Origin of the sequence: Pseudomonas sp. BF-RE-21 (assembly GCF_019947305.1) — a bacterium.
Taxonomy (GTDB): Bacteria; Pseudomonadota; Gammaproteobacteria; order Pseudomonadales; family Pseudomonadaceae; genus Aquipseudomonas; species Aquipseudomonas migulae.
Window position 1 is genome coordinate 1 of record NZ_JAGYGF010000025.1, and the last position, 57,671, is coordinate 57,671.

Consider the following 57,671-nt stretch of genomic DNA (forward strand, 5'->3'; position numbering starts at 1 on the left):
GTGAAATCGCCATCGCCAGCAAGCCGGCTCCTACAGGGGATTGCGTAATGGCGGATTTCGCGTAAGGCTTTTGATCTGCAAAAGCTTTTTGACAGCATCACATTTCAACAGGTTAGAATCGCTGGCACGCAGACTGCATGGTCAGTGTGTGCCCGCCTTTCAGCTTTCTGGAGTATTGCCTTTGAATGCGACGACCATCAACAGCCTGTTCTTGATCGGCGCGTTGCTGGTAGGTGCGAGCATTCTGGTGAGCTCACTTTCGTCCCGCCTCGGCATCCCGATTCTGGTGATCATCCTGGCCGTGGGCATGGCCGCCGGCGTCGATGGCGGCGGGATTATTTTCGATAACTACCCAACGGCCTATCTGGTCGGCAACCTTGCACTGGCGGTGATCCTGCTCGACGGCGGTTTGCGCACCAGGGTGTCGAGTTTTCGTGTGGCGTTATGGCCGGCGCTGTCGCTGGCCACGGTCGGGGTGTTGATCACCACCGGGCTGACCGGCATGGCCGCGGCCTGGCTGTTCGATCTGAACCTGATTCAGGGCCTGCTGATCGGCGCCATCGTCGGCTCCACGGATGCTGCGGCGGTGTTCTCGCTGCTCGGCGGCAAAGGCTTGAACGAACGGGTCACCGCCAGTCTCGAAATCGAATCCGGCAGCAACGACCCGATGGCGGTGTTCCTCACCGTCACCCTGATCGACATGCTCGCCAGCGGCCAGACCGGCCTGCATTGGAGCCTGCTGACCCACCTGCTGCGCGAGTTCGGCATCGGTGGTGTGATCGGGCTCGGTGGCGGTTGGCTGATGCTGCAACTGGTCAACCGGATCAATCTGGCCACCGGCCTCTATCCGATTCTGGTGATCGCCGGCGGCCTGGTGGTGTTCGCCCTGACCAACGCCCTGCACGGCAGCGGTTTCCTCGCGGTTTACCTGTGCGGCCTGGTGATCGGCAACCGTCCGGTACGCAGCCGCCACGGCATTCTGCACATGCTCGACGGCATGGCGTGGCTGGCGCAGATCGGCATGTTCCTGGTGCTGGGCCTGCTGGTCACGCCGCACGACTTGCTGCCGATTGCCCTGCCCGCGCTGGGCCTGGCGCTGTGGATGATCCTGTTTGCCCGGCCACTGTCGGTGCTGGTCGGCCTGCTGCCCTTCAAGGCCTTCCACGGTCGAGAGAAAGCCTTCATTTCCTGGGTCGGCCTGCGCGGCGCGGTCCCGATCATTCTGGCGGTGTTCCCGCTGATGGCCGGCCTGCCCAACGCCCAGCTCTACTTCAACCTCGCCTTCTTTATTGTGCTGGTGTCGTTGCTGGTACAGGGGACGAGCCTGCCGTGGATCGCCAAACTGTTAAAGGTGACGGTGCCACCGGAACCTGCGCCGATCTCGCGCTCAGCCCTGGAAGTGCATGTCACCAGCGAGTGGGAGCTGTTCGTTTATCGCCTCGGTGCCGAAAAATGGTGCATCGGTTCGCCCCTTCGCGAACTGAAAATGCCCGAAGGCACACGCATCGCCGCACTGTTTCGTGGCCAGCAACTGCTCCATCCGTCGGGTAGTACGGTGCTCGAAGTCGATGATTTGCTCTGCGTAATCGGGCACGAACACAACCTGCCGGCCCTTGGAAAACTGTTTAGCCAGGCGCCTCAACGAGGCCTCGATTTGCGTTTCTTCGGCGACTTCGTACTCGAAGGAGATGCCCAGCTGGCGGCGGTTGCTGCCCTGTACGGATTGAAAGTCGAAGGCATCGATCCGGATATGACTCTGGCCAGCTTCATTGCTCACAAAGTGGGCGGCGCGCCAGTCGTGGGTGACCAGGTGGAATGGAACAACACCATCTGGACCGTCGCGGTCATGGAAGGGAACAAGATCGGCAAAGTGGGCGTCAGATTCCCCGAAGGAAGTCGCCCGGGTCCGGGACTCTTCCTCTAAACTTCATTCTTCGTCTCGTTTTCGATCGGTCTCTATGTCAACCCTGCGCACCTTTTTCATCATGGCCCTGCTGGGCTTGAGTCTGTCTGTCGGCACACTGCAAGCGGCGGAACCACCGTCCAGCGAAGCCGTGCAGGCGAGCCTGGACAAGATCGCCGACCGCAAACTGCCGGAAGCCGATCAGAAAGCCCTGCAAACGCTGCTGCAAAGCACGCTGACACAGCTCAACAACAAGCGTGATTACGAGCGCAAGCTGGCCGATCTCAAGCAGCAACTCGCTACCGCGCCCAAGCAGAACATCGAGAACCAGCGCGAACTGACGCGCCTCAAAGCCAGCAGCGCCATCCCTGTGGCGCAACGCTATGGCAAAGAATCCGTGCAGCAGCTCGAGCAGATGCTGACCGAGCGCGCGACCCAGCAAAGTGATATGCAGAAAGCCCTCGCCGATGCGAACAGCCTGGTCATTACCGCCCAGACCCGCCCTGAGCGTGCCCAGGCTGAAATTTCCACCAGCCAGACGCGCATCCAGCAGATCAATAACATCCTCAAGGCCGGCAAAGACAACGGCAAGACCTTGAGCAGCGAACAGCGCGACCTGCTCAATGCCGAACTCGCGGCACTGAATGCGCTGATCCCGCTGCGTCGCCAGGAACTGGCCGGCAACAGCCAGTTGCAGGACCTGGGCAACAGCCAGCATGACTTGCTCTCGGAAAAATCCGACCGCCTGGATCGCGAAATCCAGGAGCTGCAAAACCTGATCAACCAGAAACGCCTGGCCCAGTCCCAGGAGACGGTGACGCAGCAGTCCATCGAAGCGCAGAAGTCCGGCGGCAGCGCCCTGCTGGCCACCGAAAGTGCGGCAAACCTGAAGCTTTCGGACTACCTGCTCAAGAGCACCGACCGCCTCAACGAAGTCACCCAGCAGAACCTGCAAACCAAGCAGCAACTCGACAACGTAACCCAGAGCGATTCGGCCCTCGACGAGCAAATCAGCGTGCTCAAGGGCAGCCTGCTGCTGTCGAAAATCCTCTACAAACAGAAACAGGGCCTGCCGCGCCTCAAGGTCGACCGCGACCTGGCCGACCAGATCGCCGACATTCGCCTGTATCAGTTCGAAGTCAGCCAGCAACGGGAATTGCTCAGCAACCCGGCGACCTATGTCGACAACCTGCTGTCGACTCAGCCGCCCGAGCAAGTCACCCCGCAACTACGCAAGAGCCTGCTGGAACTGGCCACGACCCGCGCCGACCTGCTGGAGCGGCTGAACCGCGAACTGAGCGCGGTGCTCAACGAATCGATCACGCTGCAACTCAATCAGAAGCAACTGCTCAGCACCGCGCAAAGCCTGCGGGCGACCCTCGACGAACAGATGTTCTGGATTCCCAGCAACAAGCCGCTCGATCTTGAATGGATGCGCGGCGTGCCGGAACGTCTGCAACGCCAGGTGGCGACCCTGCCGCTGGCGTCGAGCGTGAGTGAATTGATTGACGGCCTGACTCAGCGACCGCTGCTGTTTCTCCCGTTGGTACTGGTGATCGGCGCCCTGCTGTGGCGGCGTAAAAGCCTGTATGCCCGACTGAACAAGGTTCACCAGGACATCGGCCACTTCAAACGTGACAGCCAGTTGCACACGCCGCAGGCGATTCTGGTCAATATTCTGCTGGCATTGCCGGTTGCGCTGGGCCTGGCCCTGTGTGGCCTGGCCCTGCAAATCGACGCTCGGGGGCAGAACGCCAACATGGGCGCGGCGCTGCTGCAAATGGCTCAGGCCTGGCTGGTGTTCTACACCGCCTACCGGATCCTCGCGCCGGGCGGCGTCGCCGAACTGCATTTCCGCTGGGAAAAGCCTCAGGTCGAATTTCTCCAGGGCTGGGTCCGCCGTCTCGGGCTGGTGGTCATGGCGTTGGTCGCGGTGGTGGCCGTTGCCGAGCTGCAACCGGCGGGGCTGGCCGATGACGTGCTGGGCATGCCGGTCGTACTGATCTGCTACGCCTTGATGACCTGGCTGCTCAGTCGATTGCTGATCAGCAGCCCGACGCACGAAAACGCCTCGTTGTTCCGCAAAGCGGTCGGGGTCATGTTCACCGTCCTGCCTGTCGCGTTGTTCGTGGCGGTGTGCTTCGGCTACTACTACACCGCGCTGAAGCTCAGCGACCGCTTGATCAACACGCTTTACCTGCTGATGTTCTGGCTGGTGATCGAAGCCACGTTCGTCCGCGGCCTGAGCGTTGCGGCACGCCGTCTCGCCTACCAGCGCGCCCTGGCCAAACGTCAGGCAGCGAAAGAGGCCGGCGATGGCGAAGCAGTGATCGAAGAGCCGACCCTGGACATCGAGAAGGTCAACGAGCAGTCGTTGCGCCTGATTCGCCTGGCGCTGCTCGGCGGCTTCATCGCTGCGCTGTACTGGGTCTGGTCCGATCTGATTTCGGTGTTCTCGTACCTCGATAACATCACCCTCTACGAATACACCAGCGGCACCGGCGCCAACATGAGCATGGTGCCGATCAGCATCGGCGACATGCTGGGGGCGCTGATCATCATCGGCATCACCTTCGCCCTCGCGCGCAACTTGCCAGGGCTGCTGGAAGTGTTCGTATTGTCGAAGCTGAACCTGGCGCAGGGCAGCGCCTACGCCACGACCACGCTGCTGTCTTACGTGATCGCCGGCATCGGTTTCGTCTCGACCCTGTCCACGCTCGGCGTGAGCTGGGACAAGTTGCAGTGGCTGGTGGCGGCGCTTTCGGTGGGACTTGGCTTCGGGATGCAGGAGATTTTTGCGAACTTCATCTCCGGGATCATGATCCTGTTCGAACGCCCGGTGCGGATCGGCGACACGATCACCATCGGCAACCTGTCGGGCACGGTCAGCAAGATCCGCATCCGCGCCACGACCATCACCGACTTCGACCGCAAGGACATCATCGTCCCGAACAAGACGTTCATCACCGGGCAACTGATCAACTGGTCGCTGACCGACACCATTACCCGGGTGACCTTGAAGCTCGGCGTCGATTACGGTTCGGACCTGGACCTGGTGAAAGAACTGCTGCTCAAAGCTGCCCGGGACAACCCGCGCGTGCTGAAGGATCCGGAACCGCACGTGTACTTCCTGAACTTCGGCGAAAGCACCCTCGACCACGAGCTGCGCATGCATGTGCGCGACCTCGGTGACCGCAACCCGGTACTCGATGAGGTCAACCGCTTCATCAACCGCGAGTTCAAGAAGCAGCACATCAACATTTCGTTCCGGCAGATGGAGGTTTACCTGAAGAACCTGCACGGCCAGGAATACAAAATGGTGCCCATCGAGCCGGAGGCCAAAACCATCGTGCCGATGGCCGACGGCAAACCGCTGCAAGAGCCGCCGCCCGCCAAACTCGACTAACCGCCCTATCCCTAGCAGAATGCTCGGACATTCTGCTGGAGATGGCCGGTGAAATCCCTCGACGAACTGACCTTCGATAATCGCTTCGATCGCCTGGGCGATACGTTTTCTGCCCACGTACTGCCCGAGCCCATCGACAACCCGCGCCTGGTCGTCGCGAGCCCTGCCGCCATGGCGCTGCTCGACCTTGATCCGGCCGAGGCCGAAACCCCGGAGTTCGCCGAGCTGTTCAGCGGCCACAAACTCTGGGCCGACGCGGTGCCGCGTGCGATGGTGTATTCCGGGCATCAGTTCGGCTCCTACAACCCACAGCTGGGCGACGGTCGCGGACTGCTGCTGGGCGAGGTCTACAACGAGGCCGGCGAGCATTGGGACCTGCACCTCAAGGGCGCCGGCCAGACGCCTTTTTCGCGCATGGGCGATGGCCGTGCGGTGCTGCGTTCGTCGATCCGCGAGTTTCTTGCGTCCGAAGCGCTGCATGCCCTGAACATCCCGACCACCCGCGCGCTGTGCGTGATCGGCTCCGACACACCGGTGTGGCGCGAAAAACAGGAACGCGCAGCCATGATCCTGCGCCTGTCACCGAGCCATGTGCGCTTCGGGCATTTCGAGTATTTCTACTACACCAAACGCCCCGAAAAGCAGAAAGAGCTCGGCGAGCACGTGCTGGCCATGCACTTCCCGGAATGCCTTGAACAGCCAGAACCGTACCTGGCGATGTTCCGCGAAGTCGTCGAGCGCAATGCCGAGCTGATCGCCAAATGGCAGGCTTATGGCTTCTGCCACGGCGTGATGAACACCGACAACATGTCGATCCTCGGCATCACCTTCGACTTCGGCCCGTTCGCCTTCCTCGATGACTTCGACGCCAACTTCATCTGCAACCACTCCGATGATCAGGGCCGTTATTCCTTCAGCAACCAGGTGCCGATCGGCCAGTGGAACCTCAGCGCCCTGGCCCAGGCGCTGACGCCGTTCATCAGCGTCGAAGCCCTGCGCGAAACCCTGGGCCTGTATTTGCCGCTGTTCCAGGCTCACTACCTTGACCTGATGCGCCGCCGCCTCGGCTTCACCACCGCCGAAGACGATGACCAGAAACTGCTGGAACAGCTGCTGCAACTGATGCAGAACAGCGGCGTCGATTACAGCCTGTTCTTCCGCCGCCTCGGCGACGAGTCACCCGAGCTGGCCGTCGCCCGCTTGCGCGACGACTTCGTCGACATCAAGGGCTTTGATGCCTGGGCAGAACGTTATGTCGCCCGTGTTGCCCGCGAAGGTGAAGTTAACCAGCCACAACGCCGCCAACGGATGCACGCGGTCAATCCGCTCTACATCCTGCGCAACTACCTGGCGCAGAAAGCCATCGACGCGGCGGAAAGCGGCGACTATTCAGAGGTTCGCCGGCTGCATGCGGTGCTGAGCAATCCGTTCGAGGAGCAACCGGGGATGGAGGGTTACGCCGAACGGCCGCCGGAGTGGGGGAAGCATTTGGAGATCAGTTGTTCCTCTTGAGTGACTTACGGAATGTCGCCTTGATAACCACCGACTTCGACTCCAGATCAGCTTCACTGATTACCCATTTATTCAGAGTCCGATTATGTCCGAACCACTCCTCATCCCCTGCCCCCACTGCAACGGCCTCAACCGCATCCCCGCCGAGCGCCTCGGCGATCAGCCGAAATGCGGGCGCTGCAAAGCCGAGGTCTTGCTGAGCAAGCCTTTCGAGTTGAAACAAGGTGACTACGCCAGTCAGATCAAGGGCGATCTGCCGTTGCTGGTGGACGTGTGGGCGGACTGGTGCGGGCCGTGCAAGTCGTTTGCGCCGGTGTTTGAGCAGGCGGCCAGTCAGTTGGCGGGCAAATGCAGGCTGGCCAAGCTGGACAGCGAGGCGAATCAGCAGTTGTCGGCGCAGTTGGGGATTCGCTCGATTCCGAGCCTGATTCTGTTCAAGAACGGCCGGGAAGTGGCACGCCAGAGCGGGGCGTTTCCGTTGCCGCAGTTGATGAGCTGGTTGCGTAGCCAGGGGATTTAGTAGCACCACCAATCACTGTGGGAGCGAGCCTGCTCGCGATGGCGGAGTGTCAGCCGACATCAATGTTGAATGACAAAACGCTATCGCCGGCAAGCCGGTCTCGCTCCCACAGGGGTTCGGTGGTGCCGGGAAGATCAGGCATTTTCCAGCAGGCTATGCAGCTCGACGAATTGCTGGGTCAGCTTGTGCCGTGGGTCGAGGTGGATCAGCGGCGTGTTGGCCTGATGCGATTCGCGCATGCGCACCGAAGTGCCCAGGTACACCGGCAGCACGGGCAGCCCTTCGGCAATCAGCTCGTCGAGGATCTGCTGGGGCAGGCTGGCGCGGGCCTGGAACTGGTTGACGACGATGCCTTCCACTTCCAGCCCTTCGTTGTGGTCGTCCTTCAATTCTTCGATTTCCGCCAGCAGACCGTACAGTGCCTGACGCGAGAAACTGTCGCAGTCGAAGGGGATCAGCACACGATCGGCGGCAATCAAGGCAGACACCGCATAAAAGTTTAGTGCTGGCGGCGTATCGAGGTAGATCCGGTCGTAATCTTCGGCCAGCTCGTCGAGCAGTTTGCGCAGCTTGTTGATCTTGTGTTTCGCCTCAAGCTTGGGCTGCAAGTCCGCCAGTTCGGCGGTGGCGGTGATGACGTGGAGGTTGTCGAACGGGGTTTCGTAGATATCGACCTGGTTTTTCTTCGAAAACGGGCCTGAAGACAGCGTTTGCTTGAAGAAGTCGGCAATCCCCATCGGAATGTCATTACCGGTGAGCCCGGTGAGGTACTGGGTCGAATTGGCCTGAGCATCAAGATCCACCAACAGGGTGCGATAGCCCTCGCTGGCACTGACCGCCGCCAGATTGCAGGCAATGCTGGATTTGCCTACGCCGCCTTTCTGATTGAATACCACGCGCCGCATGTCAAAACCTCCGTGTATCAAAGAATGACCGAGTGTAGTAGTCCACGGCGTCGCTTAGCTACCTCGCCGGCACAGGGACTACGCAGTCAGGTGCAAACACTCACCGAAAAAGCCGCCTTCTCGTCCGGAAAAATGCTCTCGGCGCCGACAGACATCCGTCCACCGATGTGAATAATGGCCAAACGACAGCTTTTCACGAACCAATCGGTACATTTCGTTGAGCAAAATGTAACCAGCATTTGCTACGCGCTCGCCGCAACGGGATAATGCGCGCCACTCGACGCTCAGCGTCACGTCAGGTGAATCGCCGATTTTGCGACTTGCCGCGTCAAGAAAGCCCGCAGGGGCGGGATGAACATCTGTGATCAACTTCAACATCGCCCAATGGCGCGCGTGGGCCCCTGGGCTCGAAAGCGTGGACGATTGGCAGGCCTGGAGCCGACAACCGGTCGTGCTGCCAAGCTGCGATGCCGCCCCCGACGTCTCGTTTCTGCCGGCCATGCAACGGCGGCGGCTCAGCCGTCTGGCGCGGATGGCGTTCAGTGTCGGCTGGCCGTTGGCCGATGGTCGCCCTGACCTACCGTTGGTCTTTATTTCCCGCCACGGCGAAACACCGCGCACCTTCGAAATCCTCAGCGATCTGGCCGCCGATCAGCCCCTGTCGCCGACTCAGTTCAGCCTGTCTGTGCACAACGCAGTCATCGGCCTGTGGTCGATCATGCGCGGCGAAACCAGCGAAATGACCGCTCTGGCTGCGGCCGGTGATGGCCTTGAACACGGCATGCTAGAGGCTGCGGCGCTGCTTGGCGAAGGAGCGCCCGCCGTCCTGTTGGTGGTCACCGAAGAGCAGCCACCCGAAGCCTATTCGACCTGGATCGACGACGTGCCGTTTCCCTACGCGGTGGCTTTGTTGCTCACACCGGGCAATGACTGGCAACTGTCCTTGAACAGCACTTCGGATGAGTTGTCCAAAGCCCACTGGCCCCATGCCCTGAATCTCTTGCGTACCCTGCTGGGCCAGCAGACCACCTGCCAACATGCCTGGAAAAATCGTGTATGGAACTGGCAACGCAATCGGTAACCGAAAAAAACCGCGACGCCTATTACTGGCGTTTGCTGGCCACCGCCGCAAGCTTCACCCTCTTCGGATTGGGCGGGCTTTGCCTGCGCCTGGTGGTATTCCCGGTGCTGGGCTGTCTGCCCGGCGATGCCCAGACGCACCGCTTGCGTGCGCGGCAAACCGTCAGCCGCTGTTTCTGGTTTTTCGTCCGGTTCATGGCCCGCACCGGCGTGCTGACCTACGACATTGAGGGCGCGGAAAAACTCGGCCGCCCCGGGCAAATGATCATCGCCAATCACCCATCGCTGATCGACGTGGTGTTCCTGATCGGCCTGGTGCGCCATTCCAACTGCGTGGTCAAAAGCAGCCTGTGGGAAAACCCCTTCACCCGTGGCCCGTTACGCTGCACCGAATACATCAGCAACGACGGCAGCATGGACATGCTCGACGCCGCGGCCGACGCGCTGAAAAGCGGCCAGACCCTGATCATTTTCCCCGAAGGCACCCGCACCCAGCCCGGCGAAGCACCCGCCTTCCATCGGGGTGCGGCGTCGATCGCACTGCGCGGTGCGAAAATTCTCACACCGGTGGTCATCAAGGTCAGCCCGACCACCTTGACCAAGGCTGAACCCTGGTATCGGATCCCAAAACGTCGCGTGCACTTCAGTTTCCGTGTCGGGGCCGATATAGACCCACACGCCTTCGCTGCACAAGGCCCGGCGCCTCAAGCCTCGCGCAAGCTCAATGATTACCTGCATCACTACTTTATTAAGGAGCTCGCCGAAGATGAGCGATCTGCACCGTGAAATAAAACTGTTGATCATCGACGCCCTTGGCCTCGAAGACATCAGCGTCGAAGACATCGGCAATGACCAGACGCTGTTCGGTGAAGGCCTGGGCCTGGACTCCGTCGACGCCCTGGAACTCGGCCTGGCGATCCAGAAAAAGTACGGCATCAAAATCGATGCCGACGCCAAGGACACCCGCAATCACTTCAGCAACGTGGCGAGCCTTGCGGCGTTCGTCACTGCAAAACAGGCAGCTTGAGACCGGACCATGCAAACTCGTGACGACATTTTCAACACCCTGCGCGATGCCTTGGTCGAACTCTTCGAGCTGGATCCAGAACGTGTCAGCCTCGACTCCAACCTGTACCAGGACCTGGAAATCGACAGCATTGACGCGGTCGACCTGATCGATCACATCAAACGCCAGACCGGCAAGAAAATCGCCGCCGAAGAATTCAAATCGGTGCGTACCGTCAGCGACGTCGTTGAGGCGGTTTACCGTCTGGTTCAGCCGGCCGCATGAGTCGACTGATCGGCCTCGGCCTGCTGCTCGCGGGGCTGCTGTACCCTTTCGCGGTGTATTTCGGCATGGAGCATTTCGCCCCGTGGCAGTTCGGCCTGCTGCTGGGCAGCCTGTGGCTGGCGCGAGCGGTGACGGGCGTGCGTCGACCAGGAAGCCTGTGGATGGCCACTGTCGCCATCGTGTTTTGCCTGTTGCTCGCCCTGTTCGACAGCCCTGCCATGCTGCGCTGGTACCCCGTGCTGATCAGCGGCTTCATGCTGGTGCTGTTCGGGTTGAGCCTGAAATTCGGCCCGCCGATGATCGAGCGCCTGGCCCGCCTGCGTGAGCCACGCTTGCCGGCCAAGGCCATTCGCTACACCCGCCAGGTCACCATTGCCTGGTGCTGGTTTTTTCTTTGCAACGGTTTGTGCGCCGCCGCCCTGACCCTCTGGGCGCCGCTGAGTTGGTGGATGTTGTACACCGGCCTGATCTCCTATGGATTGATCGGCCTGATGTTTGCCATTGAATGGCTTATACGACAACGGGTACGAGGCCACCCATGAATTGGATAAAACTTGAGCACCTGTTGCTCAAGGCTCAACCGGAACGCGCCGTGACGGCCGGGCCGGTGCTGAATCACGCACAATTGTGCGAACAGGCCCTGAGCCTGGCCGCCGGCCTGCAAGCGCAGGGTGTGCGGCGCATTGCCGTGCATCTGGAAGACGCCGCCGACCTGGCGATTGCCCTGCTTGGCGCCTGGCGTGCCGGGGTCAGTGTGTTGCTGCCTGCCGACCTGCAACCCCAGACGCGCCAACGCTGGTCGAGTGAAGTCGATCTGTGGCTGACGGATCAGGCCGATGACGCTCAGTTGAGCGACTATCGCCATGCGCCGCTAAGTGCAGCAGCGCTGGACCTGGATCGCTGCACGCTTAGCCTGTGCACCTCCGGCTCCAGTGGCGCGCCCAAACGCATCGACAAAAACCTGCGCCAACTGGCCAATGAAGTCGAAGCCCTGGAACACCTCTGGGGCGCCGATCTGGCTGAAGCCTGCATCATCGGCAGCGTCGCCACCCAACACATCTACGGTTTGCTGTTTCGGGTGTTGTGGCCGCTGTGTGCCGGGCGCTCGTTCGTGCGCAAGCAACTGGCCTTTCCGGAAGATTTGCAGCGCGCCAGCCGCGAACACCCGGCCTTCGCCTGGGTCGCCAGCCCGGCGCTGCTCAAACGCATGGGCGACAACCTCGACTGGCCGGCCTTGAGCGCGGTTCGTCGGGTGTTTTCCTCGGGCGGCGCATTGCCGGCCGAGGCGGCGCAAAGCCTGCAGCAACGCCTGCAACAGTGGCCGACGGAAATCTTCGGCAGCTCGGAAACCGGCGGCATTGCCTGGCGCCAGGGACTTGATTTGTGGCAGCCGTTTGCCGGCATCGAATTGAGCCAGGACAGCGATGGCGCGCTGCTCATTGCCTCGCCGTACCTGCCACCCGGCCATATTGAACACACCGCGGATGCCGCGCGAATCGCTGCCGATGGCCGCTTCGAATTGCTGGGCCGTCTGGACCGGATCGTCAAACTGGAAGAAAAACGTATCTCCCTGCCGATGCTGGAACACGCGCTGATGGCCCACGACTGGGTCGCCGAAGCGCGCCTGGGCGTGGTTCAGGAAAATCGCGCATCACTGGGTGCGTTGCTGGTGCTGAGCGAGCAAGGTTTGCATGCCTTGCGCAATCAAGGGCGACGCACCCTCACTCAGGCATTGCGCCAACACCTGAGCCAGCATTGCGAAGCCCTTGCCTTGCCTCGACGCTGGCGTTTACTGCGGCAGTTGCCGCTGAACGCTCAGGGCAAACTGCCTCAGGCCGACGTCGAAGCGCAGTTGCTGGCGCCGCGCCCGAAGGCGCCGCAAGTGCTGGAGCAGGTAGAAGCCGATGGCGAATGGAGCCTGCAACTGGCGGTGCCACCGGACCTCGCCTACTTCAGCGGCCATTTCCCTCAGGCGCCGGTATTGCCCGGCGTGGTGCAAGTGGATTGGGCGTTGAGCCTTGGCCAACAGTTGATGAACCTGCCGGAAAAATTCGCCGGCATGGAAGTGCTGAAGTTCCAGCAACTGGTGCGCCCCGGCGATGAAATCCAGTTACACCTGCGTTTCGATCCGGTACGCAGCAAGTTGTATTTCGCCTATCGCAACGAGACCGCCACGTGTTCCAGCGGGCGGATTTTGCTGGAGGCTTCGAGTGATGCATAAATTTGGTGAGTGCTGCGCACTCAATCGCGAGCAGGCTCGCTCCCACAGGGTGTCTGCGTCGCGCACGAATCTAGTGTGGGAGCGAGCCTGCTCGCGATGGAATCAACGCGGTCTCCCAGGTGTACGCCAACATGCATAACCCCTGCGCCGTCGTGCCCGTCTACAACCACGAAACCGCCATCACCACGGTGGTCGACGCCCTGATTACCTGCGGCCTGCCGTGCATTCTGGTGGACGATGCCAGCAGCCCGGCCTGCGCCAAGGTGCTCGATCGCCTGGCTGAGCGCGAGATGGTCTACCTGATCCGCCTCGCCGCCAACCAGGGCAAGGGTGGCGCGGTCATGACCGGTCTGCGCGAAGCCTCACGCCTGGGCTTCAGCCACGCTTTGCAGGTGGACGCCGACGGTCAACACGACCTGCAAGACGTCGCGACGTTCATCGAACACTCACGCACCCATCCGCGAGAAGTGATCTGCGGCTATCCGCAATACGACGCCAGTGTGCCGAAAGGTCGACTGTACGCCCGCTACCTGACGCACGTGATGGTGTGGATCAACACCTTGTCGTTGCAGATTCGCGATTCCATGTGCGGTTTCCGCGTCTATCCATTGTCACCGACCCTGGCCGTGATCGAATCGGCCAAAGTCGGCAAGCGCATGGACTTCGACTCGGACATTCTGGTGCGCCTGTCCTGGCGCAATCAGCCGATGCAGTGGTTGCCTACCAAGGTGCATTACCCGCTGGACGGCGTCTCGCATTTCCGCATGTTCCACGACAATGTGCTGATTTCGAGCATGCACACCCGGTTGTTCTTCGGCATGTTGCTGCGGGCGCCGGTGATTCTCTGGCGGCGGTGGCGAGCATGAGCAGCAACGTCGACAAAAAGCATTGGGCCGACCGCGAGGAGCGCGGCAGCTTCTGGCTGATGAAGCTCACTGCGTTCGGCGCCAAAGTCCTTGGCCGCCGACTGTTGAGCCCGCTGTTGTACGGCATCGTTCTGTACTTTTTCCTGTTCGGTCGCAGCGCCCGCCGCAGTGCCTGGCAATACCAGCAACGCCTCGCCGACTGGAGCGCTCGCACTGAATTGCGTCCGACCCATTGGCGGGTATTCGGTCAGTTCATGGCCTTCGCTGATTCGATGCTCGACAAACTCGACGTGTGGAACGGCAAGTTGAGCATCGAGCAGATCGAAATCGTCGACCCGGCGTTGCTGCGCAATCAGTTGCGTGGCAGCCGCGGGCAACTGCTGGTGGGCGCACACCTGGGCAATCTCGAAGTCTGCCGCGCACTGGCGGAGATCGGCGAAAAGGTCACGATGAACGTGCTGGTGCACACCAAGCACGCCGAGCAGTTCAATCGTCTGCTGGGCGAAGCCGGGGCCACCAATCTGCGGCTGATCCAGGTCAGCGAACTGGACCCGGTGATCATGCTGCAACTGCACGAGCGCCTGGAGCGTGGCGAATGGCTGGCGATTGCCGGTGATCGCGTGCCGTTGCACGGCGGTCGCAGCGTGACCGTGGATTTCCTTGGCCATCCGGCAAAGTTTCCGCAGGGGCCATGGTTATTGGCCGGTCTGTTGAAATGCCCGGTCAACCTGATGCTGTGCCTGAAGAAACCCGACGGCGATTATCGACTGACCCTCGAACCGTTCGCCGATGCGATCACCTGGAAGCGCAGCGACCGCGAGCAGGTCATTCATCAGTGGACGACCCGCTACGCCGAGCGCCTGGGTCACTATTGCCTCGAAGCACCTCAACAATGGTTCAACTTTTACCCTTTCTGGAAGACCGATGACGACGCCAACGCTTGAGCCGGTAACCTTCGGCGAACTCCCTTTGCGCATCGAAGACGTGCTGGCCCTGGCCAACCGTCAGGTGCCGACGCAGTTGCAGGCTGACCCTGCGTACCGCGAGCGCATCGCCAAGGGCGCACGATTCCTCGATTCCCTGCTGGACAAGGAAGGCGTGATTTATGGCGTGACCACCGGTTACGGCGATTCCTGCGTGGTCGCGGTGCCGCTGCATCACGTCGAAGCGTTGCCGCGTCATCTGTACACGTTCCACGGTTGCGGCCTGGGCAAACTGCTCGACGCCCAAGCCACCCGCGCGGTGCTGGCTGCACGCTTGCAGTCGCTGTGCCACGGCGTGTCGGGGGTTCGCATCGAGCTGCTGGAACGCCTGCAAGCATTCCTTGAACACGACATTTTGCCGCTGATCCCGGAAGAAGGTTCAGTGGGCGCCAGCGGTGATCTGACGCCGCTGTCCTATGTCGCGGCGACCTTGTCCGGCGAGCGCGAAGTGATGTTCCGTGGCGAACGCCGCCAGGCCGCCGATGTGCACCGCGAACTCGGTTGGGAGCCGCTGGTGCTGCGCCCCAAAGAAGCCCTCGCGCTGATGAACGGCACCGCCGTCATGACCGGCCTCGCTTGCCTGGCCTATGCCCGCGCCGATTACCTGCTGCAACTGGCAACGCGCATCACCGCGCTGAACGTGGTCGCGCTGCAAGGCAATCCCGAGCACTTCGACGAGCGCCTGTTCGCCACCAAACCGCATCCGGGGCAAATGCAGGTCGCCGCGTGGCTGCGCAAGGACCTGGCGATCGACGCGCCGACCGCGCCGCTGCATCGCCTGCAAGACCGCTATTCCCTGCGCTGCGCGCCGCACGTGCTCGGCGTCTTGGCCGACAGCCTGAACTGGCTGCGTTCGTTCATCGAGATCGAACTCAACAGCGCCAACGACAACCCGATCATCGATGCCGAAGCCGAGCGCGTGCTGCACGGCGGGCATTTCTACGGCGGCCACATCGCGTTCGCCATGGACAGCCTGAAAAACCTGGTGGCCAACGTGGCCGACCTGCTCGACCGTCAACTCGCGTTGCTGGTGGACGAGCGTTACAACCATGGCTTGCCGAGCAATTTGTCCGGCGCCACGGCAGATCGAGCGATGCTCAACCACGGCTTCAAAGCCGTGCAGATCGGCACCAGCGCCTGGACCGCCGAAGCGCTGAAAAACACCATGCCGGCCAGCGTGTTTTCACGCTCCACCGAATGCCACAACCAGGACAAAGTGAGCATGGGCACCATCGCTGCCCGCGATGCCATTCGTGTGCTGGAGCTGACCGAACAGGTCGCTGCCGCCACGCTGCTCGCCGCCAATCAGGGCGTGTGGCTGCGCAGCAAGGCCGAGGACGCGCGCCCGTTGCCACCGGCCCTTGCTGCCATGCATGAAGAGCTGGCCAAGGACTTCCCGCCGGTCATCGAAGACCGCGCGCTGGAAGGCGAATTGCGCCTGTGCCTGAAACGGATTGCCGAGCAACACTGGAGGCTGCATGCGTAGCAAGGGAGTGCTTCACACCGATACGGAAATCCTCGTGCCGTTCTTTGACGTCGACAGCATGAACGTGGTCTGGCACGGCCATTACATCAAGTACCTGGAAATCGCCCGTTGTGCGCTGCTGGATAAAATCGGCCACAACTACACGGCCATGTCCGAGTCGGGCTATGCCTGGCCGGTGATCGACCTGCAATTGCGCTATGTGCGTGGTGCGGTGTTCGGCCAAAAGCTGAACGTGCGCGCCAATCTGGTGGAGTGGGAGAACCGGCTGAAGATCAACTACCTGATCAGCGACCTGGAAACCGGCGAACGCTTGACCCGCGCCGTCTCCGTGCAGGTTGCAGTCGACATGAGCAGCCGTGAGATGCAATTGGCTTCGCCAAAAATCTTCACCGATGCCGTCGCAAGGGCCCTGTCATGATTTTCTGCCACCCCCGTTCCCCTGTAGGAGCCGGCTTGCCGGCGATGGTCGTTAACGATGACGCTGGACACCTGACTCTGCGCGGCGTTCTCAGGTTTTTCGCGAGCAAGCTCGCTCCTACAGTGTTGTGCGTGTTGCTGGGTATTCCGGGGCTGGCACAGGCGTTTGATCTGCAACAGCTCAGCGATCAACTGGCCAAACCCGATGTGATCCACGGCCACTTCATCCAGGAAAAACACCTGCGCGCCCTGCCCCAGCCGCTGACCAGCAAAGGCACCTTCGTACTCGCGAAAAACCACGGCCTGCTGTGGTTGCTGAAAACGCCGCTGCAACAGGATTACCGCATCACCGGCAAAGGCATTGCGCGACGTGACGCCAGCGGCTGGCAAATGCTGCCCGGCAAGAGTGCCGGCGCCGAGCAGAACCGCTTGTTCCTCGCCGTGCTGCAAGGCGACAGCAGCGGGCTGCAACGGGACTTCGAACTGTCGCTGAGCGGTGAGGCGCAGAACTGGAAACTGACACTGACCCCGCGCTCGCTGCTGCTCAAGCAGGTGTTCAATCAGATCAACATCACTGGCGGCGAATTGGTGAACACCATCGAACTGCTGGAAACCCAAGGCGATAGCACCTTGTTGCGGATGCAGGACAGCACCAGCACCCAACCGTTGAGCGACGCGGAGCAACATGACTTTGCCGAGTGAACGCACGCTTCCACGGCTGTTTCTGATCCTGCTGCTGGCGGTGCTCGCACTCGCCGGTTGGCAATGGCGGGACGGCGCGCCGCTGTCCGCCAACCTGATGGAACTGGTGCCGGGCACGGCGCCGGACGCGCTGGAACTGCGCGCCGAACAACGCATGCAAGAACCGCTGAACCGCGAAATGCTGGTGCTGGTCGGTCACACCGATCGCCAGCAAGCCGTCGCCATGGCGCAGAAATTGGGCGAGCAATGGCAGGCCAGCGGTTTGTTCGAAAAGGTCCAGTGGACCCTGCAAGCCGACTTGCCGGCGCTGCGCACGCAACTGCTGCAAGGCCGGTTGGCGATGCTCTCGGCTGCGGATCGCCAGCAATTGATCGAGCATCCCGACGCGTTCATCCAGCAACGGGTGCAGGCATTGTTCGACCCATTCACCGGTTTCAGCCTGGTGCCGAGCCAGGATGACTGGCTGGGCCTGACCGGGCGCATCCAGAACAGCCAGCCGCAACACGGTTCGGTGCAACTGGACATCGGCAGCGGCGCACTGGTCGCCGATGCTGACGGCAAGAGCTGGGTGTTGCTGCGGGCGCGCACCACCGGCAATGCTTTCGACATGAACCTGCCGCTGCAAGTGGCTGATCTGCTCAAGCACAGCCGTGAAGAAGCGGCCCAGGCTGATGTGCAACTGCTGGCCGCCAGCGGTTTGCTCTACGCGGCCAACGGGCAGCGGCAAGCCACACGCGAGATAACCTGGGTCGGCGGCGGTGCCACCGTCGGCATTCTGTTGCTGTTGTTGCTGGCCTTCCGCCGTTTGCGCGTATTGCTGGCGTTCGTCCCGGTGCTGGTGGGCATGCTGTTTGGCGCGGTGGCGTGCGTGGCGCTGTTCGGCCATATGCATGTGATGACGCTGGTGCTCGGCTCCAGCCTGATCGGCGTCGCGGTCGATTACCCGCTGCACTATTTGTCCAAGAGCTGGAGCCTGAAACCCTGGCACAGCTGGCCGGCGTTGCGCCTGACCTTGCCGGGGCTGACGCTGAGCCTGATCACCAGCTGCATCGGTTACCTCGCGCTGGCCTGGACCCCGTTCCCGGCCCTGACCCAGATCGCCGTGTTCTCCGCCGCCGGCCTGCTCGGCGCCTACCTGTCTGCGGTGTGCCTGTTGCCTGCGCTGCTCAAGGGTTCGGATTTGCGCCCGGCGCAATGGCCATTGCGCGTCGCCGAGTATTTGCTGGCACTGCGCGAAAGGCTGTTGAAAATCGCCCGTACGCCCGTGCTGCTGGTGCTGCTGATTGCCTTCTGCGTGGGCGGTCTGTTGCAGCTCGATACCAAAAACGATATTCGCCAATGGGTCGGCGCACCGCAGCAATTGACCGACGAAGCCCAGACTATTGCGCGCATCACCGGCTACCAACCCACCAGCCAGTTCTTCCTGGTGCGAGCGGCCAATCAACAAGCATTGCTCGAACGCCAAACCGCGTTGAGCGAGCGGCTGGATCAGTTGGTCAATCTGAACAAACTTCAAGGCTATCTGTCGCTGAACCAACTGGTCAGCCAGCCTAGCGAACAACGGCAAGTGCGCGAAGCGCTGAATAAGTTGCCGACGTTCTGGCAACCGCTGCTCGACGTCGGCGTGCCGGTCGAAGCACTGAAAACCGAATTGGCGAAGTTGCAGGCCCTGCCGGTCGAAGACATCGACAGCGCACTGACCGGTCCGCTGGCCGAACCCTATCGCACGTTATGGCTGGGCCCGACCGAGGACGGCGTGGCGGCGATGGTCAGCCTGCAAGGCCTGAACAACCCTGCACTGCTGCGGGTGCAAGCGCTGGACTTGCAGGGGGTGGAACTGGTGGATCGTCTGGGCGAATTGAATAACGTGTTCGCCAAAACCCAGATCAGCGCTGCGGAACTGAAACTCGCCTCCTGCGTGCTGATCGTGCTGGTGCTGATCCTGCCGTTCGGCCTTGGCGGCGCCTTGCGCATCGTCGCCCTGCCGTTGCTGGCGGCGCTGTGCAGCCTCGCCAGTCTCGGCTGGCTCGGACAGCCGCTGACGTTGTTCAGCCTGTTCGGCCTGCTGCTGGTGACGGCGATCAGCGTCGATTACGCGATCCTCATGCGCGAACAGGTCGGCGGCGCCGCCGTCAGCCTGCTGGGCACCTTGCTGGCGGCATTGACCACGTGGCTGTCGTTCGGATTGCTGGCCGTGTCCAGCACGCCAGCGGTGAGCAACTTCGGGTTGTCGGTGAGCCTCGGCCTGGCGTTCAGCTTCATCCTCGCGCCGTGGGCCGGACGGCACGTGCAAGCGGCCACGGTCGCGGAGTCGGCAGCGTGATGGTCGTGTTGTTCTGGGCAATGGCCCTGGCGCTGTTTGCCGTGGCCACGCGTGTCGGGCGCCACTTCGGTTTGATCCCGATCGTCAGCCAATTGTTGCTGGCCACCGTCGGTTTGCCGCTGCTGATGTACTTCTGGATCGAACCTCAATGGCACTTGAGCGGCGCAACGCTGGTCGCTCCGATCTGGCTGAAAAACCTCTACAGCCTGAGTTTTGCGCTATTGCTGGGCTACATCCTCAGCGACGTGATCGACCTGCGCCTGGACCGCCAGAGCCTGAAAATCGCTCTGCCGAGTTTCTGCATTCCGTTCGCCGGCGGGCTCGCGACAGCGATCTGGCTGCTGCCGCCACAACCGTGGATCAGCTCTTTGGCGGTCGGGCTGCTGTTCGCCATTACCGCGATTCCGGTGTTGTACCTGTACCTTCGGCATATCGATTACCCGGTCGCCGCGACCCGGCGCCTGGTGCAAACCGCGATCCTCATCGACCTCACGTGCTGGACCGTGTTCGCCATCGCTCAAGGCAGCCTGCACCTGAGCAGTTTGTTGCTGCCCTTGGTCTGCGCATGTGTGCCCTTGCTGCTGCGGGTGCTCGGCTTGCGCCAGCCACGGCTCTACAGCGGGTGTTTCTTCGCGTTGCTGGTGGTGGCCGAGCACTACAAGCTCAATGCGCTGATTGTCGGCATCGGTTACTTGTTGTGCATGGCCGCGCTGAAGGTGCCGCTGGTGCTGCCAATGCCGGCGGCGTGGATGAATCGCCTGCAGACCTGGATCGCGATCCCGTTGATCCTGACGTTTGGCATCGTGCAGATCAACGTCCACAGCGCCATGGACAGCCTGAGCTGGGCGCAACTGGCTGCGCTGCTGCTGTTCCCGATTGCCAGCAAACTGCTGGGCAACTGGCTGGGACTTGGCTGGGCCGGCGCTTCGTTTGCGGGCGCCAGCCGCTGGCGCGAAAGTGTGCTGCTCAATATTCGCGGCTTGAGCGAGATCGTCTTTCTCAACCTGCTGCTGCAACAACAGCTCATCAGCCCGCCGCTGTACTTTGCGCTGATGCTGATGGGTCTTATCGCGACATTGCTGCCGGCATTGGCCGGCATGCACCGAATCCCTTTGAAAGCTGCCGTCCCGGCAAGGAGCCCCCATGCCAATCGTTGAAATGGAACGTCGTCAGGTAGTGATCATCGGCGCCGGTCCATCGGGCGCCATCGCCGCCGCGCTGCTCAAGCGCAAGGGCCACGATGTGTTAGTGATCGAACGCCAGCATTTCCCACGGTTCTCCATCGGCGAAAGCCTGCTGTCGCACTGCCTGGATTTCGTCGAAGAAGCCGGCATGCTCGAGGCGGTTAACGCTGCAGGTTTCCAGCTGAAAACCGGTGCGGCGTTCGCCTGGGGCGAGCAGTACAGCGCCTTCGATTTCGGCGACACCTTCAGCAACGGCAAGCCGACCACGTTTCAAGTCCAGCGCGCCGATTTCGACAAACTGCTGGCCGATCAGGCCGCGCTGCAAGGCGCGGAAATCCGCTATGGCGAAGCGATCGTCAGCGTCGATATCGAGCGGGAAAAACCGCTGCTCGGCGTGCAGCGCGAGGATGGCAGCGAGTACCGCGTCGAGGCTGATTTCATGCTCGATGCCAGCGGCTACGGCCGCGTCCTGCCGCGCCTGCTCGACCTTGAGGCACCCTCGAATTTCCCGGTGCGCCAGGCGGTATTCACCCACGTCGAAGACCACATCGACCACCCGGGTTTCGACCGCACGAAAATCCTCGTCACCACGCATCCAACCAAACGCGATGTCTGGTTCTGGACCATCCCGTTCAGCAACGGCCGCTGCTCGGTGGGCGTGGTCGCGGCGGCGGAGCATTTTGCCGGTCGTGCCGATAATCTGGACGATTGCCTGCGCGGTTTCATTGCCGAGACGCCAAGCCTCTCCGGCGTGTTGAACAACGCGGTGTGGGATACGCCGGCGCGCACCATCGGCGGCTACTCGGCCAACGTCAAAACCCTGCACGGCCCGGGTTTTGCGCTGCTGGGCAACGCGGCGGAGTTTCTTGACCCGGTGTTCTCCTCCGGCGTGACCATCGCCATGCGTTCGGCGAGCATGGCCGCCGGTGTTCTGCATCGCCAACTGCAAGGTGAACGTGTCGACTGGCAAACCGAGTTCGCCACACCGCTCAAGCGCGGCGTCGACACCTTCCGCTGCTACGTTGAAGGCTGGTATGCCGGGACGTTCCAGGACGTGATTTTCCATCCGGACAGCTCGCCGGACATCCGCCGCATGATCAGTTCGATCCTCGCCGGTTATGCCTGGGATGAACGCAATCCGTTCGTCGCCGAACCGAAACGCCGGCTGCGGATGCTGTCGGAACTCTGTGCAAGGGATGCCACATGAGCTACTTGAGCGACAACTACGTCGAGGAGACGCGCTTCGGGTTCTGGTTCCTGCGTAGCCACACCTGGCAGCACCATGTGCTGCGTGTGGCGATCAATGACCTGCGCAGCCTGTTCAGCGAACCGTTGCCCGCCCATCCGGTGTTGCTGGATGCCGGTTGCGGCCAGGGCAAGTCGTTCCAGTACCTGCGCCAGACCTTTGCGCCACAGCGCCTGATCGGTGTAGACGCCGACCCGCACAGCCTCGACCTGAGCGGTGCAGAAGCCACCCGTCAGGGCATGGACGTGGAGTTGATCGGCAGCGACTGCGCCACGCTGGCCGTGCCGGATGCCAGCGTCGACCTGTTGTTCTGCCACCAGACCTTCCACCATCTGGTGGAACAGGACAAAGCGCTCGCCGAGTTCTACCGTGTGCTCAAGCCCGGTGGTTATCTGCTGTTCGCCGAATCCACCGAGGCTTACATTGATACCTGGGTGATCCGCTGGTTGTTCCGCCATCCGATGCACGTACAGAAGAGCGCCGCCGGGTACCTTGAAATGATTCGTCGCCAGGGTTTCGAATTCGGCCCGCACAACGTGTCTTATCCTTACTTGTGGTGGAGTCGCGCCAAGGATTTCGGCCTGCTTGAACGCTGGGGTCTGCGCCAGCCAAAACCCTTCGGCCAACGGGAAGAAACCCTGGTCAATGTGGTGGCGCGCAAACCGCTTGAAGGTGCTGTGTGATGTCTAGTGCAACTCAAAACTGTAGGAGTGACGGTGCGACGATTCGACCTGCTCGCGATAGTGGTGTGTCAGTCAGCATAAATGTCGACTGTATGGCCGCCATCGCGAGCAGGCTCACTCCCACAGGGTATGCGGTGTTAATGCGATTTCTGCTCATTGGCGCGGTCCTGCTGATCAGCGCCTGCGCCAGCAAGGCACCGCTGCCCGAGCAAACCCCGAACCTGCCGTTGCCGCAGCAATTGCACATCCAGCGTCTGGCGGACGGCCAGCGTCAGGACTGGGTGCTGGTGATTGCGCGTGAAGGCCCGGGCATTCGCTGGTCGATGATGGACCTGCTGGGTATTCCACAGGCACGTCAGAAACTGATCGACGGTCAATGGCAAGCGGACGGCCTGTTGCCGCCCAACCCGGAAGCCCGTGAGCTGTTCGCGGCGTTGGTGTTTGCGCTGACGCCCAAGGATGAATTGCGCGGCAACTACCCAACGGCCTGGCAGCATGGCGCACAACGCTCCCTGCCCGAGTACTGGGAAGTCCGTTATTCACAACCGATGAGCTTTGAATTGAACCTGCCCAAAGGTCCGACGTACCAAGTCACGCCCCTGTCCGGTGAGACACCATGACCGCCTACCTGAACGCCCTCGGGGTGATCTGCGCCCTGGGCCGCGACAAGCACGAAGTCGCGCGCAACCTGTTTGCCGGCGATTGCTCCGGCATGCGCAGCGAGGCCGGCTGGGTGCCGGAACGTTCGTTGCCGGTGGCCGCAGTGCGCGGTGCACTGGCGCCGATCCCGGCGGAACTGGTGAAGCAAAGCACCCGAAACAATCAGTTGTTGCTGGAAGCGGCGCTGCAAATCCGCGGCGATATCGATCAGGCAATCCAGACCTACGGCCGCGACCGCATCGGCGTGATCCTCGGCACCAGCACGTCCGGCATCGATGAAGCCAGCCGCGGCCTGGCCCATTACATCCGCGAACATCAGTTCCCGGACTATTACGACTATCAGCAACAGGAACTCGGCGCGCCGGCGAATTTCCTTGCCGACTGGCTGCAACTCAGCGGCCCGGCCTATGTGATTTCCACCGCCTGCACCTCCAGCGCCCGAGCGCTGATGAGTGCCCAGCGCCTGCTGGACCTGGGCCTGTGCGACGCAGTGTTGTGCGGCGGCGTCGACAGTTTGTGCAAGCTGACCCTCAACGGCTTCTCGGCGCTGGAAGCGGTGTCTGAACAACGTTGCAACCCGTTTTCGGTCAACCGTAACGGCATCAACATCGGTGAAGCGGCGGTGCTGTTCCTGATGACCAAAGTGGCTGGCGATAAACAATCGATTGCACTGCTCGGCAGTGGCGCCAGCTCAGATGCGCACCACATTTCCGCGCCGGAACCGACCGGCCGTGGCGCCCTGCAAGCGATGCGCAAAGCCCTGGGCCGCGCGAGCCTGCAACCCGAACAGATCGGCTACCTGAACCTGCACGGCACCGCCACCCAACACAATGACGCCATGGAAAGCCTCGCGGTGTCGGCCTTGTTCCCGGCCGGCGTACCGTGTTCTTCGACCAAACCGATGACCGGTCATACCCTCGGCGCGGCCGGCGCTCTGGAAGCGGCGTTCTGCTGGCTGAGCCTGAGCGCTGACAATCAAACACATACGTTGCCGCCACATGTCTGGGACGGCCAGCCTGACCCGCAACTGCCAGCCCTGAATTGGGTGACCCCGGCCGATCGCCTGGCGTCCATTGCACCTCGCTACCTGATGAGCAACTCCTTTGCCTTCGGTGGCAATAACGTCAGCCTGATTATCGGAGACGCCCCATGATTGACTGGCCGCTCGCCGAACTGCTGCCGCACGCTGGCGACATGATCCTCATCGATCAGATCCTCGCGTTCGATGACGAGCAGATCCACACCCGCCTCACCGTCAAGCCCGATGGCCTGTTCAACCGTCCCGACGGCAGCCTGCCGGCGTGGGTCGGCATCGAACTGATGGCCCAGAGTGTCGCCGCCTTCGCCGGCTGCCATGCGCGCCAGCGAGGTGATGCGGTGGAGCTGGGCTTCCTGCTCGGCACCCGCAAATTCGAATGCAATGTCGACCACTTTCCCGCCGGCACCGAGCTGACTATCCATGGGCTGCGTTCGCTGGAAGACGACAACGGCATGGGCGTGTTCGAATGCCACATCAACGCCCCCGGCATTCACGCTACCGCCCGTCTGAACGTGTTTCGCCCGCCGCAAGCTGCTCAATATCTTCATGAAACCCCACAAAGCTCGTCACAAGGCTTTTCACAAGGAACGCAGGCATGACTGAATCCGTACTGGTCACCGGTTCCAGCCGTGGCATCGGCCGCGCTATCGCGTTGCGCCTGGCTCAGGCCGGGCATGACATCGTGCTGCATTGCCGCAGCGGCCTGGTTGACGCCGAAGGGGTGAAGGCCGAAATCGAAGCCTTGGGCCGCAACGCACGCATCCTGCAATTCGACGTGTCTGACCGCGCCAGTTGCAAAGCCATTCTCGAAGCCGACGTGGAAAGCCATGGCGCCTATTACGGCGTGGTGCTCAACGCCGGCCTGACGCGTGACGGTGCTTTTCCGGCGCTGAGCGAGGATGATTGGGATGTGGTGATGCGCACCAACCTCGACGGTTTCTACAACGTGCTGCACCCGGTGATGATGCCGATGATCCGTCGTCGCGCTGCCGGGCGAATTGTCTGCATCACCTCGGTTTCCGGTTTGATCGGCAATCGTGGGCAGGTCAATTACAGTGCCTCCAAGGCCGGTTTGATCGGCGCGGCAAAAGCGTTGGCGATTGAACTGGGCAAGCGCAAAATCACCGTCAATTGCGTCGCACCCGGCCTGATCGACACCGCCATGCTCGACGAAAACGTGCCAGTGGAAGAACTGATGAAAATGATTCCCGCACAGCGCATGGGCACCCCTGAAGAGGTGGCCGGCGCGGTGAATTTCCTGATGTCGGCGGAAGCGTCGTACATCACCCGGCAGGTTCTGGCCGTCAACGGAGGCCTGTGCTGATGAAGCGCGTCGTCGTCACCGGCATGGCCGGCATCACCTCACTGGGCAGCGACTGGGAAACCATCGCCGGCAACTTCGCAGCCAACCGCAGCGGCATCCGCCGCATGGACGAGTGGGACCGTTTCACCGAGCTCAACACGCGCCTGGCAGGTCCCATTGATGATTTCAAAGTGCCGAGCCACTGGACCCGCAAACAACTGCGCAGCATGGGCCGCGTCTCGCGCCTGGCTGTCGGCGCGGCGGAACAGGCATTGGCCGATGCCGGTTTGCTCGGTGACCCTTCGATCAAGGACGGGCGCATGGGCGTCGCGTGCGGCTCGTCCACCGGCAGCACCGACGAAATCAAGGCATTTGGCAACATGCTGCTCAACTCGGTGGCCGAAGGCCTGAACGCCAACTCCTACGTGCGCATGATGCCGCACACCACGGCGGCCAACATCAGCATCTTCTTCGGCCTCACCGGCCGATTGATCCCGACCTCCAGCGCTTGCACCAGCGGCAGTCAGGGCATCGGTTATGCCTACGAATCGATCAAGTTCGGCCGCTTGCCATTGATGCTCGCCGGCGGCGCCGAAGAGCTGTGCCCCACCGAAGCCATGGTCTTCGACGCGCTCTACGCCACCAGCCTGAAAAACGACGCGCCGCAGACGTCACCACGCCCTTACGACAGCGCTCGCGATGGCCTGGTGATCGGTGAAGGCGGCGGCATGCTGGTGCTGGAAGAGCTCGAACACGCGCTGGCACGCGGCGCACACATTCACGCCGAACTCGTCGGCTTCGGCAGCAACGCCGACGGCCAGCACACTACCCGTCCAGAGCAGGCCACCATGCGCCGCGCGATGGAGCTGGCCCTGGAAGATGCTGGTTTGCAGCCATCGGACATCGGCTACGTCAACGGTCACGGCACCGCGACCGAACAGGGCGACATCGCCGAAACACTGGCGACCAGCAGCCTGTTCGGCGAACACATGCCGATCAGTTCACAGAAGAGCTTCCTCGGCCACACCCTCGGCGCCTGCGGAGCACTGGAATCCTGGTTCAGCATCGAAATGATGAACCGCGATTTGTACGCGCACACCTTCAACCTCGATGAGGTCGATCCGCACTGCGGCAAGCTCGATTACCTGCGCGGCGAGTTTCGGCAGATGAGTAATCAGTATGTGATGAACAACAATTTTGCGTTTGGCGGCGTCAACACCTCGTTGATCTTCAAGCGCTGGTCGTAACGCAATCCCTTGTAGGAGCCGGCTTGCCGGCTCCTACAGGTTTACGGGTGTGACGATGTTGTGGGGTCATTCAGCTCGATAGAGACGTCTCAGGAAACGTCCCACAACTGCTACTGAAAAAATGCAAAATCTGTAGGAGCCGGCTTGCCGGCGATAGCGGATTGTTATTCAACATCGATGTCGCCTGATATTCCGCCATCGCCGGCAAGCCGGCTCCTACAGGTTTGCGGGTGTGACGATGTTGTGGGGTCATTCAGCTCGATAGAGACGTCTCAGGAAACGTCCCACAACTGCTACTGAAAAAATGCAAAACCTGTAGGAGCCGGCTTGCTGGCGATTGCGGTGGATCAGTCGACATCAATGCCAACTGACAATCCGCGATCGCCAGCAAGCCGGCTCCTACAGGTTTGTGTCGTTCATGACTTGAGGGGTTCGACCTTACGCGTCAGCAGGTCCACAAACGCCTTGGCCATGGGGGATTTCTGATCCTTGCGCTGTACCAGCCACACCGCCGAAACCGCTGCAGGGTCGAGCAGAGGTCGGTACACAACGCCATCAATCCGCATCCGCTGATAAGACGCCGGCAGCACCGACACGCCGAGCCCCGCCGCCACCAACCCGATAATGGTCATCGCCTCACCCGCCTCTTGCGCGAAGTGCGGGCTGAAACCGGCGTCCCGCGCCAGGCTGAGCAATTGTGCATACAGACCACTGCCATAGCTGCGTGGGAAAAATACGAACGGTTCGAGGGCCAGAGCTGACAGGAATATTCCCTCTTCACTGTCCTGCACCAGCGGATGTTTGGAGCTGAGCACGGCCACCAGCGGCTCGCGCATCAACTCCACCACGCTGAGCGAATCCGGCAAACCCAACGGCCGCATGATCCCGACTTCGATCGACTCGTCCACCAGCGCTTCGGCCACCTGAGTGCTGCTCATTTCCCGCAGGTTCAGGTGCACCGCCGGGAACCGCTGGCGGAATGAAAAAATCGCCTGGGGAATGGTCGAGTTGAATGGCGCCGATGAAGTGAATCCGATCTTCAATTCCCCCAGCTCACCCAACTGCGCCCGCCGCGCCACATCCGCCGCCTTGTCGACCTGCGCCAGCACCAACCGGGCTTCTTCCAGAAACAATCGCCCGGCCTCACTGAGCTCGACCCGACGATTGGTACGCTCGAACAATCGAGCACCGACTTCCTGTTCCAGCGCCTGAATCTGCTGGCTCAGCGGCGGTTGCGAGATGCCCAGCACCTGGGCGGCGCGGCCGAAGTGCAGTTCTTCGGCGACGGCAATGAAGTAGCGCAGGTGACGCAATTCCATGAAAACTCCATTAGGTCGTAAAACCTCTCAAACAGGTCGAACAATATATTGGATTGAATCATTAGGCAGCTATATGCTTTTTTCATTGCCTGACCGGCTGCGTTCCCCCGAGGTCTGAAGTGAAAACTGCTGTCGCCCCACTCGCCCATGAAGTTCCGCCCGCCGCGCTGGACGATGCCGTCTCTGAACTGAAGGAGATCTACATCGAAAAGGGCACGCCGATGTTCATGCGCACGGTACTGGCGCTGTTCTCCGGCGGCTTTGCGACCTTCGCGCTGCTGTATTGCGTGCAACCGATGATGCCGCTGCTGTCCCACGAATATTCGATTAACGCGGCGCAGAGCAGCCTGATTCTGTCGGTGGCCACGGCCATGCTCGCCATCGGCCTGCTGATCACCGGGCCGATCTCCGACCGGGTCGGGCGCAAACCGGTGATGGTGGCGGCGCTGTTTGCCGCGGCGCTGTGCACCATCGCCAGTTCCATGATGCCGAGCTGGCACGGCGTGCTGGTGATGCGTGCGTTGATCGGGTTGTCGTTGAGTGGCCTGGCGGCGGTCGCCATGACCTACCTGAGCGAAGAGATCCACCCGCAACACATCGGCCTGGCGATGGGCCTGTACATCGGTGGCAACGCGATTGGCGGGATGTGCGGGCGTTTGATTACCGGGGTGTTGATCGACTTCGTCAGCTGGCACACGGCGATGCTGGTGATCGGCGGCCTGGCACTGATCGCGGCGGCGGTGTTCTGGAAAATCCTCCCCGAATCGCGCAACTTCCGCGCCCGCTCGCTGCACCCGCGCAGCCTGCTCGACGGTTTCACCATGCACTTTCGCGACGCCGGTTTGCCGCTGTTGTTCTTAGAAGCGTTCGTGCTGATGGGCGCGTTCGTCACGCTCTTCAACTACATCGGCTATCGCCTGCTGGCCGAGCCGTACCACATGGACCAGGCCTTTGTCGGGCTGCTGTCGGTGGTGTACCTGTCGGGCATCTACAGCTCGGCGAAAATCGGTTCGCTGGCCGACAAACTCGGACGCCGCAAAATGCTCTGGTCGACCATCGTGCTGATGCTCGCCGGCCTCGCCCTGACCATGCTCACGCCGCTGCCCGTGGTGATCATCGGCATGCTGATTTTCACCTTCGGTTTCTTCGGCGCGCACTCGGTGGCCAGCAGCTGGATCGGCCGCCGCGCCACGAAAGCCAAGGGTCAGGCATCGTCGTTGTACTTGTTCAGTTACTACGCCGGGTCGAGCATCGCCGGTACGGCGGGCGGTGTGTTCTGGCACCTCGGCGGGTGGAACGGGATTGGCGTGTTTATCGGTGCGCTGCTGGTGGTGGCGTTGCTGGTTGCGTTGAAACTGGCCCGCCTGCCGCTGCTGCCGGGGAACGGTTCGACTACCTGAGCACCACTCGCGCCTCAAGCACCGCATCGCGCTTTTCCAGGGTCAGCGATTGCAAGGCGACGCCGTCACGTTCGGTGCGGTCCAGCCATTGCAGCAACGCCTTCGCGTCGCCGCTGAGGGTCAGGCGCAACACGTCGTTGTCGGTGTCCATCTGATGGATCTCAAGCCCCGCCGCCGTGGCGCTTTCGCTGACACGCAGCGACAACGACTGATGGCTGACGACGGGCGGGGGGCTTCGCGGTTGTGCCCGTTGCAGTTGCGCAGACACGGCCAGTTGCTGTTGGTGCTGGCGTTCCATGGTTTCCAGGCGTTGGCGTGTCGGTTGCCAGATCAGGCTGAACGCCACGACAGCCAATAAAAATGCGCCCATGGCCAGCAACAGTCGTTGCTCGCGAAGGGACAGCCGTTGCCAGGCCGCTTTCATGTTCGGTCCTCCACTGTCAGGGTCGCCTGTACGCGGTCGCGCTCTTTGCTCGCACTGTCGAGCCGCAGTGGCACGCCTTGTTGTCGCCCGCGTTCGCGCAGTTGTTCCAGCTCGGCAAAGCTGTTGGCGCTCAGCTGGATTTTCCAGCCATCGCCGGCACGAAACTCAATACGCCGGACCTCGACATTGCTTGCGCCAATCACCTGCTCGACCAGCGTCACCAGCTCGGCGACGCGTGTGCGCTGCGGCTCGGCGGTCTGCTGTTGTAGTGCGTTGAGCTGCGTTGCCAGATCGACGATGCGGCTCTGCTCGGGGTAAAGCGTCTTGAACCGTTGCTCGTTCTGGCTGTAGAGCCTGCGTGTTTCACTCTCCAGAAAATGGATTCGCGCAGCGCTGGCGCCCCAGGTCAGCAACAGCAACGTCAGCATCGTCAAACCGCCGAGGCGCCAGGGCAGACGTTTGTTGCGCAGGGCGAATTCGCCTTGCAGCAGATTGATGGCCTGCGCGGGACGGTGGGCCAGGTATTGATCGACATCCGTCGCACCCTGACGCTCGTCGACCCATTGAATCCCCGCGGGCAAGGCCGGTCCCAGCAACGTCAACCCGTCGTCCGTCAACGTCAGGCGGGCCGGTAGACCTCCGCCAACCAGCCATCGACCGAACCACCAAACACCGAGTGCCTGATCCAGGGGCAAGACATCGGCATCGACGAACACCGAACGCACCTCGATGCCCTCTTCGGCCAATAACGCGAGCATCGCGGCAAACCGCTGACGGTCGATCACCATGACCGGATAACGCCCTTCCTGATCGCGAGCGCCGATGCTCAGGTGCAGCTTTTCCAACGCCTCGCTCAATTGATCTTCCACGGCAAACGCGACGGCTTGCGCGCCGGGCTGGCGTTTGGAAGGCCACGGATCGCTGCGCACCCAACTGCACAATTCCATGGGCAGCAGCACATCGACCGCCTGCCCGCTCAGCACCTGTGCCGCTTGATTCAAGGGCATGGACTGGCGTTGCGCAGTCGAGGACCAGACGCAGCAAGGCCAGTCTGCCGACGGTTCGCCCAGGCCCTCGGCGGTCAGGTAAAGCCAGGTATTCATCGCGGCATCTCGTGGGCAGTCGAAGGAAGAAGGCGTCGTTGCAGGACGTTGAGTTGGTGGGTGTCGGCGTCGCGTTCGACCTCCGTGGCCAGCCGCAATCGGCGCTGCCCCTGAGTGACCTGCACCGTGATGCGGAACCAGCGGCTGCCGGTGCCAAGTCCATGACTGCTCAGGCCTGCACCGGAGAGCAGCGGGTCTTGCGTAAAGGCCTGAACGCTGGCCCATCCCGTCGTCGAAGCCTGACGAACCAGCGCCGCAGCCGTGGTCGCGTCCACGTCATCGAGCGTCCTCAGCACCAACGCCGGGGCCGTGTTGACGTTCAGCGTTGCGTGGCCGGGCAACATCGCCACCCAAGGCTCAAGTTGACGCAGCACATGAGCGTCAACCCCCGGCAGCAGGCGCAGTTGGCTCAGTTCTCGGAACGCGCCCACCTGAGCAAGTTGCAGCGGTGGGAGATCCAGCACGTCGAGCAAGCGCGCCCAGCGGTTGAGGGTGACTTGGTCGGTCTGCCCCTGAGTCAACAATGCGTTGAGATTGAAGCGCCCGGCGAGGTCCTCGATATCAACGCGGATCTGCGCGTCTTCGACGTCGAAGTCGGGTGTCATGCGCGCCCAGTCCTGGGTCAGGTCGACGGTTTTTTGCGAGCCCTGCGCCGCGTCCCGCAAGCGCAAAAGCGCCCAGCTTTCCCCCGCAACGGCGAGTTGGCGCATTTGAATGTGCTGCAGGGCCTGGCCGCTGCTGTGCAGCGACAGGCGATGGCTGCGCAGCAAGCCGCTGGTGATCAACAACGCCAGACTCATGACCAGCAACACGCTGATCAACGCGATGCCGCGTTGATGCCTCCTCATGGCAACGCGCCGGGCAACAGCAATACCCGACGAATCGCCTCGAAACGACCCGTAGAGAATTGCACTTCCACCGCCATCGGCCGCTTCACGCCCCGCCCGGATGGCCAATCGCGGCTCCAACCGGACTGTGCATCAAACACCCGCCAACTCAAGTCTCGAACATCGCCCAGCAGCTTTTGCCGCTGCACGCTCGGCACCCCCTCCCCCTGACTTTCACGCCACAGCGTGCCGTTATCGAGTCGATAGGTCAGCAACTGGCGCTCGCTGCGCGGCTGGTCCAAAGGGTTGCGCCAATGGCTACGCTGCAACTGCAACACCGATTGCTGGAGCACGACAGGTTGATCGGTGGCGTGCAGCACATCCCGCTCGATCACCGCCACCGCCCGTTGCAGGCTTCGAAACTCACGCTCATGCGCCGTCGTCCCTCGTTGCACGCGCACCACGCCATCGAACAGCCCCCAACTGGCCAGGCCCAGCAACGCGAAGATCGCCATGGCGATGACCAGTTCCAGCAAGGTGAAACCGCTCTGCTTATTCATCACGATGAGGTATCCAGCCACTGGCGCGGTGTACGGTGTGCTCACGCCCGGAAAGGCTGACGTCAACATCGACCTTGAGCAGGCGCGGGTCAGGCGAAACGCTGATGCGCTGGCGCAGCAACCAGTCGCGGCGATCCATCGACACGATCCGTTGTTGCAGGTCGAGGGGCCATCCGGTTTGCAGGCGCAGTTCATTCAGATGGTTGTCTGCCAGCCACGCGGCGAAGAGCTTTTCCTCGACCGCGCCGGTTTGCCTGACCACGTATTGGCTCGCCGACAGCACGGCAGCCGCCAGCGTCGAAAAGATCGCCAGGGCCACCATGATTTCCAGCAAGGTGAAGCCACCCATGCGTGAAGCAAACGGCCGGCTAGCCATCGATCACCACCTGGCCAAGGCCATCGCTGGACAGGCTGAGCCACGTCTTTTTGTCGCTGCCAAACGTCAGCGTAAAGACGCTGGTTTCATCGTTGCTGAACATCAGCACCTGAGGGGGGCCATCGTCGGCGCCAAGGGTTACCGGATGACCGTCCTGCTCAAGCCGTAGCCGCAAATTTTCGGGCCATCGATAAAAAGCCGCCATCGGTTCCCAGCCCTGAACATCGAGCCTCATCACCCGATAACCCTCGACACTCAGCCGCAAGCCGAACTCCTGGCCATCGAGCACTGCGCGTTCGCGCAACTGTTGAATCACGCCCACGATCCCGTGCGCTTCCTGCCGGGCCTGACGCGCCGGATTCGACCCGGTAGCGAAGCTCACCATGCCCAATAGCACACCGATCAAAACAATCACGATCATCAGTTCGAGCAAGGTGAATCCCCGACAACGCTGGCGCATGATTCAGTCGCCCCAGTTGCCGATATCGGCCGCATGCCCTTCGCCACCCTTCACGCCATCGGAACCGAGGGAATACAAGTCATAGCCGCCGTCCACTGAATGCACACCGGGATTGAGGTACTGATAGGGCGTGTTCCACGGATCGACCGGCAGGCTTTTCAGATAACCCTGAGGGTTCCAATTCCTCGCCGCCGGCAGGCCGGAAGGTTGTTTGCTCAAGGCTTCCAGCCCCTGCTGTGTCGAGGGGTAGTTGAAGTTGTCGAGGCGATACATTTCGAGGGCCGTGGCGATGGCCTGGAGATCAATTTTGCTGGCGGTGACTTTGGCCTGGTCGGGGCGGCTCATGAACTGCGGCACCACGATGGCCCCCAGCACGCCGATGATGACGACCACCACCATGATTTCGATCAGGGTAAAACCGCGCTGAGCGCGAGGACTGTTTCTCTGTGCAGCATTCATGGGTCAATTCACCAATTGGTTGAGGCTGAGAATCGGTAGGAGGATGGCCATGACGATCAGCAGCACCACGCCGCCCATCAACACCAGCATGGCCGGTTCAAAAAGGCTCACGACCAGTGCGATACGCGCCGCCAGGCTGCTTTCCTGCTGCTCGGCGGCCCGCACCAGCATGCGATCGAGTTCACCGGCGCGTTCGCCGCTGGCGATCATGTGCAGCATCATCGGCGGGATGTCGCCGCTCAGTTCCAGACCGCGAGTCAGCGTTCCACCTTCACGGACCGAGCGTGCGACATCGGCCATGCGGCTGCGGATGGTCAGGTTGCCGATGACGGCCGCCGCGATCTCCAGCGCGTCCACCAATGGCACTGCACTTTTGCCGAGGATTGCCAGCGTGCTGGCGAACCGCGCGGCTTCCATCGCCCGCAGCACCTCGCCCATTACCGGCAGTTTCAACGCGAGACGATGCCAGCGCAGGCGCCAGGCCGGCTGGCGCAGGCTCCAGCGCCAGAGGCCGAGCAACGCCGCCAGCACGCCCATCAACAGCAGAAAGTGATTGCGCAGCCCATTGCTGAGGGCGATCAGCGCCTGTGTCAGCCAGGGCAACGGCTGGCCACTGTCGACGAAGATCTTCACCACGTCCGGCACCACGTAGCCGAGCAGAAAACCAACAATCGCGACACTGGCCAACATCAGGATCAACGGGTACACCAGGGCCATCTGGATTTTCTGCCGCGACGCCTGGCGGGCCTGGGTGTAAGCGGCCAGTTGTTCCAGCACATGCCCCAAGTGACCGGAACGTTCGCCAGCCGCGACGGTGGCGCGGAACAATTCGGGGAACGCCTTGGGAAATTGAGCCAGCGCCGTCGACAGGGCATGACCTTCCATCACCCGACTCCTGACCGCCGACAACAGACCGGCAACCTTGCGCTTTGCGCTCTGCTTCGTCACCGCTTCAAGGGCTTCCTCCAGAGGCAGCCCCGCCTGAACGAGGGTGGACAGCTGCAAGGTCAACAGCGCCAGATCCGCCGCGCTCAGACGTCCGCTGCGAGGCTGCGCCCCCGTGTCGCCACCTGCCCTGACCTCGCTCAACTCACGCGGCCACAAGCCGCGTTCACGCATCAGTTGCCGGGCATGTCGCGGGCCGTCGGCCTCCAGTCGGCCTTTGCAGCGTCGGCCCCGGGCGTCGTCAGCGCGGTAATCGAACGTCGGCACTCGCTAGTCCTCCTGCGTCACGCGTAGTAATTCGTCGAGGCTGGTCACGCCCTCCAGCACCCGCTGGCGACCGTCCTGAAACAGGCTGCGGGAGACCTTGCGCGTCTCTTCTATCAACGCCTGTTCACTCGCACCTTGATGAATCAGAACCGAGACGGCGGGCGTCACGCTGATCAGCTCGTAGATCCCGATCCGCCCGCGATAACCGTGCTGACACTGGTCGCATCCCACTGCCCTGAACAGCTGCGCCGGCGCTGCCGAATCGAGCCCGAGGCGCTCGCATGTAGCCTCATCGGCGCTGTACGCCGTCTTGCAATGAGGACACAACGTGCGCAGTAAACGCTGGGCCAGAATGCCCACCAGCGACGACGCCAGCAGGTAGGCATCGACGCCCATGTCCACCAGCCGCGTTACTGCACCGACGGCACTGTTGGTGTGCAACGTCGAGAGCACCAGATGCCCGGTCAGTGATGCCTGGACGGCGATTTCCGCCGTCTCGCGATCACGGATTTCGCCGACCATCACCACGTCCGGATCCTGTCGCAAAATCGCCCGCAAGCCGCGGGCAAACGTCATGTCCACTTTCGGATTGACCGGCATCTGCCCCACACCCGGCAGGTGATATTCGATGGGGTCTTCGACCGTGAGGATGTTGCGTGTCTGATCGTTCAGGCTGCTCAGCGCGGCATACAAACTGGTGGTCTTGCCGGAACCGGTGGGCCCGGTCACCAGGAGAATGCCGTGAGGTTTTGCGAGCAACTGGCGCAACGCGGCGAGGGTATCGGCAGGCATGCCGAGTCGCGGCAATTCCAGGCGCCCGGCCTGCTTGTCAAGCAGGCGCAGTACCACCCGTTCGCCGTGGGCCGAAGGCAGCGTGGAGACCCGCACATCGACTTCGTGCCCGGCCAGTCGCAGGGCCATTCGACCATCCTGCGGGACCCGTTTTTCAGCAATGTCCAGGCGCGCCATGACCTTGATCCGCGACACCAGCAAGGTGGCCAGTTCACGTCGTGGCCTGAGCATTTCGCGCAATTGCCCGTCGACACGCATGCGTACCGACAGGTACTGCTCGAAAGTTTCCAGGTGCACATCCGACGCGTGCTCGCGCACCGCTTCGCTGAGCAGTGCGTTGATCAACCGGATGATCGGCGCGTCGCCCTGCTGCTCCAGCAGGTCGGCGGTTTGCGGGACTTGATCGACCAGGCTGAGCAGGTCCAGCTCTTCGTCCAGCCCTTGGGCAACCTGCTCGGCCGCGCTCTGACCTTCGCGATAAGCGACGGCCAGACGTGCGGCGAATACATCAGGCTCAAGCACCCGCATCGACAGATTCCGAGCGCTTGCCCGACGGGCTTCCGACAGGGCCGTGAGCGGCGTATTGGCGCGCAGTACAAGGCTTGAGCCCGGCCCGTCGTGCTCCAGCAGGACGCCGAAACGCCGGGCGAAACCGAAGGGCAATTGCTGGAGGGATTCACGCGATTCGCTCATGGCGATTCCGCCGCTGATTTACGCAAATCGAACACAGGAGCGTCGGGCGCGGGGTCGAACAACTGACGCGCCTCGGCCGGCAGCAGCAAGGAGTTGTTCCCTCGCGCGCCGGGCTTGCTCAATTCACGCAGCGCGTTGTAACGCTGCTGGCTGACGTCTGACAGGTCTTCCTTGCTGCGCACGATAGTCGGCCGCAAAAACACCATCAGGTTACTTTTGGTCTGGGTGTCGCGGGTCCAGCGAAACAGCGCACCGAGGTAGGGAATGTCGCGCAGCAACGGCACCCCGCTCTGTTGGGTGCGGACGCTGTCCCTGATCAGCCCGCCGATGACGATGATTTCGCCATCGTCCGCCAGGATCGTGCTCTTGAGCGCACGTTTGTTGGTGATCAGGTCCGAAGAATCGATGCCCGATACCGAAGGCGCGATGTCCGACACTTCCTGCGCGACCTCCAGGCGCAAGGTCGAGCCTTCGTTGATGTACGGCTTGATCTTCAGGCTGATGCCCACGTCCTTGCGCTCGACCGTGGTGAACGGATTTTCCGCGCCGTTGCTGTTGGTGGCGTAGGAGCCGGTCTTGAACGGGACGTTTTGGCCGACGATGATTTCTGCCTCCTGATTGTCCAGGGTCAGCAGGCTCGGCGTGGACAGCAGGTTGCTGCGGGTGTTGCTGGCCAGCGCCGAAACCAACGCGCCGAAGCGGTCACTACCCAGTCGCAGGACGGCCCCTTCCGGCGCGGATTTTTTCTCGTCAAAGTTCAGCCCGCCAATGATCGGAATATCGGTGCCGGGAAAGTTGATGAAGCCTTTTGCATCGCTGCCGCTGACGCTCCACTGAACACCCACGGCCTCGGCGATGTCCCCGGAAATCTCGACGATGGCGGCATGGATCAGCACCTGCGCCCGAGGCTGGTCCAACTGACGCACGATGTCCTCGATGGTGCGGATTTGCGCCGGCTCGGCGATCAGCACCAGAGCATTCTGGCTTTCGTCGGCCTTGATCATGAACGTCGTGCCGGGTGAGTTATCCCGGGCGCCGCCGACGGCTGTTGCCGGCTTTCGGCCCTGGCCCATCGTTTCGAGGACTTCGGCCAATTGCCTGGCATCGCTGTGACGCAGGCGAATCACCCGCGCATTGTCGAGGGTGGCGGTCGCGGGGGTATCGAGACGGCGTGCGAGGTCGATCAGGCGCTGGCGAACCGACGGTGGACCAATGAGAATCAGCCGATTGGTTCTGGCGTCGGCCAGCACCTGGATCGCCGTATCAGCGCTGCGTTTGCCCAGCGAGGACTCCATCACAGTCGCCACATCAGCAGCCTGTGCGTGCTGCATTTGCACCACGGCATGCTGGTTGTTCTGCCCGGAATCCAGTTGCCGGACCACCTGCGCGATACGGTTCACATTGGCCGCAGTATCGGTGACCACCAGCGCATTGGCTGACACCGAAGGACCGACATAGCCGTTGGCCGACACCAGCGGCCGAACCAGGCCGGCAATGTCGGAAGCGCTGCTGGTGTTCAGTTCGACGACCTGGGTGATGAATTGCGAAGCCGTGGCGTTTTTTGCAATGCCTTGGCCGGCGCGGGTTTTCGCTTCGGTGACCGGCGTAATCAGGATCCGGTCACCCTCGTCGATGACCGTGAAGTTGTGGGCATCCAGCACCGAATAAAACAATCGGCGAACACCTTCGCGGTCGAGGGCCTGACGGGACATGACGGTGATGCGCCCGGAGACTCTGGGATCAAGCACCACCGTGGTCCCGAGAATGGTGGAGATTTCCTCGACGATGTCGCGCAGCTCGGCATTGTTCATCGCCAGTTGCCATTTTTCTTCCTCGGCCCGTACCGCGCCGTGAAAGAGTGACAGCGCCAACGCGGCGAGAAAAAGCAGGATGCGCAACGCCTTCGCGCTGATGGAAAAGTTCATGGGTTGATCACTCTGACGGCCCGGAGAGCGGGCGTAGAAAATGCGCAGAAGTCGCGGGGGCCGGAGCCTCGGCTTGCGGGTCGAATCGGCGCAAGAGCTGTGTGGCAGACGTCTGCAGCGTCAGCACTTCTTCTCGCCCCTTGTTCCACAACACCGCCCTATCCGCCTCGACGCGACGCAGGACGCTGCCGCCCGGCAACGGATCGCCCACCTGATAAATCCGTGAGCCTTGAGCGTCTGCCAGCAGCGCTCTGGACAACCCTGTGGCCAGGACAAAACTGGCCTGCAGGGTCAGCGGCTCGGCGCTGGCCAACAACGTGGCTCCCGCCGTCAGACCGAGCACCGTCGCCACCGCAGTGGTATCCAGAGGTGCAGGGGACGGTGGCGTCGCTATCGTTGAAACGACAAGCATCGGTGCGACACGGCTTTGACGAAACCCCCACTCTTGCCACACCAGGAAGGATCCGTACGCGACTGTCACCAGCAGCAGGCCGAGGGTGCAGAGCCGCCCGTTCACTCGGTGCGGTCACTGCGAACATTGCTGCACAAGGACATTCGCCGCAGTACGCGGTGACCGCACAGTTCATGGAAAATCACCGCACCGACATGCATCGCGATCAGCAGTGAAAGCACCAGGCACGACCAAACGTGAATGGTGACAAACAGCGCGATAAGCGCTGGATCACTCAGCGGCTGCGCAATATCGAACCACCCGAATACATCGATCGAGCGGTCCATCATCAACACACCGGTCACCAGCACGACAGTCACCGTCAGGTATATCAGCGTGTGGGCAAACAGCGCGAGTTTTTCCATGGACGACAAGGTGTTCACGCTCGTCTGCCGGGCGTGAACGACAAAAATAAACAGCCGCCAGACAAAAAACGGGATGAACACCGTCGTCAGCGACACATTGATAAAGGCAACCCGCTCACCGACGCGGGCTGGCACGTCCACAAAGGCCACATAGAACCCCGACACCAGCGTCCAGATAATCACCGCCGCCGACACCCAGTGCAGCCATACGCGTTGGGTGGAGTAACCCGAAACCGTCATTTTCCACTCGATTTTTCAACAGGAAGATAAGCCTTCAGGCAATCCTGTTCCGGATCGCCTGAAGTGTTACGAGAGACTTAGATTTTGTCCCACGCCATGTGCCAGTGCGCCCCTACACCAGGCTCAAAGCCGTTGGCCGTCGGGGTGTATTGCTTGCAGTAACCGGACGCGGGGAATGGCTTGCATTCGAAGATTTCATTGGTCTTCGGTTGCAGCACTTTGGTGCCGGCGGTGTACTCGCTGATGCCTTCGGGGAACACGAAGTCGTGCTCGATGCCCGCGCCTTCACCGGTCATGTGGGTGGGCTGGGTGTCCTGGCGAGTGGTGCGGCCATCCAGCGTGGTGCCGACCAGCGTCAGGGTGTGTTTGCCGGGATTGCTGCGAACATCCATGGTCAGCCAGGTCGGACCGCTGTCTACCTGCTTCGCGACAGAGCCGACCGGCTTGTTGTTCTCGTCGAACAAGGTCGCTTCGACGTTCATCGCACGGTTCGAGATCATGCTGAACTGGACGTTGGCCAGGCCTTTGTCCAGAACGTATTCGGCTTGCTGGGAGGCCACCGACATGCGCGCGGCGGTGTCTTCCTTCATGTCCAGCTGAACTTCGAATCGGGTTACGCCGCTTTCTTTCTGGGCGTAGAGGGTGTTGTTACCCCGGACCGGTTCGATGTTGCCGCTTTCATCACGAATACCGGCACGGATAAGCGATTGGGTGCTGTTGATTTTTTCTGCGAGTTTGAACGCCCAGTTGTTCGGCGAGCCTTCCTCGGCAGTGTCGATGGAGATCTCGACGTCGTAATTCGGGCTGACACCGTTGGCAGAGAATGCACGGGCCTTGACCTTGTCGCCGATCTGCAATTGGGCCGATGGCGTGATGCCGCCAACGGAAGACCAGCCACCGGGCAACGACGGTTCGCCGAGGATGTTCACATCGACAGCGTTGTAAAACGCCGCGTCGGTATCACCGACGGTCCAGATCCCGAGAATCACGTGCTGACCGGATTTGTCGTCAGGAATGTTGCAGTTGTGTTTGGCGCCGGACACCGGCAGCTGATGATTCCCCTCGACGACGCAGAACGGGGTGCTTTCGAACGAGGCGCGCTTGAGGGATTCGTTAACGTTCCAGCCGTTGCGAGTGATGAAGTACTCATGCTTGGTGGCCGGGTGAGCCTGGGTGTAGCGCCATTGGAAATCGATGTTGCGGTCTTTGATTTCCGTTAATTGCCAACGGGTAGCGGACTGAGCATCCATAGCGGAGAACGATGGATGACCGCCACTCGGAATCTTGCCATCGATCGGCCCTTGCAAAGGCGCACCGCCTGTACCAGCCGGAAAACCTTTGAATGTTTCGCCAACACTTTGAGGCTCGTATTGCGCGGAACCACAGTTGGTGTTCACCCCTTTCTGGCACAGCAGTGCGCGCGAAGGCGGCACTTCCATATAGCCATGGGCCGAAACAGTTTGAGACGCCAACATTGCCGATAACAGGATCATTGAAGAGGAGCATGCGCTTAGCGCACCTCCCTTGTAGAAGGTCTTTTTCATGAGTGTGTTCCAGACTACTTATCGAAAATTAAGGCGCCACAAGGACGCCGCTGTTCGTAATCTCGTTCGGTGGGTTGCACCGGACGAAGGTCTGAAACCTTACTTAGATGAGCACGAATTCTATGTAGGACAAGTCTCCGCTTACATGGGGATTACTCTCTCTCTTCAGTTGTCTGACAAAGAGAGAAAACATTCTTACAGGATGAAACGGATTAGGCTGGCACACGGTATTTCAGACAAAAAAAAGCCTGCCCGGCGTTGGCCGGACAGGCTTGATGGAACCTGCGAGGACTACTCGTGATACTGCGCCGACAGCTCATGCACCGCGCGCAGGAACGCACCCGCATGTTCCGGATCGACTTCCGGCGTAATGCCATGCCCCAGGTTGAACACGTGGCCGCTGCCCTTGCCGTAGCTGGCGAGGATCCGTCCGACTTCGGTACGAATGGCTTCCGGTTTGGCGTAGAGCACGGTCGGGTCCATGTTGCCTTGCAAGGCAACTTTGTCGCCAACGCGAGCCCGGGCATTGCCGATATCGCACGTCCAGTCCAGGCCCAGCGCATCAGCACCGGCATCAGCGATGCTTTCCAGCCACAGGCCGCCGTTCTTGGTGAACAGGATGACCGGAACCTTGCGGCCTTCGTGTTCGCGGATCAGGCCGCTGACGATTTTGCGCATGTAGGCCAGGGAGAATTCCTGGTACGCCGCCGCCGACAGGTTGCCGCCCCACGTGTCGAAGATCTGCACCGCTTGCGCGCCGGCCATGATCTGGCCGTTGAGGTACGAGGTCACCGACTGCGCCAGCTTGTCCAGCAGCAGGTGCATGGCTTGCGGGTTGTCGTAGAGCATGGCTTTGGTCTTGCGGAAGTCTTTCGACGAACCGCCTTCAACCATATAGGTGGCCAGGGTCCATGGGCTGCCGGAGAATCCGATCAGCGGTACACGGCCGTTCAGTTCGCGGCGGATGGTGCTGACCGCGTCCATCACGTAACCGAGGTCTTTGTGCGGATCAGGAATCGGCAGGGCTTCGATGTCGGCCATCGTGCTGACGACTTTTTTGAAGCGCGGACCTTCACCGGTTTCGAAGTACAGGCCCTGGCCCATGGCGTCCGGGATGGTGAGGATGTCGGAGAACAGGATTGCCGCGTCCAGTTGCGGATAGCGGTCGAGCGGTTGCATGGTGACTTCGCAAGCGAACGCCGGGTTCATGCACAGGCTCATGAAGTCGCCGGCCTTGGCACGGCTGGCGCGGTATTCAGGCAAGTAGCGACCGGCCTGACGCATCATCCACACAGGGGTGACGTCTACAGGTTGCTTGAGCAGGGCGCGAAGGAAACGGTCGTTCTTCAGGGCAGTCATGTCGGCATCCGGAAAAAAAGTGCGGGCATTTTCTCAGAGCTCGACGCAAAAGGCACGGATGCAGGTCAGCCTTTTGTCTATCGGGTCAATTTGTCGCGGGTTACATCAACTAAATCTGCGTTGAATTTACCGGCCTCTTCGCGGGCAAGCCTCGCTCCTACAGGGTCATATTGCACCTGTAGGAGCGAGGCTTGCCCGCGAAGGGAGCGACGCCGATCAAGCAGATTTAGACGCCCAGGTAGTCCAGGATCCCTTCAGCCGCATTGCGGCCTTCGAAGATCGCCGTCACCACCAGGTCGGAACCGCGAACCATATCGCCACCGGCGAAGATTTTCGGGTTGCTGGTCTGGTGCTTGAACTGACCTTGTTCAGGCGCAACTACGCGGCCCTGGCTGTCAGTCTGGATGCTGAACTGCTCGAACCACGGCGCCGGGCTTGGACGGAAACCGAAAGCGATGACCACGGCGTCGGCCGGGATGATCTCTTCGGAGCCCGGGATCGGCTCGGGGCTGCGACGGCCACGGGCGTCCGGCTCGCCGAGACGGGTCTCGACCACCTTCACGCCTTCAACCTTGTCTTCACCCACGATGGCGATCGGCTGGCGGTTGTAGAGGAATTTCACGCCTTCTTCCTTGGCGTTCTTCACCTCTTTGCGCGAGCCAGGCATGTTCGCTTCGTCACGACGATACGCACAGGTCACCGACTTGGCGCCCTGGCGGATCGACGTACGGTTGCAGTCCATCGCCGTGTCGCCGCCGCCCAGTACCACAACCTTCTTGCCTTTCATGTCGACGAAATCTTCCGGCGACTTTTCAAAGCCCAGGTTGCGGTTGACGTTGGCGATCAGGAAGTCCAGCGCGTCATGCACGCCCGGCAGGTCTTCACCGGCAAAGCCGCCCTTCATGTAGGTGTAGGTGCCCATGCCCATGAACACGGCATCGTATTCTTCGAGCAGTTGCTCGACGGACACGTCCTTGCCCACTTCGGTGTTCAGGCGGAACTCGATGCCCATGCCGGTGAAAACTTCGCGGCGATTGCTCAGCACGGTCTTTTCCAGCTTGAACTCCGGGATACCGAAGGTCAGCAGACCGCCGATTTCCGGGTTCTTGTCGAACACCACCGGGGTCACGCCGCCGCGTACCAGCACGTCGGCACAACCGAGACCGGCCGGGCCTGCGCCGATGATCGCGACACGTTTGCCGGTCGGCTTGACCTTGGACATGTCCGGGCGCCAGCCCATGGCGAACGCGGTGTCGGTGATGTACTTCTCGACCGAACCGATGGTCACCGCGCCGAAGCCGTCGTTGAGGGTGCAGGCACCCTCGCACAGACGATCCTGCGGGCACACCCGGCCGCAGACTTCCGGCAGGGTGTTGGTCTGGTGCGACAGCTCGGCGGCCTGGAGGATGTTGCCCTCGGCCACCAGTTTCAGCCAGTTCGGAATGAAGTTGTGCACCGGGCACTTCCATTCGCAATACGGGTTACCGCAACCCAGGCAGCGGTGGGCCTGATCGGCCGAATGCTGGGGTTTGAAGGGTTCGTAGATCTCCACGAACTCTTTCTTGCGTTGACGCAACAGTTTCTTCTTCGGATCTTTGCGCCCGACGTCGATGAACTGGAAGTCGTTATTCAGACGTTCAGCCATTGTTAAAACCTCATCAAACTCTTCAGGCGCATATCACTGCGGGTTGGCACGGGTGCTGGAAAGCAACGTTTTCAAGCTGGCAGCCTTGGGCTTGACCAACCAGAAACGGCGCAGGTAGTCATCGAGGTTTTCCGCGAGTTCACGACCCCACTCGCTGTCGGTTTCCTCGACGTACTCGTTCAGCACGCGTTGCAGGTGGCTACGGTAGGCTTCCATCGCTTCGCCGCTGATCCGCTGGATTTCCACCAGTTCGTGGTTGACCCGGTCAACGAAGGTGTTGTCCTGATCGAGCACGTAGGCGAAACCGCCGGTCATGCCTGAGCCGAAGTTGTAACCGGTTTTGCCCAGGACGCAGACGAAACCACCGGTCATGTACTCGCAGCAGTGATCGCCAGTGCCTTCCACCACGGTGTGAGCACCGGAGTTACGCACGGCGAAACGCTCGCCCGCAGTGCCGGCAGCGAACAACTTGCCGCCGGTGGCGCCGTACAGGCAGGTGTTGCCGATGATGGCACTGTCCTGAGTCTTGTAGGCGCTGCCCTTCGGCGGAACGATGACCAGTTTGCCACCGGTCATGCCTTTGCCGACGTAGTCGTTGGCATCGCCTTCCAGGTACATGTTCAAACCGCCGGCGTTCCACACACCGAAGCTCTGACCGGCCGTCCCTTTGAAGCGGAAGGTGATCGGCGCGTTCGCCATGCCTTGGTTGCCGTGCTTGCGCGCGATTTCACCGGAGATCCGCGCGCCGATCGAACGGTCGCAGTTGCAGATATCCAGCGCGAATTCGGCGCCGCTCATGTCGTTGATGGCCGAGGTGGCCATATCGATCATTTTCTCGGCCAGCAGGCCTTTGTCGAACGGCGGGTTGCGGTCGACCTGGCAGAACTGAGGCTTGTCTGCCGGGATGTGATCGCTGCCCAGCAACGGGGTCAGGTCCAGGTGGTTCTGCTTGGCGGTCTGGCCTTCGAGGACTTCCAGCAGATCGGTGCGACCGATCAGCTCTTCGAGGGAGCGCACGCCCAGCTTGGCCAGCCACTCACGGGTTTCTTCGGCGACGTAGGTGAAGAAATTCACCACCATGTCGACGGTGCCGATGTAGTGATCCTTGCGCAGCTTCTCGTTCTGAGTCGCGACGCCGGTGGCGCAGTTGTTCAGGTGGCAGATACGCAGGTATTTGCAGCCCAGCGCGATCATTGGCGCGGTGCCGAAACCGAAGCTTTCAGCGCCGAGGATGGCCGCCTTGATCACGTCGAGGCCGGTTTTCAGGCCGCCGTCGGTCTGTACCCGGACTTTGCCGCGCAGGTCGTTGCCACGCAGGGTCTGGTGGGTTTCGGCCAGGCCGAGTTCCCACGGAGCGCCCGCGTATTTGATCGAGGTCAGCGGCGATGCGCCGGTGCCGCCGTCGTAGCCGGAAATGGTGATCAAGTCCGCATAGGCCTTGGCCACACCGGCGGCGATGGTGCCGACGCCCGCTTCTGCTACCAGCTTCACCGAGACCAGCGCTTTCGGGTTGACTTGTTTCAGGTCGAAAATCAGCTGCGACAAGTCTTCGATCGAGTAGATGTCGTGGTGCGGCGGCGGCGAAATCAGGGTCACGCCCGGCACTGCGTAACGCAGCTTGGCGATCAGACCGTTGACCTTGCCGCCTGGCAGTTGACCGCCTTCGCCGGGCTTGGCGCCCTGGGCAACCTTGATCTGCAGCACTTCAGCGTTGACCAGGTATTCCGGGGTCACACCGAAACGGCCTGTCGCGACTTGCTTGATTTTCGAGCTCTTGATGGTGCCGTAGCGCGCCGGGTCTTCGCCGCCTTCGCCGGAGTTGGAACGCGCACCGAGGCGGTTCATGGCTTCGGCCAGGGCTTCGTGAGCTTCCGGCGACAGTGCGCCAAGCGAAATGCCGGCGGAGTCAAAGCGCTTGAGCACCGATTCCAGCGGTTCGATCTCGCTGATGTCCAGCGGCGTGGCCAGCGTCTTGACGTTGAACAGGTCGCGGATCATCGACACCGGACGGTTGTCCACCAGCGACGTGTATTCCTTGAACTTGCTGTAGTCGCCCTGCTGCACAGCGGCTTGCAGGGTGTTGACCACGTCCGGGTTGTAGGCGTGATATTCGCCACCGTGGACGAACTTCAGCAGGCCGCCTTGCTGGATCGGCTTGCGCGGGCTCCAGGCTTCGGCGGCGAGGGCTTTCTGCTCGGCTTCGATGTCGACGAAACGTGCGCCCTTGATGCGGCTCGGCACGCCACGGAAGCTCAGGTCGCAGACTTCCTCGGACAGGCCGATGGCTTCGAACAGTTGAGCGCCGCGGTAAGAAGCGATGGTCGAGATACCCATCTTCGACAGGATCTTCAGCAGGCCTTTAGTGATGCCTTTGCGGTAGTTCTTGAACACCTCATAGAGGTCGCCCAGGACTTCACCGGTACGGATCAGGTCGCCCAGCACTTCATAAGCCAGGAACGGATAAACCGCCGAGGCGCCGAAGCCGATCAACACCGCAAAGTGGTGCGGGTCGCGTGCGGTGGCGGTTTCCACCAGGATGTTGGAGTCGCAACGCAGGCCTTTTTCGGTCAGGCGGTGGTGTACCGCGCCGGTGGCCAGGGAAGCGTGGATCGGCAACTTGCCCGGTGCAATGTGACGGTCGCTCAGGACGATCTGGGTGCGACCGGCGCGAACGGCTTCTTCAGCCTGATCGGCGACGTTGCGCACGGCAGCTTCGAGGCCGACGCTTTCGTCGTAGTTGAGGTCGATGATCGCGCGCTCGAAGCCCGGACGATCGAGGTTCATCAGCGAGCGCCACTTGGCCGGGGAAATGACCGGCGAGCTGAGGATTACGCGCGAGGCGTGTTCCGGCGACTCCTGGAAGATGTTGCGCTCGGCACCGAGGCAGATCTCCAGCGACATGACGATGGCTTCACGCAGCGGGTCGATCGGCGGGTTGGTCACCTGCGCGAACTGCTGGCGGAAATAGTCGTACGGCGTGCGCACGCGCTGGGACAGCACGGCCATCGGCGTATCGTCGCCCATGGAGCCAACGGCTTCGTAGCCTTGCTCGCCGAGCGGACGCAGCACCTGGTCGCGCTCTTCGAACGTGACCTGATACATCTTCATATACTGCTTGAGCTGATCGACATCGTAGAACGCCGAACCGTGGTCGTTGTCTTCCATGGTCGCCTGGATGCGCAGGGCATTCTTGCGCAGCCATTGCTTGTACGGATGACGGGACTTCAGACGGTTGTCGATCGCGTCGGTGTCGAGGATCTGGCCGGTCTCGGTGTCCACGGCAAAGATCTGGCCCGGGCCAACGCGGCCCTTGGCGATCACGTCTTCAGGCTGGTAATTCCAGACACCGATTTCCGACGCCAGGGTGATGAAACCGTTCTTGGTGGTGACCCAACGCGCCGGACGCAGACCGTTACGGTCGAGCAGGCACACCGCGTAACGACCGTCGGTCATTACCACGCCGGCCGGGCCGTCCCACGGTTCCATGTGCATCGAGTTGTATTCGTAGAACGCACGCAGGTCCGGGTCCATGGTTTCGACGTTCTGCCACGCAGGCGGAATGATCATCCGCACGCCACGGAACAGGTCGATGCCACCGGTGACCATCAGCTCGAGCATGTTGTCCATACTGGAGGAGTCGGAACCGACGCGGTTCACCAGCGGGCCGAGTTCTTCCAGATCCATCAGATCGTTGGTGAACTTGGTGCGACGGGCCTGGGCCCAGTTGCGGTTGCCGGTGATGGTGTTGATCTCGCCGTTGTGGGCGAGGAAGCGGAATGGCTGGGCCAGCGGCCATTTCGGCAGGGTGTTGGTGGAAAAGCGCTGGTGGAACACGCAAATCGAGGTTTGCAGGCGCTGATCGCTGAGGTCTGGATAGAAGGCGGTCAAATCCGCCGGCATCATCAGGCCTTTGTAGATGATGGTCTTGTGCGAAAAGCTGCAGATGTAGTGATCGACGTCGGCGGCGTTGGCCACGGACGAGCGACGACGGGCGCTGAACAGCTTGATCGCCATGTCCTGATCGCTCAGGCCTTCACCGCCGATGTAGACCTGCTCGATCTGCGGCAGGCGCTCAAGGGCCAGGCGGCCGAGGACGCTGGTGTCGATCGGCACTTTGCGCCAGCCGACCAGGGTCAGGCCTTCGGCCAGGATCTCGCGGTTCATGTTCTCGCGAGCGGCTTCGGCTTTGACCGGGTCCTGGTTGAAGAAGACCATGCCCACGGCATATTGCTTGGGCAGTTCGACGCCGAAGGTTTCCTGGGCGATGGCTCGCAGGAACACGTCCGGCTTTTGAATCAGCAGACCGCAACCGTCACCGGTCTTGCCGTCGGCGTTGATCCCACCGCGGTGGGTCATGCAGGTCAGGGCCTCGATGGCCGTTTGCAAAAGGGTATGACTGGGCTCGCCCTGCATATGGGCTATCAGGCCGAAACCGCAGTTATCCTTGAATTCATCTGGTTGGTACAGACCTGCTTTCATAGACACTTTCTCACCAGGCTGCCTCTTATCGAGGCAAATTTCTTTTCAATTCAACCACTTACCATCCGCGCCGAACGTACGCCAGCTTTGCGGGGGCAAAAGGGAGGTCATTGTACACACCGACACAGAGGCTCACAAATTTGACGACGAAATGTCGCAAATCTATGTCGCATTTGTGAAAGGTTTAAAGCGATCTGCTGTGCTAGTCAAAACTTTTTTAATTTTGACTGCAACGACTCAAAGACTACTGTGACGCAGACACCACAAGGCACGCGGCCTGTAGAGGCGGCATGCGCTTGTAGAAATTTTGAGGTGCCGGGAGAGGCGGCCTGGGTAAGGCCGCCGAATCTTCAGCGAGTTGTTGCCAGTTCCTGTTGGACGCTGGCGACAGTGCGAGGCCAAGGTTTACCAGCCTGAACCTTCGCTGGCAAGGCCTTGATGGCGGTAACGGCTGCATCGCGGTTGGCGAAGTTACCGTAAGTGATGACGTAAAGCGGCTTGCCGTTGAGGACTTTCTTGAAATAACGGTACTCGCCGCCCTGCTCTTTCACGAAGTTTTGCGCGGTCGCCTCGGAGCTGGTGCCGAGGATCTGCACCACGTAGTTACCCGGAGCCTGACCGGCGTACCAGGTGCCGCCGGCAGCCTTGGCCGCAGCCGCTGGTTTCTCGGCAGGCTTGGCGGTTGCGACAGCCGCTGGCTTGGCTGGCGCAGGCGCTGGTGCCGGCTTCACTGCAGGCGCCGTCGGAACCGGCTTGGCCGTCGCGACCTGAGTCGGCGCTGGGGCTGGTGCAGGCGCTGGCGTCGGCTTGGCGGCTGGCGTCGGCGCAGGACCGGCCTGGATGCCCGCAGGAGGCGCAATGGTGGTCACGGTCGGCGGTGTAGCGCTGGAACCCTCTACCGGCACGCCATCGTCGCCCTCGGTGATGCCACCGGCGGCTTCAGCCAGCGGGCCACGCATGACCGGCTGCGAGTTGCCGACCAACGGCAATGGCATCGGTTGCGAATTACCGGCGAATTCCACGGCAGGTGCGCCACCGCTGTTAGGTTGTGGCGTGCCCTGGCCGAGCGGCAGTTGCGCCTGTTCGTTGGCAGGTGCGCCGGTGGTCGGTGCTTTGCTGCGACCCGGCATCAACCAGGCGGCGGCTACCGCGACCACGACGACGGCGGAAATCGCCAATACGTGTTTCTTCGGCATGTTGAACCCCATACTTGGACGCTTGACCGCTGAGCGGCTGGCAATCATGGCTTCGATCATTGCATCGCGGGCAACCTGGTTGATGTTGCCAGGCCAGCCGTCGGAGCTTTCGTGAATATCAGAGATCTGTTCTGCGGTGAAAAGTTCGATACCCCGTCCAGCACCTTCGAGCCGCTGGTCCAGATATTCGCGGGTTTCTTCTTCGGTGTAAGGCTGCAGCTCGATGACGTGGAAGCGCTCTTCTTCAAGGCTCAGCGCCTCAAGTTGAGCGATCAGCGAGGATTCGCCGAACAGGAACACGTGCGGACGGCCTTCCGGCGCACCGGCGGCCAGCTCCATCAAGGCTTCGAGCGCGGACTCGTCGAGCTGCTCGGCGTCGTCCACCAGCAAATAGACTTCCTGACCGGTCAGCGCGAGCTGCACGACCTGAGCCAGAATCGCGCCGGTCTCGGCCTCGGCAACGTTCAGCGCCTGAGCCACCTGACGCAGCACGCCCGCCGCATCACCGGCACCACGGGCGGAAACCACCACGCTTTGAACAGACTGTTTATTGGTGCTGGCCACCAGGGCCTGACGCAACAGGGTCTTGCCACTGCCTTGCGGGCCGGTGACCACCAGCAGCAACTGGCTGTAACGGGCCAGGTGGTGCAGCTGACCCAGCACAGGTTTGCGCTGGGCCGGGAAGAATTTGAAGCCAGGCACCCGTGGAGCAAAAGGGTCATGACTCAACTGGTAATGGCCGAGGAAAGCCTCGTCGGCGTGCAAACTAGTCATCGGGATCTTATTAACCTTTAAGCTGAGCCAGGGCGCGGTAATCCGCTCCCAGCGTGGCCTGTAGAACCTCTTTCGGATAATCGTCGGTCACCACTGCTTCGCCCATGTGGCGCAGCAGCACCAGGCGCAAACGACCGTCGATCACTTTCTTGTCAATTGCCATGTGTTCGAGAAAATCGGCTTCAGTCATCTCTTCAGGCGGGATGACCGGCAGGCCGGCACGCTGGAACAGGCGAATGCCGCGATCACGCTCTTGCTCACTGATCCAGCCCAGACGCGTGGACATTTCCAACGCCATTACAGTACCGGCAGCGACCGCTTCACCATGCAGCCAGACACCATAGCCCATGTGGGTTTCGATGGCGTGGCCGAACGTGTGGCCCAGGTTCAACGTGGCGCGAACGCCGGTTTCCTTTTCATCGGCGCCGACCACCGCTGCCTTCGCCGCGCAGGAGCGCTCGATGGCATAGGTCAGGGCGACCTGGTCCAGGGCTCGCAGGCGATCGACGTTTTCTTCGAGCCAGGTCAGGAAGGGCTCGTCGCAGATCAAGCCGTATTTGATGACTTCAGCAAGCCCGGCGGACAACTCGCGGGCCGGCAGGGTATTGAGGGAGGCGGTATCGATCAGCACCACGTTCGGCTGATAGAACGCGCCGACCATGTTTTTGCCCAGTGGATGATTGATCCCCGTCTTGCCGCCCACCGAGGAGTCGACTTGCGACAACAGAGTGGTTGGAACCTGGATGAAATCGACGCCACGCTGGTAACAGGCGGCGGCAAACCCGGCCATGTCGCCAATCACGCCACCACCGAGGGCGATCACGGTCGTGCGACGGTCGTGTCGTGCGGTCAGCAAGCCGTCGAAAATCAGTTGCAGGGTTTCCCAGGTCTTGAAGGCTTCGCCGTCGGGCAGCACCACGGAAATCACCGAATACTGCGCAAGGCTGCGGGTCAGACGTTCAAGATAGAGCGGCGCAACGGTTTCGTTGGAGATGATCGCCACTTGCCGTCCGCGAATATGCGGGGCCAGCAGCTCGGGCTGATCCAACAAACCTTCGCCAATATGAATCGGGTAGCTGCGCTCGCCTAGATCGACCTTGAGTGTCTGCATGTGTCCCCACAGTGAAGATGAAATCAGGCGTCCCGCCTTGAGTTATCGAGTATCCAGGGCATCTGATGGTTTGACGCCGTTCGGTAGCCATCCGCCACAACCTTGAGCGGTCATGGCAGGACGCCGAGGATAGCGCATTTCGCGCTGCGCTTTAACGGGGAGGCAGCTGCTGCAAGCGCTCGAGAATATCGAGCACCACCATACGCGGCGGCCGCTCATCCGTTTCAACCACCAGGTCGGCGATTTCCCGATAAAGCGGATCGCGCAACTCCAGCAGATCCCGAAGGGTCTTGGCCGGATCGGCGGTACGCAACAGTGGCCGATTGCGGTCGCGGGCAGTGCGGCCGACCTGCTGCTCCACGGAAGCGTGCAGATAAACCACCCGACCACCGGCACGCAGCGCCCGACGATTGGCTTCGCGCATGACTGCACCGCCACCGGTCGCCAGCACCACGCCGTCGCAATCGCACAGCTCGGCAATCATCGCCTGCTCGCGGTCGCGAAAGCCCGGTTCGCCTTCCTTATCGAAGATCCATGGGATATTGGCGCCCGTGCGCAATTCAATTTCCTTATCGGAATCTTTGAATGGCAGGCGCAGCTCTTTGGCCAGCAACCGGCCGATGGTGCTTTTTCCAGCCCCCATCGGTCCAACAAGAATCAAATTTCGCACAGAATCAATGACTCACAGCAATCGCCTGGTTGTTCATGATACGCGGAGTGAGAAATACCAGCAGCTCGGATTTTTTCTCCGAAACCACGTCACGCCGGAAAAGGCGGCCAAGATACGGCACATCGCCGAGAAATGGCACCTTATCTACAACCTTGCTCTGAGTATTTGAGAAAACGCCACCGATTACGATGGTCTCGCCATCATTGACCAGGACCTTGGCGTTGACCTCGTTTTTCTTGATCGGCGGTACATCCTGGACCTTGTTCAGGTAGTCCGGTTCGTCCTTGGTGACCTTAACCTCCATGATGATCCGATTGTCCGGGGTGATCTGCGGCGTCACTTCCAGCGACAGCGAGGCCTCTTTGAAGGACACCGATGTGGCGCCGCTGGAGCTGGCTTCCTGGTACGGGATCTCGGTGCCCTTGAGGATTTTGGCGGTTTCCTTGTCGGACGTGACCACTTTGGGCTGTGAGACGATTTCGCCGTTACCGGTTTTCTCCATCGCGGTCAGCTCAAGATCCAGCAGCACATTGTCGGTGATGAAGGCGATGCCGAGCCCCGAGGTGTTGGCGGCGGCGCCCATATCGACGAACGGCGAGTTGGTACTGGTGCTGCCAGGCGTGCCGATGGTCGACGAAGCATCGGCGCCGTTGCTAACCCCGGACGTGTTCCAGTTGCCTTTGTTTTGCAAAGAACCGCCCCAGCGCACGCCGAGGCTTTTGTCGTAGTCGACGTTGGCTTCGACGATTCGCGCCTCGATCATCACCTGACGCACCGGGATGTCCAGTTGCGCGACGATCCGGCGAAGTTCGTCGAGGCGATCCTGGGTCTGATAGGCAATGATGTTGTTGGTCCGGTCATCGACAGTGATCGAACCCCGCTCATCCACTTTCGCCTCGGCACTGGTCACCGACGTGAACAACTTGGCGATATCCGCCGCCTTGGCGTAATTGACCTGCAGCAGCTCACGACGCAATGGCGCCAGATCGGCAATCTGCTTCTGCGACTCCAGCTCCTGACGTTCGCGCGCGGCAATCTCGTCGGCCGGCGCCACCAACAACACGTTGCCGATCTTGCGCTTGTCCAGCCCCTTGGTTTTCAGCACCAGGTCCAGCGCCTGATCCCAGGGCACGTTTTGCAGACGCAAGGTGATGCCGCCCTGCACCGTGTCGCTGGCCACCAGATTGAGGTTGGTGAAGTCGGCGATCAGTTGCAGCACCGAGCGCACGTCAATGTCCTGGAAGTTCAGCGAGAGCTTTTCACCGGTGTAGGCAAAACGTTCGGCGTTGCGCTTTTGCAGGTCATCGACGGTCATCGGGCGAATGCTGACGGTGAGCTTGTTGTCGGTCTGGTAGGTCGAGTAATCGAAGGCGCCGCTGGGCTCGATGCTGATGGTCGCCCGGTCCCCGGTGGCACTGGCGTTGACGAACTGCACCGGCGTGGCGAAATCCTTGACGTCCAGACGCACCCGCAGAGGTTCTGGCAATTGGGTTCTGGCAAAATTAAGGACGATCTTGCCATCGCGCTCCTGAATGTCCGGGGCGATGGAAGGGTCCGACAGGTCGATGACCACATTGCCTTCGCCCTGGGTTCCACGCTGGAAATCCACACCGCGAATGGCCTTGCTCACTGGCGCATAAGCCTTGGCCGGTGCCGCAGTTGCCGTGGCGACCCGTGAAGGCCTGGCGGCAGGCGCGGCAGCGTTACTGCCTCCCCGCCCGACCACAACGAACAGGTTGTAGCCTTCGACCCGTGCGGTGTACGGGGTCAATTGAGTCAGGTTGATGATCAGCCGCGTGCGGTCCTTGGCTTCTACCACTGTGGCGCTGCGGGCGTTGCCGCCGCCAAGATCACGGGTCTTGCTCGCCAACCGGCTGACCACGCCAGGCAGATCCAGCGCAATCCGCGCAGGCTGCTCCGTCGTGTAACCGTGGGGCGCCGGCGGCGCGCCATCGAATGACAACTTCAACTCGACGCGGTCTCCCGGCAGCGCGGCAACATCCAGCGCCTTAAGGTTGGCCGCTTGTACCATCGGCGACAGCAACGCTATCCATAGCGAAATACCGAAGGTTGCGAAAATCCTGTTCATTATTCGAGTTCCACTATGAGTGCTCTTTCAAAGGGATAGTCCGTGGCCGCTCCAGCCAGGCGCCTTCGCCGTCAGGAACGATTTCGACCACATCGACTTGCGAGCCGCTGATGGCGACGATCCGGCCATCGTTGCGCCCCAGGTAATCGCCGACTTTCAGCCGATGCACACCGCCCGCCCCGCGCAACAGCGCAAAGGAGCCCGCCGCATTGGAGATCGTGCCGACCATTTCAAACTGCTCGATGTTGAAACCTTCGAGGTACTGCTTGACCCGACTGGGGTCTGGTTTGACATTGCGTGCGCCATGTTTTTGGCCCGCCAGATCAACTCTGAGCTGCCGGGAAAACGGGCTTCGCAAGTTAGCCGCGCTGTAGGTGAACGTTGGGTAAGACCGGAATGTCGGCGTTGGTTCAATCCTGCCGGGCGCACGCAGACGCATTTCGTTCATGTAAGCGTCGAGATCACTGAAGTCATTGCTGCCATCACAACCGGCCAGGGCGGCCAACATCCCGATCATCGGAAAAATACGAACCGGGCTCATTTTTGCAGCCCCTTGTCGTTGTAGCGGTAAGTCTTGGCGAGGATGCTCATGCGCAATTTCGAGCCGCCTTCGGGGTTGGCCGGGGCAAGGTCGAAGTCATGCAGGGTGACGATCCGTGGCAGCCCGGCCACGCCACTGACGAACGTGGCGAGGTCATGATAGGCACCGGTGACAGTGATCTGGATCGGCAGTTCGATGTAGAAAGGCTGGGTCACCTCTGGCAGCAGTTTGATCTCTTCAAACTCCAGCCCGCTTCCGAGGCCGGTACGGGTGATGTCCTCCAGCAGGCCGGGCACTTCGGTGTCACTGGGCAATTGCCGCAGGAGTACGCCGAAGGAGTTCTCCATTTCCTTCATCTGCTGGGTGTACAGCTCAAGATTCGCCGCCATGTGGGCCTTGGTGGCGAATTGCTCCTTGAGGGTCGACTCTTCCTCGCGCTTGAGTTCAAGCTGGCTCTCAAGGTCACTGATGGAAAAGCTGTAGCCCAGCGCCAACACCAGAATCATCAATAGAAGACCCGCCAGCGCCTTGATGGCGGGCGGCCAGGACCCCATGTTGTTGGTGTCCAGATCGTTGATGTCGATCTTGCGCAGTCCTTCGATCCATTCGGCCGGCCTCATTGAACGGCCTCCACGGCAGCAGGCTGGGTCTGGCGCACGGTCAACTGAAAGACGTTGGCCTGATCCAGTTGGCCTGCGGTGGTCGCCTTGACCTCTGTCAGGGTGGGCGCATCGAACCAGTCCGATGCATCCAGATTGCGCATCAAGTCGGAAACACGGTTATTGGATTCTGCCGCGCCGGTGATGGACAGGGTTTTACCTTCCATTTTCACCTCGGTGAAATAGACCCCGTCCGGCAAGGTGCGCGCCAACTGATCGAAGATCCGCCCGCTGATCGGACGGTTGCCTTGCAGGTCCTGAATGATGCGCATGCGTTCGACCAATTGCTGACGCCGCGCCTTGAGGTCGCTGATCTGTTTGATCCGCTCGTCGACCACCGCAATCTGTTTACCGATGTAATCGTTTCGGGCGACCTGTCGGTCGATGGCGCCGTTGATGGCCCGATCCGCGACCAGCACCACTGCCACAGCGCCCACCAGCACGCCGACCAGCGCCAGCAAAAAGCGTTTGCGACGTGCGTCCCGCAGCTCTTCGCGCCAAGGTAAAAGGTTGATCCGCGCCATCAGTCGAAGCTCCTGAGGGCTAACCCGCAGGCGATCATCAGCGCCGGCGCGTCGCTGGCCAGGGCACCGGCGTTGACTTTGCTGCCCAGGGTCATGTCGGAGAATGGATTGGCCACTTGCGTCGAAGTGCCCAGACGCTCCTCGATCAATCGGTCCAGCCCCGGAACCGAAGCGGTGCCGCCAGCCAACAGGATATGGTCGACCGAGGTGTACTGGCCGGAAGCGAAGAAAAACTGCAACGAACGCGACACTTGCTGCACCAGTGCATCACGGAAGGGCTGCAACACTTCGCTGACGTAATCGTCCGGCAAACCGCCCTGCTTCTTCGCCAGCCCCGCTTGCTCAACGGTCAGGCCATAACGCCGCTGGATTTCTTCCGTCAGTTGACGACCGCCGAACAACTGTTCGCGGGTGTAGATGATTTTCCCGTTGCGCAGCACGCTCAGGGTGGTCATGGTCGCGCCGATGTCGACCACGGCGACCGTCAGATCCTCGCGAGACGCCGCCAGATGCCCGGTCAGCAGGCCGAATGAGCGCTCCAGCGCGTAAGCCTCGACATCGACCACGCGCGCCGTCAGGCCGGCCAGTGCGAGCGCCGCTTCACGGACTTCGACGTTTTCCTTGCGACAGGCTGCCAGCAGCACACTGACCCGTTCCGGGTTGCGTGCCGATACGCCCTGTACTTCAAAGTCGATGGCGACTTCGTCCAGTGGATAAGGGATGTATTGATCGGCCTCGATCTTCAGCTGGTTTTCCAGCTCGTCGTCGGAAAGACCTGCATCCATTTCGATGGTTTTGGTGATGACGGCAGAACCCGCCACGGCTACGGCCACATTCTTGAGGCTGGTTCTGGCCTTGAGCAGCACGCGTGAAAGTGCCTGACCCACGCCTTCGAGCTCGGCGATATTTTTCTCGACCACCGCGTTGGCAGGTAGCGGTTCTACCGCATAAGCCTCGACCCGATAGCGGTCGCCCTGGCGGCTTAACTCCAGAAGTTTCACCGACGTGGAGCTGATGTCGATCCCCAAAAGCGTATTGGCTTTTTTATTGAAGAGTCCTAGCACTACCAATTCCCTATGACTATCCGTGTCTTACGGACTCTGTAATGTCCGTTGCGTTCAAACCACCCGTCTTGACAGCAGCGCAAATGACGCTCTCGACGTAAAAATGCTTATAATGCCCAGCGTTTTTTTCCGGTTTTTACTGCAAGCGCGGGTCGTTCCCTGTTTATCTGAACCCTGCTGCCTAATTCATTCTTTGCCCTGGATATCCCAAAGCCTTGATTCGTCTGCTGAAATTCTTCGGTTGGTCCATCGTCGCCGTTTTCTGCGGACTGCTCCTTGGTCTGAGCGGCGCGTTTCTTTACCTTAGTCCGGGATTACCCTCTGTGGAGGCTCTGCGAAGCATCCAGTTGCAGATTCCATTGCGCGTCTACAGCAGCGACAACAAGTTGATCGCAGAGTTTGGCGAAATGCGCCGTACACCGATCCGTTTCGC

The 57,671-nt window shown here is 61.3% G+C and carries 52 protein-coding genes (1 of these 52 running past the window's edge); 26 read left to right on the forward strand and 26 right to left on the reverse strand.

What is annotated here, in order from left to right; all coding sequences use genetic code 11:
• Positions 1-181 precede the first annotated feature (181 nt).
• The 4 genes from KGB25_RS17245 (at position 182) to trxC (ending at position 7,341) form a co-directional block, all read left to right on the forward strand.
• Positions 182-1,924 carry a potassium/proton antiporter gene (locus tag KGB25_RS17245; RefSeq protein ID WP_008025108.1) on the forward strand — a complete coding sequence of 581 codons (1,743 nt, stop codon included), beginning with the start codon at positions 182-184 and terminating at the stop codon, positions 1,922-1,924.
• Positions 1,925-1,958: 34 nt separating this feature from the next.
• Positions 1,959-5,309, forward strand: a complete 3,351-nt coding sequence (gene mscK / locus KGB25_RS17250) for a mechanosensitive channel MscK (protein ID WP_192226886.1) — start codon at positions 1,959-1,961, stop codon at positions 5,307-5,309.
• A gap of 48 nt (positions 5,310-5,357) precedes the next feature.
• Positions 5,358-6,821 (forward strand): protein adenylyltransferase SelO, encoded by a 1,464-nt coding sequence (gene selO / locus KGB25_RS17255; protein WP_223435975.1) that lies wholly within the window; start codon positions 5,358-5,360, stop codon positions 6,819-6,821.
• Positions 6,822-6,906: 85 nt separating this feature from the next.
• Positions 6,907-7,341, forward strand: a complete 435-nt coding sequence (gene trxC, locus KGB25_RS17260; protein WP_008042033.1) for a thioredoxin TrxC — start codon at positions 6,907-6,909, stop codon at positions 7,339-7,341.
• 134 nt (positions 7,342-7,475) lie between these two features.
• Here the strand turns inward: trxC and KGB25_RS17265 are convergent, their stop codons facing one another.
• A complete protein-coding gene (locus KGB25_RS17265; protein WP_008025116.1) occupies positions 7,476-8,246 on the reverse strand; it encodes a ParA family protein in 771 nt (256 codons plus the stop codon).
• A 361-nt stretch (positions 8,247-8,607) separates the two neighbouring features.
• Between KGB25_RS17265 and KGB25_RS17270 the strand changes: the two genes are divergently transcribed.
• From KGB25_RS17270 to KGB25_RS17365, 20 genes are all read left to right on the forward strand, one after another.
• On the forward strand, positions 8,608-9,327 hold the full coding sequence (locus tag KGB25_RS17270) for a beta-ketoacyl synthase chain length factor (protein ID WP_207284697.1): 720 nt from the start codon (positions 8,608-8,610) through the stop codon (positions 9,325-9,327).
• Positions 9,303-10,112 carry a lysophospholipid acyltransferase family protein gene (locus KGB25_RS17275; RefSeq protein WP_223435977.1) on the forward strand — a complete coding sequence of 270 codons (810 nt, stop codon included), beginning with the start codon at positions 9,303-9,305 and terminating at the stop codon, positions 10,110-10,112. The genes KGB25_RS17270 and KGB25_RS17275 overlap by 25 nt, the downstream gene beginning before the upstream one ends.
• Entirely contained in the window at positions 10,093-10,353 is a 261-nt protein-coding gene (locus tag KGB25_RS17280; RefSeq protein ID WP_008025122.1) for a phosphopantetheine-binding protein, read from the forward strand. The genes KGB25_RS17275 and KGB25_RS17280 overlap by 20 nt, the downstream gene beginning before the upstream one ends.
• Positions 10,354-10,362: 9 nt before the next feature.
• On the forward strand, positions 10,363-10,617 hold the full coding sequence (locus tag KGB25_RS17285; RefSeq protein WP_008025124.1) for an acyl carrier protein: 255 nt from the start codon (positions 10,363-10,365) through the stop codon (positions 10,615-10,617).
• On the forward strand, positions 10,614-11,159 hold the full coding sequence (locus KGB25_RS17290; RefSeq protein ID WP_223435980.1) for a hypothetical protein: 546 nt from the start codon (positions 10,614-10,616) through the stop codon (positions 11,157-11,159). The genes KGB25_RS17285 and KGB25_RS17290 overlap by 4 nt, the downstream gene beginning before the upstream one ends.
• On the forward strand, positions 11,156-12,838 hold the full coding sequence (locus KGB25_RS17295) for an acyl-CoA synthetase family protein (protein WP_223435982.1): 1,683 nt from the start codon (positions 11,156-11,158) through the stop codon (positions 12,836-12,838). The genes KGB25_RS17290 and KGB25_RS17295 overlap by 4 nt, the downstream gene beginning before the upstream one ends.
• A 131-nt stretch (positions 12,839-12,969) precedes the next feature.
• A complete protein-coding gene (locus KGB25_RS17300; protein ID WP_008025129.1) occupies positions 12,970-13,704 on the forward strand; it encodes a glycosyltransferase family 2 protein in 735 nt (244 codons plus the stop codon).
• A complete protein-coding gene (locus KGB25_RS17305; RefSeq protein ID WP_223435984.1) occupies positions 13,701-14,648 on the forward strand; it encodes a glycosyl transferase in 948 nt (315 codons plus the stop codon). The genes KGB25_RS17300 and KGB25_RS17305 overlap by 4 nt, the downstream gene beginning before the upstream one ends.
• Positions 14,629-16,173 carry a histidine ammonia-lyase gene (gene hutH, locus KGB25_RS17310; RefSeq protein WP_008039899.1) on the forward strand — a complete coding sequence of 515 codons (1,545 nt, stop codon included), beginning with the start codon at positions 14,629-14,631 and terminating at the stop codon, positions 16,171-16,173. Before KGB25_RS17305 ends, hutH begins: the two co-directional genes overlap by 20 nt.
• The gene (locus KGB25_RS17315; RefSeq protein WP_008025135.1) at positions 16,166-16,591 is read left to right on the forward strand and encodes an acyl-CoA thioesterase; all 426 of its coding nucleotides are present in this window, start codon (positions 16,166-16,168) and stop codon (positions 16,589-16,591) included. Before hutH ends, KGB25_RS17315 begins: the two co-directional genes overlap by 8 nt.
• Positions 16,588-17,292 carry an outer membrane lipoprotein carrier protein LolA gene (locus tag KGB25_RS17320; protein WP_223435986.1) on the forward strand — a complete coding sequence of 235 codons (705 nt, stop codon included), beginning with the start codon at positions 16,588-16,590 and terminating at the stop codon, positions 17,290-17,292. Before KGB25_RS17315 ends, KGB25_RS17320 begins: the two co-directional genes overlap by 4 nt.
• Positions 17,276-19,615, forward strand: coding sequence for an MMPL family transporter (locus KGB25_RS17325; RefSeq protein WP_223435988.1), 2,340 nt, complete (start codon positions 17,276-17,278; stop codon positions 19,613-19,615). The genes KGB25_RS17320 and KGB25_RS17325 overlap by 17 nt, the downstream gene beginning before the upstream one ends.
• Complete coding sequence (locus KGB25_RS17330) at positions 19,615-20,772, forward strand: hypothetical protein (RefSeq protein WP_008025140.1); 1,158 nt, start codon at positions 19,615-19,617, stop codon at positions 20,770-20,772. The genes KGB25_RS17325 and KGB25_RS17330 overlap by 1 nt, the downstream gene beginning before the upstream one ends.
• Positions 20,759-22,006 (forward strand): NAD(P)/FAD-dependent oxidoreductase, encoded by a 1,248-nt coding sequence (locus KGB25_RS17335; protein WP_192226876.1) that lies wholly within the window; start codon positions 20,759-20,761, stop codon positions 22,004-22,006. The genes KGB25_RS17330 and KGB25_RS17335 overlap by 14 nt, the downstream gene beginning before the upstream one ends.
• A complete protein-coding gene (locus KGB25_RS17340) occupies positions 22,003-22,728 on the forward strand; it encodes a class I SAM-dependent methyltransferase (RefSeq protein WP_008025142.1) in 726 nt (241 codons plus the stop codon). The genes KGB25_RS17335 and KGB25_RS17340 overlap by 4 nt, the downstream gene beginning before the upstream one ends.
• Complete coding sequence (locus KGB25_RS17345; RefSeq protein ID WP_223435990.1) at positions 22,728-23,348, forward strand: hypothetical protein; 621 nt, start codon at positions 22,728-22,730, stop codon at positions 23,346-23,348. Before KGB25_RS17340 ends, KGB25_RS17345 begins: the two co-directional genes overlap by 1 nt.
• Positions 23,345-24,541 carry a beta-ketoacyl-[acyl-carrier-protein] synthase family protein gene (locus tag KGB25_RS17350; RefSeq protein WP_223435992.1) on the forward strand — a complete coding sequence of 399 codons (1,197 nt, stop codon included), beginning with the start codon at positions 23,345-23,347 and terminating at the stop codon, positions 24,539-24,541. The genes KGB25_RS17345 and KGB25_RS17350 overlap by 4 nt, the downstream gene beginning before the upstream one ends.
• Positions 24,538-25,026, forward strand: a complete 489-nt coding sequence (locus KGB25_RS17355) for a hotdog family protein (protein ID WP_008039908.1) — start codon at positions 24,538-24,540, stop codon at positions 25,024-25,026. Before KGB25_RS17350 ends, KGB25_RS17355 begins: the two co-directional genes overlap by 4 nt.
• On the forward strand, positions 25,023-25,751 hold the full coding sequence (gene fabG / locus KGB25_RS17360) for a 3-oxoacyl-ACP reductase FabG (RefSeq protein ID WP_008039909.1): 729 nt from the start codon (positions 25,023-25,025) through the stop codon (positions 25,749-25,751). Before KGB25_RS17355 ends, fabG begins: the two co-directional genes overlap by 4 nt.
• The gene (locus KGB25_RS17365) at positions 25,751-26,977 is read left to right on the forward strand and encodes a beta-ketoacyl-ACP synthase (RefSeq protein WP_008039910.1); all 1,227 of its coding nucleotides are present in this window, start codon (positions 25,751-25,753) and stop codon (positions 26,975-26,977) included. The genes fabG and KGB25_RS17365 overlap by 1 nt, the downstream gene beginning before the upstream one ends.
• 416 nt (positions 26,978-27,393) lie before the next feature.
• Here KGB25_RS17365 and KGB25_RS17370 read toward each other — a convergent pair whose 3' ends face one another.
• Positions 27,394-28,296, reverse strand: coding sequence for a LysR family transcriptional regulator (locus KGB25_RS17370; protein WP_008025158.1), 903 nt, complete (start codon positions 28,294-28,296; stop codon positions 27,394-27,396).
• 167 nt (positions 28,297-28,463) lie between these two features.
• Between KGB25_RS17370 and KGB25_RS17375 the strand changes: the two genes are divergently transcribed.
• Positions 28,464-29,696, forward strand: coding sequence for an MFS transporter (locus KGB25_RS17375; RefSeq protein ID WP_225609813.1), 1,233 nt, complete (start codon positions 28,464-28,466; stop codon positions 29,694-29,696).
• Here the strand turns inward: KGB25_RS17375 and gspM are convergent.
• The 24 genes from gspM to KGB25_RS17495 all read right to left on the reverse strand — a co-directional run bounded on the left by gspM (position 29,689) and on the right by KGB25_RS17495 (position 57,238).
• The gene (gene gspM / locus KGB25_RS17380) at positions 29,689-30,120 is read right to left on the reverse strand and encodes a type II secretion system protein GspM (protein WP_223435994.1); all 432 of its coding nucleotides are present in this window, start codon (positions 30,118-30,120) and stop codon (positions 29,689-29,691) included. The genes KGB25_RS17375 and gspM overlap by 8 nt on opposite strands.
• A complete protein-coding gene (gene gspL, locus KGB25_RS17385) occupies positions 30,117-31,223 on the reverse strand; it encodes a type II secretion system protein GspL (protein ID WP_223435996.1) in 1,107 nt (368 codons plus the stop codon). The genes gspM and gspL overlap by 4 nt, the downstream gene beginning before the upstream one ends.
• Positions 31,220-32,071, reverse strand: a complete 852-nt coding sequence (locus tag KGB25_RS17390; RefSeq protein WP_223435998.1) for a type II secretion system protein GspK — start codon at positions 32,069-32,071, stop codon at positions 31,220-31,222. Before KGB25_RS17390 ends, gspL begins: the two co-directional genes overlap by 4 nt.
• Complete coding sequence (gene gspJ, locus KGB25_RS17395; RefSeq protein ID WP_223436000.1) at positions 32,068-32,610, reverse strand: type II secretion system minor pseudopilin GspJ; 543 nt, start codon at positions 32,608-32,610, stop codon at positions 32,068-32,070. The genes KGB25_RS17390 and gspJ overlap by 4 nt, the downstream gene beginning before the upstream one ends.
• Entirely contained in the window at positions 32,603-32,986 is a 384-nt protein-coding gene (gspI, locus tag KGB25_RS17400) for a type II secretion system minor pseudopilin GspI (protein WP_223436003.1), read from the reverse strand. The genes gspJ and gspI overlap by 8 nt, the downstream gene beginning before the upstream one ends.
• The gene (gene gspH / locus KGB25_RS17405) at positions 32,979-33,446 is read right to left on the reverse strand and encodes a type II secretion system minor pseudopilin GspH (RefSeq protein WP_223436005.1); all 468 of its coding nucleotides are present in this window, start codon (positions 33,444-33,446) and stop codon (positions 32,979-32,981) included. The genes gspI and gspH overlap by 8 nt, the downstream gene beginning before the upstream one ends.
• A gap of 3 nt (positions 33,447-33,449) precedes the next feature.
• On the reverse strand, positions 33,450-33,905 hold the full coding sequence (gene gspG / locus KGB25_RS17410) for a type II secretion system major pseudopilin GspG (protein ID WP_008041838.1): 456 nt from the start codon (positions 33,903-33,905) through the stop codon (positions 33,450-33,452).
• 3 nt (positions 33,906-33,908) lie between these two features.
• Entirely contained in the window at positions 33,909-35,117 is a 1,209-nt protein-coding gene (gene gspF, locus KGB25_RS17415) for a type II secretion system inner membrane protein GspF (protein ID WP_223436007.1), read from the reverse strand.
• Between the two features lie 3 nt (positions 35,118-35,120).
• The gene (gene gspE, locus KGB25_RS17420) at positions 35,121-36,602 is read right to left on the reverse strand and encodes a type II secretion system ATPase GspE (RefSeq protein ID WP_223436009.1); all 1,482 of its coding nucleotides are present in this window, start codon (positions 36,600-36,602) and stop codon (positions 35,121-35,123) included.
• Positions 36,599-38,527: a type II secretion system secretin GspD gene (gspD, locus tag KGB25_RS17425; protein ID WP_223436010.1), complete on the reverse strand. Its 1,929-nt coding sequence runs from the start codon at positions 38,525-38,527 to the stop codon at positions 36,599-36,601. Before gspD ends, gspE begins: the two co-directional genes overlap by 4 nt.
• Before the next feature lie 7 nt (positions 38,528-38,534).
• Positions 38,535-38,939 carry a type II secretion system protein N gene (locus KGB25_RS17430; RefSeq protein ID WP_317850752.1) on the reverse strand — a complete coding sequence of 135 codons (405 nt, stop codon included), beginning with the start codon at positions 38,937-38,939 and terminating at the stop codon, positions 38,535-38,537.
• Between the two features lie 101 nt (positions 38,940-39,040).
• Positions 39,041-39,583: a cytochrome b gene (locus KGB25_RS17435; protein ID WP_223436014.1), complete on the reverse strand. Its 543-nt coding sequence runs from the start codon at positions 39,581-39,583 to the stop codon at positions 39,041-39,043.
• A gap of 77 nt (positions 39,584-39,660) precedes the next feature.
• On the reverse strand, positions 39,661-41,127 hold the full coding sequence (gene gbpA, locus KGB25_RS17440) for an N-acetylglucosamine-binding protein GbpA (RefSeq protein WP_223436016.1): 1,467 nt from the start codon (positions 41,125-41,127) through the stop codon (positions 39,661-39,663).
• Between the two features lie 291 nt (positions 41,128-41,418).
• Positions 41,419-42,486, reverse strand: coding sequence for a uroporphyrinogen decarboxylase (hemE, locus tag KGB25_RS17445; RefSeq protein WP_008025187.1), 1,068 nt, complete (start codon positions 42,484-42,486; stop codon positions 41,419-41,421).
• 226 nt (positions 42,487-42,712) lie between these two features.
• Complete coding sequence (locus KGB25_RS17450) at positions 42,713-44,131, reverse strand: FAD-dependent oxidoreductase (RefSeq protein WP_192226859.1); 1,419 nt, start codon at positions 44,129-44,131, stop codon at positions 42,713-42,715.
• Positions 44,132-44,164: 33 nt separating this feature from the next.
• Positions 44,165-48,610, reverse strand: a complete 4,446-nt coding sequence (gltB, locus tag KGB25_RS17455) for a glutamate synthase large subunit (protein ID WP_008025189.1) — start codon at positions 48,608-48,610, stop codon at positions 44,165-44,167.
• A 350-nt stretch (positions 48,611-48,960) separates the two neighbouring features.
• On the reverse strand, positions 48,961-50,580 hold the full coding sequence (locus KGB25_RS17460) for an AAA family ATPase (RefSeq protein ID WP_223436017.1): 1,620 nt from the start codon (positions 50,578-50,580) through the stop codon (positions 48,961-48,963).
• A 10-nt stretch (positions 50,581-50,590) separates the two neighbouring features.
• Entirely contained in the window at positions 50,591-51,691 is a 1,101-nt protein-coding gene (gene aroB / locus KGB25_RS17465) for a 3-dehydroquinate synthase (protein ID WP_008041853.1), read from the reverse strand.
• A gap of 151 nt (positions 51,692-51,842) precedes the next feature.
• Positions 51,843-52,361 carry a shikimate kinase AroK gene (gene aroK / locus KGB25_RS17470; RefSeq protein WP_032828585.1) on the reverse strand — a complete coding sequence of 173 codons (519 nt, stop codon included), beginning with the start codon at positions 52,359-52,361 and terminating at the stop codon, positions 51,843-51,845.
• A gap of 4 nt (positions 52,362-52,365) precedes the next feature.
• On the reverse strand, positions 52,366-54,450 hold the full coding sequence (pilQ, locus tag KGB25_RS17475) for a type IV pilus secretin PilQ (RefSeq protein ID WP_223436019.1): 2,085 nt from the start codon (positions 54,448-54,450) through the stop codon (positions 52,366-52,368).
• Positions 54,451-54,463: 13 nt separating this feature from the next.
• On the reverse strand, positions 54,464-54,991 hold the full coding sequence (locus tag KGB25_RS17480) for a pilus assembly protein PilP (RefSeq protein ID WP_008025197.1): 528 nt from the start codon (positions 54,989-54,991) through the stop codon (positions 54,464-54,466).
• Entirely contained in the window at positions 54,988-55,611 is a 624-nt protein-coding gene (gene pilO, locus KGB25_RS17485) for a type 4a pilus biogenesis protein PilO (RefSeq protein ID WP_223436020.1), read from the reverse strand. Before pilO ends, KGB25_RS17480 begins: the two co-directional genes overlap by 4 nt.
• The gene (locus KGB25_RS17490; RefSeq protein WP_008041859.1) at positions 55,608-56,174 is read right to left on the reverse strand and encodes a PilN domain-containing protein; all 567 of its coding nucleotides are present in this window, start codon (positions 56,172-56,174) and stop codon (positions 55,608-55,610) included. Before KGB25_RS17490 ends, pilO begins: the two co-directional genes overlap by 4 nt.
• Positions 56,174-57,238, reverse strand: a complete 1,065-nt coding sequence (locus KGB25_RS17495) for a pilus assembly protein PilM (RefSeq protein ID WP_008041861.1) — start codon at positions 57,236-57,238, stop codon at positions 56,174-56,176. The genes KGB25_RS17490 and KGB25_RS17495 overlap by 1 nt, the downstream gene beginning before the upstream one ends.
• Positions 57,239-57,456: 218 nt before the next feature.
• Here KGB25_RS17495 and KGB25_RS17500 point away from each other — a divergent pair, with 218 nt between their 5' ends.
• Positions 57,457-57,671, forward strand: the 5' portion of a protein-coding gene (locus KGB25_RS17500; RefSeq protein ID WP_411740538.1) for a penicillin-binding protein 1A. The gene runs 2,221 nt beyond the window's last position; the window shows 215 of its 2,436 coding nt (coding positions 1-215); it begins with the start codon at positions 57,457-57,459; the stop codon falls past the right edge of the window.

Excerpts from the sequence above, each read along its gene's own strand:
- mscK (WP_192226886.1), top strand. The coding sequence starts at position 1,959 with ATGTCAACCCTGCGCACCTTTTTCATCATGGCCCTGCTGGGCTTGAGT.
- trxC (WP_008042033.1), top strand. The coding sequence starts at position 6,907 with ATGTCCGAACCACTCCTCATCCCCTGCCCCCACTGCAACGGCCTCAAC.
- KGB25_RS17265 (WP_008025116.1), bottom strand. The coding sequence starts at position 8,246 with ATGCGGCGCGTGGTATTCAATCAGAAAGGCGGCGTAGGCAAATCCAGC.
- KGB25_RS17275 (WP_223435977.1), top strand. The coding sequence starts at position 9,303 with ATGGAACTGGCAACGCAATCGGTAACCGAAAAAAACCGCGACGCCTAT.
- KGB25_RS17280 (WP_008025122.1), top strand. The coding sequence starts at position 10,093 with ATGAGCGATCTGCACCGTGAAATAAAACTGTTGATCATCGACGCCCTT.
- KGB25_RS17285 (WP_008025124.1), top strand. The coding sequence starts at position 10,363 with ATGCAAACTCGTGACGACATTTTCAACACCCTGCGCGATGCCTTGGTC.
- KGB25_RS17290 (WP_223435980.1), top strand. The coding sequence starts at position 10,614 with ATGAGTCGACTGATCGGCCTCGGCCTGCTGCTCGCGGGGCTGCTGTAC.
- KGB25_RS17295 (WP_223435982.1), top strand. The coding sequence starts at position 11,156 with ATGAATTGGATAAAACTTGAGCACCTGTTGCTCAAGGCTCAACCGGAA.
- KGB25_RS17300 (WP_008025129.1), top strand. The coding sequence starts at position 12,970 with ATGCATAACCCCTGCGCCGTCGTGCCCGTCTACAACCACGAAACCGCC.
- KGB25_RS17305 (WP_223435984.1), top strand. The coding sequence starts at position 13,701 with ATGAGCAGCAACGTCGACAAAAAGCATTGGGCCGACCGCGAGGAGCGC.
- hutH (WP_008039899.1), top strand. The coding sequence starts at position 14,629 with ATGACGACGCCAACGCTTGAGCCGGTAACCTTCGGCGAACTCCCTTTG.
- KGB25_RS17315 (WP_008025135.1), top strand. The coding sequence starts at position 16,166 with ATGCGTAGCAAGGGAGTGCTTCACACCGATACGGAAATCCTCGTGCCG.
- KGB25_RS17320 (WP_223435986.1), top strand. The coding sequence starts at position 16,588 with ATGATTTTCTGCCACCCCCGTTCCCCTGTAGGAGCCGGCTTGCCGGCG.
- KGB25_RS17325 (WP_223435988.1), top strand. The coding sequence starts at position 17,276 with ATGACTTTGCCGAGTGAACGCACGCTTCCACGGCTGTTTCTGATCCTG.
- KGB25_RS17330 (WP_008025140.1), top strand. The coding sequence starts at position 19,615 with ATGGTCGTGTTGTTCTGGGCAATGGCCCTGGCGCTGTTTGCCGTGGCC.
- KGB25_RS17335 (WP_192226876.1), top strand. The coding sequence starts at position 20,759 with ATGCCAATCGTTGAAATGGAACGTCGTCAGGTAGTGATCATCGGCGCC.
- KGB25_RS17340 (WP_008025142.1), top strand. The coding sequence starts at position 22,003 with ATGAGCTACTTGAGCGACAACTACGTCGAGGAGACGCGCTTCGGGTTC.
- KGB25_RS17345 (WP_223435990.1), top strand. The coding sequence starts at position 22,728 with ATGTCTAGTGCAACTCAAAACTGTAGGAGTGACGGTGCGACGATTCGA.
- KGB25_RS17350 (WP_223435992.1), top strand. The coding sequence starts at position 23,345 with ATGACCGCCTACCTGAACGCCCTCGGGGTGATCTGCGCCCTGGGCCGC.
- KGB25_RS17355 (WP_008039908.1), top strand. The coding sequence starts at position 24,538 with ATGATTGACTGGCCGCTCGCCGAACTGCTGCCGCACGCTGGCGACATG.
- fabG (WP_008039909.1), top strand. The coding sequence starts at position 25,023 with ATGACTGAATCCGTACTGGTCACCGGTTCCAGCCGTGGCATCGGCCGC.
- KGB25_RS17365 (WP_008039910.1), top strand. The coding sequence starts at position 25,751 with ATGAAGCGCGTCGTCGTCACCGGCATGGCCGGCATCACCTCACTGGGC.
- KGB25_RS17370 (WP_008025158.1), bottom strand. The coding sequence starts at position 28,296 with ATGGAATTGCGTCACCTGCGCTACTTCATTGCCGTCGCCGAAGAACTG.
- gspM (WP_223435994.1), bottom strand. The coding sequence starts at position 30,120 with ATGAAAGCGGCCTGGCAACGGCTGTCCCTTCGCGAGCAACGACTGTTG.
- gspL (WP_223435996.1), bottom strand. The coding sequence starts at position 31,223 with ATGAATACCTGGCTTTACCTGACCGCCGAGGGCCTGGGCGAACCGTCG.
- KGB25_RS17390 (WP_223435998.1), bottom strand. The coding sequence starts at position 32,071 with ATGAGGAGGCATCAACGCGGCATCGCGTTGATCAGCGTGTTGCTGGTC.
- gspJ (WP_223436000.1), bottom strand. The coding sequence starts at position 32,610 with ATGAATAAGCAGAGCGGTTTCACCTTGCTGGAACTGGTCATCGCCATG.
- gspI (WP_223436003.1), bottom strand. The coding sequence starts at position 32,986 with ATGGCTAGCCGGCCGTTTGCTTCACGCATGGGTGGCTTCACCTTGCTG.
- gspH (WP_223436005.1), bottom strand. The coding sequence starts at position 33,446 with ATGCGCCAGCGTTGTCGGGGATTCACCTTGCTCGAACTGATGATCGTG.
- gspG (WP_008041838.1), bottom strand. The coding sequence starts at position 33,905 with ATGAATGCTGCACAGAGAAACAGTCCTCGCGCTCAGCGCGGTTTTACC.
- gspE (WP_223436009.1), bottom strand. The coding sequence starts at position 36,602 with ATGAGCGAATCGCGTGAATCCCTCCAGCAATTGCCCTTCGGTTTCGCC.
- gspD (WP_223436010.1), bottom strand. The coding sequence starts at position 38,527 with ATGAACTTTTCCATCAGCGCGAAGGCGTTGCGCATCCTGCTTTTTCTC.
- KGB25_RS17430 (WP_317850752.1), bottom strand. The coding sequence starts at position 38,939 with ATGCTTGTCGTTTCAACGATAGCGACGCCACCGTCCCCTGCACCTCTG.
- KGB25_RS17435 (WP_223436014.1), bottom strand. The coding sequence starts at position 39,583 with ATGACGGTTTCGGGTTACTCCACCCAACGCGTATGGCTGCACTGGGTG.
- gbpA (WP_223436016.1), bottom strand. The coding sequence starts at position 41,127 with ATGAAAAAGACCTTCTACAAGGGAGGTGCGCTAAGCGCATGCTCCTCT.
- hemE (WP_008025187.1), bottom strand. The coding sequence starts at position 42,486 with ATGACTGCCCTGAAGAACGACCGTTTCCTTCGCGCCCTGCTCAAGCAA.
- KGB25_RS17450 (WP_192226859.1), bottom strand. The coding sequence starts at position 44,131 with ATGGCTGAACGTCTGAATAACGACTTCCAGTTCATCGACGTCGGGCGC.
- gltB (WP_008025189.1), bottom strand. The coding sequence starts at position 48,610 with ATGAAAGCAGGTCTGTACCAACCAGATGAATTCAAGGATAACTGCGGT.
- KGB25_RS17460 (WP_223436017.1), bottom strand. The coding sequence starts at position 50,580 with ATGACTAGTTTGCACGCCGACGAGGCTTTCCTCGGCCATTACCAGTTG.
- aroB (WP_008041853.1), bottom strand. The coding sequence starts at position 51,691 with ATGCAGACACTCAAGGTCGATCTAGGCGAGCGCAGCTACCCGATTCAT.
- pilQ (WP_223436019.1), bottom strand. The coding sequence starts at position 54,450 with ATGAACAGGATTTTCGCAACCTTCGGTATTTCGCTATGGATAGCGTTG.
- KGB25_RS17480 (WP_008025197.1), bottom strand. The coding sequence starts at position 54,991 with ATGAGCCCGGTTCGTATTTTTCCGATGATCGGGATGTTGGCCGCCCTG.
- pilO (WP_223436020.1), bottom strand. The coding sequence starts at position 55,611 with ATGAGGCCGGCCGAATGGATCGAAGGACTGCGCAAGATCGACATCAAC.
- KGB25_RS17490 (WP_008041859.1), bottom strand. The coding sequence starts at position 56,174 with ATGGCGCGGATCAACCTTTTACCTTGGCGCGAAGAGCTGCGGGACGCA.